This is a genomic window from Streptomyces misionensis (genome assembly GCF_007896895.1).
In the GTDB taxonomy this organism is placed as follows: domain Bacteria; phylum Actinomycetota; class Actinomycetes; order Streptomycetales; family Streptomycetaceae; genus Streptomyces; species Streptomyces misionensis_A.
This window is the reverse complement of the sequence record NZ_VOGW01000187.1, coordinates 114,590-169,774: the sequence shown is the minus strand read 5'-3', so window position 1 is coordinate 169,774 and position 55,185 is coordinate 114,590. Positions and strand designations below refer to the sequence as shown.

Below are 55,185 nucleotides of genomic sequence, written 5' to 3'. Positions count from 1 at the left end.
GCGAAAACACGAGGAGAGTCTCCAAGGTGGAGGTGGCAGGACCGGCGCCCCGGACCGATGATTTCAGTCACCGGCCGAGACACCCGGGCACGACGCGAGCCGCCCGACACCCGGGCCCGGCGCGGTCGCGCTCCCTTCGCAGGACAGGCGGGCTGTCCACGCGTGCTACCCCGAGGAGTGAGGACGCAGATGGGCGTCTACAGCGAGCGGTACCGGCGCAGCATCACCGACCCCGAGGGCTTCTGGGGCGATGCGGCCAAGGCGCTGACCTGGTACGAGGAGCCGGCGCGCGTCCTGGACGACACACGGGCGCCGTTCTACCGGTGGTTTTCGGACGGGAGCCTCAACACCTGTCACAACGCACTGGACCGGCATGTCGCCGCCGGCCACGGCGACCGGACCGCGTTGATCCACGACAGCCCGGTCACCGGCACCCGCGCCGCCTACAGCTACGCCGGACTCCAGCGGCTCACCGCCCGGTTCGCGGGCGTGCTGCGCGGCCTGGGCGTCGGCCGGGGCGACCGTGTGGTCCTCTACATGCCGATGATCCCCGAAGCGGTCGTGGCGATGCTTGCCTGCGCGCGGCTGGGCGCGGTGCACTCCGTCGTCTTCGGCGGATTCGCGCCGCGCGAACTGGCCCTGCGCATCGACGACGCCCGGCCGAAGGTCGTGGTCTCCGCCTCCTGCGGCATCGAGGGCACCCGCGTCATCCCCTACAAGCCCCTGCTCGACCAGGCGCTGCTGCTGGCCCGCTCCGTCCCTGACGCCAGCGTGATCGTCCAGCGCCCGGAGCTCCACGCCGAGTTGTCCCCGCGCGACCTCGACTGGGACGACGCGATGGCGTCCGCCGCCCCCGCCGACTGCGTGCCCCTCGCCGCCACCGACCCGCTCTACATCCTGTACACCTCGGGCACCACGGGCCGCCCCAAGGGCGTGGTGCGCGACAACGGCGGTCACGCGGTCGCCCTCACCTGGAGCATGGCGCACGTCTACGACATCGGTCCCGGCGACGTCTGGTGGGCCGCCTCCGACGTCGGCTGGGTCGTCGGGCACTCGTACATCGTCTACGCCCCGCTGCTCGCCGGTGCCACCACCGTGCTCTACGAGGGCAAACCGGTGGGCACCCCGGACGCGGGCGCCTTCTGGCGGGTCATCGCCGAGCACGGTGTGAAGGCACTGCTGACCGCGCCCACCGCGCTGCGCGCCATCAAGAAGCTGGACCCGCACGCGGAGCTGATGGCCGGGCACGACCTGACGCGGTTCCGTTGTCTGTTCCTGGCCGGCGAGCGCCTGGACCCGGACACCTACGACTGGGCCCGTTCGGTGCTCGGCGTGCCGGTGATCGACAACTGGTGGCAGACCGAGACGGGCTGGCCGATCGCCGCGAACCCGCGCGGACTGGAGCCGATGCCCGTCAAGCCCGGCTCCCCGACCGTGCCCATGCCGGGCTACGACCTGCGGATCCTCGACGCCGAGGGACGGGAACGCCCGGCCGGTGAGGAGGGCGCCATCGCCCTGCGGCTGCCGCTGCCGCCCGGCACGCTGACCACCCTGTGGGGCGACGACGACCGCTACGTCGACTCGTACCTGTCCCGGTTCCCCGGCCACTACCTCACCGGCGACGGCGGCTACCGCGACGAGGACGGCTATGTGTTCGTCATGGGACGCATGGACGACGTGATCAACATCGCCGGGCACCGGCTGTCCACGGGCGCGATGGAGGAGGTCGTCGCCGCCCACCCCGATGTCGCCGAGTGTGCGGTCATCGCCGTGTACGACGCGCTCAAGGGCGAGGTGCCCCGGGCCTTCGTGGTGCTCAAGGCCACCGCCACCCGCGACGCGGCGGAACTGGAGGCGGAGATCCTCCGCTCGGTCCGCGACCGGATCGGCCCGATCGCCGCGCTCCGGGACGTCACGGTCGTGGCCGCGCTGCCCAAGACGCGCTCCGGGAAGATCCTGCGCGCCTCCATGCGCGACATCGCCAACGGGCGCGACGCCACACCGCCGGCCACCATCGACGACCCCGCCGTACTGGAAACACTGCGCCTCGCGCTGCGCAAGGAGAACCGATCCTGACAGCGGACCCGATCCGTGCCACCGTGGGGACGCCGAGCGCCGGTCGGCACCTTGCCGATCTGCGCGGACCGTCCCCCGAACAGCGCGCCCGCCGCATCGTCGACCACTGCGCCCACCCCTATTTCCGCGCCGCCCTCCGGGACTGCTGCGACCGGCCCTGCACGGCTCCCGCACCCCGCATCTGCCGGCCGAATCGCTCTCCTGGCACACCCGCTGCCCGAAGACCGGTTCCATGCGCTGACCGGTGGCGGCGGAATTCCGGCGGACGGCCCGCCGAATATACCCGGCGGGCCGTCCGGTATACGCTGTTGAATATGGTCTGGGAAATGCTGGGCCTGGGTTTCGTCCTCAGTCTCGACAATTTCCGGGTATCGATCGCGCTCGGCACCGTCCCCTTCGGTCTGCGGCGCGCGGTGCAGGTCGCGCTGACCTTCGGCCTGTGGGACGCGATCATGCCCCTGGTCGGGCTGCTGATCGGCCATGAGATCGGGGAGACCATCGGCTCCGTCGCCGACGTGGTGGGCGCGGCCGCGCTCGGCGGCTACGGCCTCTACCTCGTCATCACGTCCCTGCGAAACCCCGAGCCGGACGAACTGGACCACCCCTGGGCGCTGTTCGGCATCCCGCTCTCCCTGAGCCTGGACAATCTGATCGCCGGGGCGAGCCTCGGCATCCTCGGACTGTCCCCCTGGCTGTCGGCCGCCACCTTCGGCCTCATCACCGCCGCCATGTCCCTGCTCGGCCTGCGCCTCGGCCGCGCCGCCGCCCGCCTCGTCCACATCCGCTCGGACCTGCTCAGCGGCGTCACCCTGATCGCCGCCGCGGTGGCACTGCCGTTGGTGTTCGGTGGCTAAGTCATGGGTCCCGGCCCGATGGACATGATCAACGGACCTGCCGCGGTCCGACCGGTCGCCTCGCCTGGTGCGGGCGTGGGACCAGCGCCGAACCCCGCGGCCGCCGTTCGGAGTTGGCGGCGGTCACCGCCCGTTCGACCAGCTCGTGGTCCGGCGACAGATGGCACACCGGATCGGTGCGGGCGGGGTCGCCGGTGAGCAGGAAGGCCTGGCAGCGGCAGCCGCCGAAGTCCACCTCCCGGCGGGGGCAACCGCGGCAGGGCTCCGGCATCCAGTCGGTGCCCCGGAACGCGGTCATCACCGGCGCCTCGGCCCAGATCCGCTCCAGCGGCTCCTCCCGCACACTGGCCCTCGGCAGCGGCAGGGACTGCGCGGCCGGGCAGGGCAGGACGTCCCCGTTCGGCGTGACGGTCAGCTGCCGGGAGGCCCAGCCGCCCATGCAGGGCTTGGGATAGCGGCTGTAGTAGTCGGGGATGACGTAGACGATGTCCATGCGGTCCCGCAGCCGTTCGACCGCGGCCCGTACGACCTCCTCGGCCGCCGCGAGCTGCGCCCGGCTCGGCAGCAGCGCGGCACGGTTGCGCCAGGCCCAGCCGTAGTACTGGGTGTTGGCCAGCTCCACCCGGTCCGCGCCCACCTCCTCGGCCAGCGCGAGCACCTCGGCGACATGGCCGATGTTGTACCGGTGCAGCACCACGTTCATGGTGAGCGGCCAGCCCAGCTCCTTGACCAGCCCCATCGCCTCGACCTTGCGCCGGAAGGACGGCACCCCGGCGATCCGGTCGGACCGGGCCGGCTCGTCGGCCTGGATGCTGATCTGCACATGGTCCAGACCCGCGGTGCGCAGCAGCTCCGCCCGCGGACGGGAGAACCCGACCGCGCTGGTGATCAGATTGGTGTAGAGGCCCAGCAGATGGGCGTGCGCCACGATCTCCACCAGGTCCCGCCGCAGCAGCGGCTCCCCGCCGGACAGATGGCACTGCAGCACGCCGAGATCGCCCGCCTCGGTCAGCACCCGCATCCAGTCGCCCGTCGTCAACTCGTCGCCGTAGTCGGCCAGGTTCAGCGGGTTGGAGCAGTACGGGCAGGCCAGCGGGCAGCGGTAGGTCAGCTCGGCGAGCAGCCCGAACGGGCTATCCATCGGACAGCTCCAGCCAGCGCCGGGCGACGAGCCGCCCCACGAACCGCCGTACCTCCTCCTCGGGCACGCCCCGGTAGCGCGTGCCCAGTTCGCTCACGATCTCGGCCACGGTGTGCCGCCCGTCGCACAGTTCGAGGATGGCGGCGCCGGTTCCGTTGAGCACCACCACCGCCTCGGGGTGCAGCAGGATCCGGCGCTGCCTGGTGCGGGAGTAGTCCAGCCTCACGTGGCGCGCCGGCCTGGGCCGGTCCGTGCCGGACACCTCGGCGGTGCTCGGCCGGGTCCTGGTGAGGGGGGTCGGGTCCATGATCTCACTCCGGATAGGCCTGGTCGACGGCGTCCATCAGGCTCCACAGGACGTCGCACTTGAACGACAGCGCGTCGACGGCGCGCGCCCGGGACTCGGCGGAGACGCAGTGCGCGGTGACCACCTCCAGCGCGTGCTCGCAGTCCCGGGGAGCCTGCTCCAGCCGGGCCCGGAAGTAGGCGAGGCCCTCGGGCGCGATCCACGGGTACCACCGCTCGAACCCGGCCAGCCGCGCCGCCATCAGATCCGGCGCGAACATCTCCGTGAGCGAGGAGGCCACCGCCTCCACCCACGGCCGGGTCCGGGCGAAGTTCACGTACGCGTCGACGGCGAACCGCACCCCGGGCACCAGATGCCGGTGGTCCAGCACCTCCGCACGGGTCAGCCCGGCGGCCTCGGCGAGCCGCAGCCACGCCTCGATACCGCCCTCGCCGGCGGCGGTGCCGTCATGGTCCAGGATCCGCCGGATCCAGCGCCGGCGGACCTCCGGGTCGGGGCAGTTGGACAGGATCGCGGCGTCCTTGCGGGGGATGTTCTCCTGGTAGTAGAAGCGGTTGGCCACCCAGCCCCGGATCTGCCGGCGGCTCAGCTCGCCGGCGTTCATCCGGACGTGGAACGGATGCTGGTCGTGGTACCGCCGCGAGTGGGCTCGCAACGCCTCGACGAAACCGCCCTCGTCCGTCACCGCCGTCGCTGTCGCCGTCACGGCACTACACCCGGACCTCAAGGCCGTCCATGGCAACCTCCATGCCGTACTCCTCCACGGTACGCCGCTCGGGCGTGCCGTCGAGGAGGACCGGATTGGTGTTGTTCATGTGCAGGAACACCACCCGGCCCACGCCCAGCGGCGAGAGCAGCGCCAGGCTGCCGTCGGGGCCGTCCATGGGCAGGTGGCCCATCTCCCGGGACGTCTTGCCGGCGAGCCCGAGCCGCAGGAGTTCGTCGTCGCGCCAGCAGGTCCCGTCGACCAGCAGACAGCCGCAGCCCTCGATCTCCCGGCGCAGCGCCCGCGTCAGCGCCTGTACGCCCGGCAGGTACACCAGCGTCCCGCCGCCGCGCTCGTCGGTGAGCCGGTAGCCCACCACCCGCCCGTGGTCGGCCCTCGCCCCGAACCGGGCGCGCTTGGTGGTGGGGACGTCGAACGCCCGGCAGGACAGCCCGTCCGCCAGGGCGAGATCGGCGCCGGGCAGCACCGCGCGCCACTCCACCGGGCAGTAGCGCTCCAGCGTCCGCAGGACCCCGGTGCCGTCCCACAGGACCTTGTGCACGGCGGGCGTGGCGTACAGCCGCAGGGCGCGCGCCTCGCGCAGCAGCAGCAGGCCGAGCGTGTGGTCCAGTTCGGCGTCGGTGACCAGCACCGCCTCCAGGGGCGTCGTCCGGCCGTCGTGCGGACGCAGCGCGGGGAACTCCTCGATCTGGGCGCGCACGTCGGGCGAGGCGTTGAGCAGGAACCACCGGCGGCCGTCGGCGCTCACCGCGACCGACGACTGGGTGCGCGGGGGACCGGCCCCGGAGCGCACCGCGGCGCACACCGGGCAGCCGCAGTTCCACTGCGGGGAGCCGCCCCCCGCCGCCGAGCCCAGTACCCGCAGCAACACGTCGCCACCTCCCTCGGTCCGGGGCGTGCGGCGGCGCCGGATCGGCTCCGGCGCCGCCCGATGCGGCCGGTCCTCCCGTTCGCTACTCCTCCAGCCGGGCGAGGTACATGGTCACCTCGGCCGCGACCACGATCTCGTCGAAGTCGGGTGTCTCCCACACAGCGAGCTCGCACTCCATGGATCCACCTCCTCTCCGCCTGCGACGCGGCAGTCTCCGGACGGGTGCTAGACCGGTTCCGGAAGGGCGAAGACCATCAGGGCGCTGCCGTGGCCCGCGCCGAGCATGCCGGGCAGGAACCCCTCGGCCCAGCCGCCCCAGCCGACCGGCACGGCGACGTACTGCCTGCCGTCGACCATGTAGGTGGTCGGGCTGCTGTGGTGGCCGCTGCCGCACTGGAACTGCCACAGCAGCTCCCCGGTGCGGGCGTCGAACGCGTCGAACTCGCCGGACGGCTCACCGGCGAACACCAGGTCGCCTCCGGTGGCCAGCACCGAGGCGCACATGGGCAGTTCGTTGCGCCAGCGCCATTTCTCCTCGCCGTTCGCGTCGAACGCGCTCACGGATCCCGCCATGTCCTCGATGTCCACCTGAACGCCCGCGCCCCAGTACGGGATGGACTCCTTGAACTCCCGGCGCCGCCGGGTCGCCGTGGCGCCCGTGTCCTGGACCGGGACGTAGAACAGCCCGGTCTTGGGGCTGTAGGCCGCGTGCGTCCACTCCTTGGCGCCGGCCGGACCCGGGTAGAAGTGGACCGGCTCGCCCTCCTTGTCGGGGTAGAGCTTGGCCGTCACCTGGCCGTCCCGTGTGATCGCGCCCCAGGTGATGCGGTCCACGAAGGGCGTGATCCCGACCCGCTCGCCGTTCGTGCGGTCGAGCACGAAGAAGTAGCCGTTCTTGTCGAAGTGGCCCAGCAGTTTGCGCCCGTCCTGCTCGAACAGGATGCACTCGCCGATGCTGTCGTAGTCCCACAGGTCGTGCGGGGTGCACTGGTAGTGCCAGCGGATGCGGCCGCTGTCCACGTCGACGGCGATGATGCAGTCCGTGAAGAGGTTGTCGCCCTCGCGGACCTCTCCGTCGAAGTCGGGCGCCGGGTTGCCGGTGCCGACGTACAGCAGGTTCGTCTCCGGGTCGAAGGTGCCGGTGAGCCAGCAGTTCGCCCCGCCGCGCGCCCATGCCTCGCCGTCGGCCGGCCAGGTCTCGGCGCCGGGCTCCCCGGGCTTCGGCACGGTGTAGCAGCGCCACTGGTGTTCGCCGCTCTCGAGGTCGAACGCGTCGAGGTGCCCGCGCACGCCGAACTCGCCGCCCGAACTGCCCACGATCACCATGTTCTTCACGATCAGCGGGGCGACCGTGGCGCTCTCCCCGGCCCGGACGTCGCCGTAGGTGCGGTCCCACACCCGTTTGCCGGTCCGGGCGTCGAGCGCGAGCATCCGCGCGTTCGCCGTGACGAAGAAGACCTTCCCCTGGGCGACCGCGACCCCGCGGTTCACGTTGCCGCAGCACAGGGACACATCGAAGGGCACGGCGTGCTTGTACCGCCAGATCTCCACGCCGGTCTTCGCGTCGAGGGCCCACACCCAGCCGTCCCAGCCGGACAGGAACATGATTCCGTCCACGACGATCGGGGCGGCCTCGAACGAGTACGTCGACGCGCCGGCGATCAGCCCGGTCGTGCCGGCCTGGAAGACCCACGCGGGAACGAGGCGCTTGACGTTCTCGGTGTTGATCTGGTCCAGCGGGCTGTAGCGCTGACCGTCGTAGGCGCCGTAGTAGGTGAGCCAGTTCTGGGGTTCCTCACGGGCGTGGAGGATGCGTTCGTAGTCGATGCCGGCCGTCACCGGCGGTGCGACCTCGCCACCCGCCACCTTGCCGCTCAGGTTGCCCTGGTCGACGGCCTCGCCCGCGTCCACGTAGTCGACGGTGGTCATCCGGGCTCCGCCTCCTTCCTCTTACGGTCGCGGCTGTGCGGGACGGTCGAGGCGGGCCTCCGGCGGGGCGTCCCCCAGTACGACGATGGCCCCGGTCAGCCCCCGGCCCTCGTCGTTCCCCGTGGGGGAACCGAACCAGTAATAGCCCGGTCCGTCGAGATTCAGGTGTGCCCGTCCGCGCGAATGGTTCACCAGCCAGATGAATTTCCGGTCGCCGTTGCTCGGCAGCAGCGCACAGTGGGTGTTCCGGTCGTCGTTGACCAGTTCCAGCTCGATATCGCCGCCGTGCGGCATGACCAGAATGGAGGGGTCCCAGGAAAGCTCGTCCGGGTGGATGCGGATGGTGGCCCGCATGCGGCCGTCCGGTTCCTCGGTGGCCCGGCCAATGGTCCCGGTGCCCAACACCTGTCCCAGCGCCGCCTTGTTCTGCGCGTTCAACCCGATCTGGTCCAGCAGGTCGGTGCGTTCCCGCGTGGTCGTCATCGGGGTTTCACTCTCCTCGTCCAGAGCCGCTGGTCGAATTGACCTCGTTTCTCTTTCCCGTGTCGCATTTTCTGCATCACGTTTCCTGTTTGTTTTTTCACTCCGACAGGAAAAAGGGTGAACGGGAAAAGGGATGAATGGATGGTCTTTACACAACGCTACGCCGCAGGGATCACACCGACAAGGGCGAGCCGAAGCGGGGCCGGGACATACCGTTCACCCGCGAACGGCCGCCGTTCGCCGCCGGTGCGGCGCCGCTCGCGCGGGCTCAGGCCGGGGCGGGCGCGAGATCGTACCGGTCGAGGTTCATGACCTTGTCCCACGCGGCGACGAAGTCCCGCACGAACTTCTCCCGGGCGTCGTCGCTCGCGTAGACCTCGGCCACGGCGCGCAGCTCGGAGTCGGAGCCGAAGACGAGGTCGACGCGGCTGCCGGTCCACCGGACCTCGCCGGTGACGCGGTCGCGACCCTCGAAGACGTCCGCGGCCGGGGAGACCGGTCGCCACCGTGTGCCGTTGTCGAGCAGGTGCACGAAGAAGTCGTTGGTCAGGGTGCCGGGCGCCGAGGTGAACACGCCCAGCGGTGACCGGCGGTGGCTGGCGCCCAGCACCCGCAGGCCGCCCACGAGCACGGTCATCTCCGGCACGCCGAGGTCCAGCAGATGCGCGCGGTCGACCAGCAGATGCTCCGCGGGCTGCCGGGCGCGCTCGCCGAGGTAGTTGCGGAACCCGTCCGCGACCGGCTCCAGCGCGGCGAAGGACGCCACATCGGTCCACTCCTGCGTGGCGTCCGTACGACCGGGAACGAACGGCACCCGGACGGGCAGGCCGGCGGCCCCGGCGGCCCGCTCGACCGCGGCGCAACCGCCGAGCACGATGAGATCGGCCAGCGAGATCCGCTTGCCCCCGGTCTGCGCCGCGTTGAAGGACTCCTGGATGCCCTCCAGCGTGCGCAGCGCCCGCGCCAGGGCGTCGGGCTCGTTCACCGCCCAGCCGCGCTGCGGTTCCAGGCGCAGGCGCGCGCCGTTCGCCCCGCCCCGCCGGTCGCTGACGCGGAACGTCGAGGCCGACGCCCACGCGGTCGACACCAGCCGGGCGACCGGCAGGCCGGAGGCGAGCACCCGGCTCTTGAGCACGGCGATGTCCGCGTCGTCGACGAGCGGGTGGTCCGGGGCGGGCACCGGGTCCTGCCAGAGCAGCCGCTCCCGGGGCACGAGCGGTCCGAGCCAGCGCCCGACCGGGCCCATGTCGAGGTGCGTCAGTTTGAACCAGACCCGTGCGAAGGCGTCCGCCAGCTCCTCCGGGTGCGCGAGGAAGCGCCGGGCGATCGGCTCGTAGCCGGGGTCCAGGCGCAGCGCCAGGTCCGTCGTGAGCATCGTCGGGGCGTGCCTCGCCGACGGGTCGTGGGCGTCCGGCACGGTGCCGGCCCCGCCGCCGTCCGCCGGGACCCACTGCCACAGTCCGGCGGGGCTCAGCTCCAGCTGCCACTCGTAGCCGAACAGCGTCTCGAAGTAGGCGTTGTCCCACAGCGTGGGGGTGGGCGTCCAGGTGCCTTCGAGCCCGCTGGAGATGGTGTCCCCGCCCTTGCCGGTGCCGTGGTCGCTGCGCCAGCCCAGGCCCTGGTCCTCCAGGGGGGCGCCCTCGGGGCCGGGCCCCAGGTGCGCCTCCGGGTCGGCCGCGCCGTGGGTCTTGCCGAACGTGTGGCCGCCCGCGATCAGCGCGACGGTCTCCTCGTCGTCCATCCCCATCCGCCGGAACGTCTCGCGGATGTCCCGCGCCGAGGTGAGCGGGTCCGGCACGGTGTTCGGCCCCTCCGGGTTGACGTAGATCAGGCCCATCTGGTCGGCGGCCAGCGGCTGGTCCAGTTCCCGGACCCCGCCGTGCCGTTCGTCGCCGAGCCACGCGTGCTCGGGCCCCCAGTACGTGTCGTCCGACTCCCACGCGTCCCGCCGGCCACCGGCGAAGCCGAACGTCCTCAGGCCCATCGTCTCCAGGGCGCGGTTGCCCGCGAAGACCAGCAGATCGGCCCAGGAGATCGCGCGGCCGTACTTCCGCTTCACCGGCCACAGCAGCCGGCGCGCCTTGTCGAGATTGCGGTTGTCCGGCCAGCTGTTCAACGGCGCGAAACGCTGCAGGCCGGCTCCCGCGCCCCCGCGGCCGTCGGCCGCGCGGTACGTCCCGGCGGCGTGCCACACCATCCGGATGACGAGCGGCCCGTAGTGACCGAAGTCGGCCGGCCACCACTCCTGCGACGTCGTCAGCGCCCGGTCGACGTCCCGGGCCAGGGCGTCGAGGTCGAGGGTGGAGAACCGGGCGGCGTAGTCGAAGTCCTCGCCCAGGGGGTCGGCCAGGGCGGAGTGCTTGCGCAGGACCGCCAGGTCGAGCCGGTCGGGCCACCAGTCGCGGTTGCCCCTGCCCGGTGCCGGGCGGGGGCGGGGCCCGGCCGGGGCCTCGACCGGCGCGGAGAGGCCGAGCCCGCCCGCGCGCCCCGCCCTGCGCTGCTCATGCCCGCGGACGACGGCGTCCGCTGTGTCGGTCACGGGGACTCCTTCCCTCCTGTGCCGCTCGCCGCCCGGGCCGGCAGGCCCTCAGACGCCCAGCGCGCGGCGTACGGCGGCCGCGTTCCGCCGGGAGACCGGCAGCGTCTCCCGCGCCCGGTCCATGACGAGGGACAGCTCGCCCTTGGACCCGCGCTCGATCTCCCGGACCCGGCCGAGGTTGACGACGTACCGGCGGTGCACCCGGAGGAATCCGGAACCCGCCAGCTCGCCGTCGAGCTTGTCGAGACTCGTGGCGGCGGCCCGCAGCCACCCCTGATCCGTGCGGAGCCACACGTCGTTCCCCCGCGACTCGGCGAAGGAGACCTCCGCGAGGCCCAGCAGCACCATCCGGTTGCCCCGCACGGCGACCAGCCGGCGCGGCGGCCGCGCGGGGTGCGCGGGCACCTGGGCGCGGGGCACCGGCTCCCCGTCGAGGGCGCCGAACGAGACCAGGCTTCCGATCAGGTGCCCGCTGGAGAAGACGGGCCGGATGCTGATGGACGTCGGCTCCGCGCAGGGGTGGCCGGTGATCTGCGTCGAACCCACCCAGCCGGGGTCGTGGGCCGCCTGCCCGGTGGCGTACCGGGAGGCCGCGATGAACTCCGGCAGCCCCGGGTTCCAGCGCAGCGTCGGGTCGACCGCGGGGGTGGACGCCGGAACGCCCAGCAGCGCGCTCGCCAGCTCGTCGGCGATCACCACCTTGCCCGCCGTGTCCACCGCGGCGAGCGGCGCACCGGAGCGGGACCTCGTCCGGGCGTAGGCCGCGACCAGCTCGGCGCCGCTGGCCCGGGCGCGCCGGCGCAGCGGGTACTGGGCCAGGGCGGCCGCGTGCGCCAGCCAGCTCTCCGCGGACGCGGGGAGCCGGCCGCGCCAGCAGCACAGGCCCAGGACCGCGATCGGCTCCCTGTTCACCACGTCCCGCACCGCGATGCCCGCGCAGCACCAGTCGTGGAACGCCCGGCACCAGTGCTCCGGGCCGCGGATCGGCACCGGGCCGTGCGCCTCCAGCGCGGTGCCCATGCCGTTCGTGCCGGCCGCGGACTCGGACCAGCAGAACCAGGGGGCCAGCCGGGAGTCGTACGCCCTGGCGAGGGTGGCCTGGTCACCCCATTCGGCCAGGATCCGGCCGGCGGCGTCGGTGACGGTGACGACGCCGCCGACGCCGCCCACCTCGTGCGCCACCGTGGCGGCACGGAACCCCAGCTCGGTGAAGACGACGTCGTGCTCGGGCGGATGACCGGCCTCCGCGACGGCCACCGGCGCCTCGGTGAGGTGCGGATCGACCCGGTACTGCTCCCGGCAGCGGTGCCAGGAGATCGCCACCAGGGGCCGGACCCCCAGGACCTGGTCGTCGCCCTGGACGAACCGCTCCCACGCCGCCAGCACGCTTCCGTCGCCCAGGTCCGCCGAGACCGGCTCGGCGAGCCGCGTTCCATCCCTCATGGTTCAGAACCACCCTCGGTCCATCCCCAACGCCCGCGCCATGCGCGCGGTCCGCACCGCCCGCCGCTCCTCGCGGCCGGGCCTGAAGCGGGCTGGGCGCTGTCGCGCGCGTCCTCGTGCTTCGCCACCAACCTGCGTTCCCACCCTAATGACCGCCGCCGAGCGGCGCACGCCCCCGCCGACAATGACCGCCGCCGAGCGGCGCACGCCCCCGCCGACCGGTGACCGGCTGTATCCGCTCCGAACGGCCGCCCGGCCACGCGGTGCGCCGTCGAGGGGTCCGGCTCCCGCGCCGGCCCGCCGCCGCGCCCCGCGTACGATCATCCAGATCATCTTCCCGGAGGAGCCCAGCTCAGTGACCGTTCTCCCGCCGCCCCGCGCCACCACCGGCGTGCTCCCGGTGCGCCTGCTGACCCGCGTCGAGTGCGGCGAGGAACTGCCGGCCCTGGTGTGGCGGGCGGGCGCCGGCTGGCGGATGATCAGCAGCGCGGTGCTCGGCGGCGGCATCGGGGAACGGACCTGGGTCCTCAACGCCCAGGTCTCGCACGGTTACCGCAGGACCGACCCCGAGGCCCACCTCGCCGGCCTCGCCCACGACGCCGGGATGCGGGGGCCGGGCGTCGGCCTGATGACCGCCGCCGACGTGCGACGGTACGGCCACGCGCACGACGGCGGAGTCGAAGCCGTGGCCACCGCGGGGCTCGGGGTGCGCGGCTGGGCCGCCGCTCCCGCGCCGGGCAGTGCCGCGCCGCCCGAGCCCGGCACGATCAACATCGTCGTCGCCGTCCCCGCCCCGCTGACCGACGCCGCCCTGGTCAACGCCGTGAGCACCGCCACCGAGGCCAAGGTCCAGGCACTGCTCGACGCCGGCCACGACTGCTCCGGCACCCCCACCGACGCGATCTGCGTGGCCGCGCGCACCCCTCGCCCCGGCGACCAGCCCGACTCCTTCGCCGGCCCCCGCTCGCTCTGGGGCGCCCGCCTGGCCCGCGCCGTCCACTGCGCCGTGCGGGCCGCGGCGGGGTGAGCGCTCCTCGGCGGGGTCACGGGTCCGTGGAGGGGCCACCGCACGGGACCGCCCCCCTGGCCACGGTGAGCCGGGCGGCCGGGCGGGCGTCAGCCGCGTGGCAGGAAGAGCCGGGACAGCGCGGCCGTGGCGAGCAGAAGGGCGGCGACGACGAGGAGTCCGAGCCGCATCCCCGGAAGGGAGAAGGTGCCGTCGGAGGCGGACAGCAGGCTGCCGAAGAGGGCCACCGCCAGCGCACCGCCCAGCTGGCGCAGGGAGTTGAGCAGCCCCGACACCGTCCCCGCACGCTCCGCCGGCACCGCGTCGATCAGCAGCGCGGTCAGCGCGGGCACCGCGAGCGCCCCGCCCACACTCAGCGGCACCAGCAGGACCAGCACCAGCCAGACCGGGGTGTGCGCCGCCAGCGGCAGCATGGCCAGCATGGCGGCGGTGAAGACCAGCTGGCCGGTGACGATCACCGGCCGCCGCCCGATCCGCTCCGCGAGGCGCGGCGAGAGAAGGTTGGTCGCCGTCACCACCGCCGACAGCGGCACGAACATCAGCCCCGCGGCCACCGCCGTCATCCCGCGCAACTGCTGGTAGTACAGCCCGAGCAGGAAGATCCCGCCGTAGAAGGCGGCGTTGACGGCGAACCCGACCGCGAGCGGAACCGACACCTGACGGTCGGCCAGCACAGCGGGCGGGATCATCGGCTGACGGTGCCGGGACTCCACGACGCCGAAGACGGCCCCGCAGACGACGGCGAGGACCGCCGAGGCCAGCACGAGGGGGTCGGTCCAGCCCAGGTGGCCGCCCTCGATCACCGAGACCGCCAGCCCGGCCAGGGCCAGTACGGCGGTGAGCTGGCCCAGGGCGTCCAGCGCGGCCGGCCGCCGCGGTGAGCGTGGCACGCGCACCAGCAGAGCGAGGATCACCGCGCCCACCGGGAGGTTGAGCAGGAAGACCGCCCGCCACCCGGCCCACTCGGTGAGCAGCCCGCCCAGCACCGGACCCGCGGCCATCGCCAACGAGCCGCCGACCGTCCACAGCGCGATGGCCCGGGCACGCCCCCTGCTGTCCTCATGGGTCTGCCGGATCAGCGCCAGCGAGGCCGGCATCACGACCGCGGCGGCCCCGCCCTGCGCGACCCGCGCGGCGACCAGCACACCCATGCCGGGCGCCAGCGCGCAGCCGAGGGACGCCAGGGTGAACAGGGCCACGCCCCAGGCGTAGGCGCGACGGGCGCCCGCCCGGTCGGCGATGGCACCGGCGGAGAGCATCAGGGCGGCGAACATCAGGGTGTAGGCGTCCACCACCCACTGGAGCCCGGCCATCCCGCCGCTGAGCGACCCGCGGATCGCGGGCAGCGCGATGTTCACCGCCGACACGTCGATGGTGATCACGCTGAACCCGAGGAGCGAGGCGACCAGCGCCACCCCCGCCCGCCGGTCCGCGACGGCGGCCGGGCCGGACGGCGTGGCCGGCCGGGCCCGCTCCCGTCCGTGCCGCCCTGGCGTCGGCTCCCGGGTCCCGGGCGCGCACCCGGGGGCGGCGGACGGTGGTGCGGACGGGGTGCCGGGCATGGTGGCCTCCTGGACCGGTCTGGCGGGATCGACGGTGTCCGTCGGGGACGGGCGGGCGGCCACAGGACAGTCGGGACCGCGGACCGGTGTCGTGCACCCCCTGGGTCCCGGCGGCCGGGCCGCCCGCTCCGGGTCAACTGTGCGCCCGCGCGCGGTCGCCCGGCAGACCGCGCCGTACCCGGGGTGCCGCGTTCCTGGCCCTGACACGGCCCCCCAACCCCCTTGCGCTGCTGACACAATCGACCGAATGGGAGCAGCAACCGACGCGCGCGGAACCGAACTCGGCCGATACCTGAAGGCACGCAGGGCGCAGGTGCGCCCGGAGGACGTGGGCCTCCCGGCCGGCGCCGGCCTGCGCCGCACCCCGGGACTGCGCCGCGAGGAACTGGCGGCGGTCGCCGGGGTGAGCGTGGACTACTACATCCGCCTCGAACGCGGCCGGGAGACCAACCCCTCGCCCGCCGTCGTGGACGCCCTCGGCCGCGCCCTGCGTCTGCGCGGGGACGCCTACGAACGCCTGCACGAACTCGCGGAGTTGGCCTCCGGCCGGGCCGCCGAACTGCCGGCCTGCTCCGACCACACGGTCCGCGACTCGGTGCTGCGCATGCTGGAATCGGTACGGCCGCTGCCCGCCTACGTGGTGAGCCGCTTCAACCGGGTACTGGCGGCGAACCCGCCGGGCCGGCGGCTGCTGCCCGGGCTCTGGGACTGGCCGGAGAACCAGCGCAACCTGACCCGCTACCTCTTTCTCCACCCGGTGGGGCGGACGCTCTACGAGCCCTGGGGGGAGACGGTCGCACTCTCGGTGGCGCATCTGCGGGCGGTCGCCGGCGCCGGTCCCGACGACCCCGAACTCACGGCGCTCGTCGGCGAACTGGTCCTGAAGTCACCGGAGTTCGCCCGGCTGTGGGAGCGGTACGACGTGTGCGAGCGCGGCGGCGGCCAAAAGTGCTTCCGGCACCCGCAGGTCGGGGCGATGACCCTGACGTACGAGGTGATGCGGCTGGCCCGGACCGGCGGCCAGCGCATGGTGGTCTATCAGGCGGCTCCGGGCTCCGCCGACGAGGAGGCCATGTTCCGCCTGGACGCCGTCGACGCCGGGTGCGAACAGGCGTCCGCCCCGCTGCTGAGCCTGAACGGCTGACGGGCCGGCGACGCGCCCCCGGACGGCGGGTACGGCGTCCGGCCCCGCACAGGGCGTGGCGCCGGGACTGTCGTCCCGGCGCCCGGTGCGGCTGCCGCCGGTCACTTCTTGTGGCAGCTCCACTTGCCGTTGACCTTCTTGAGGTGCTCGCCCTTGGGGCACTTCTTGTGGGTCGGCTTCGGGTGGGGGGTCGATGCGTGCTTGGCGGTGGTCGTGTGGGTGGTCACCGGCATCGCCAGGGCCGTCCCTGTCGAGGCCACCGCTGCTCCGCTGGCGAGAGTGCCCGCGGCGACGCTGGCGACCAGCGCACGTACGATCTTGCTCCGCATGATCGGCACCTTTCCGTAGTCGGCGTCAGTACCTCTTCTCGATTCTTGGGTGCGGTCCGCGCGGCGCGCATCTCGATCACCGGCCTGAAGAAAGGTTCGAACGGTGAACTGTCATGTGATTCCCGGGCAGTGTCCACCTGCGTGGATTCTGCACGCAGTTCCGGAAACCGCGGCCGACGCGGTCCTGGGGAGGCGGCGGGAGGGGGAGTTGACCCGGACCCCGACGCCTATCGATCCTTGCCGTGGCGCGTCCAGTGCGCCCAGCGCTGATGGCGACGGGACGGCGGACCCTGCTCGGGAGCCGGTTCCGCGTCCCGCGGCGGGGCGGCGGGCGGCGCGGGCTCGGCCGGCGGCGGCCCCTCGGCGGGCGGATGCAGTCCCTCGGTGGAGTACTCGGTGCCGGCGATGGTGTCGATGATCTGCTCGTCGCCGAAGTCCTCCGATCCGGGCACATGGGGCACGAAGCCGATGAGCACACCGTCGCTGACCACCTCCGCGTCCAGCCCCGACACGCCGTCGGTGTCCCACAGCGCCTCGATGTCGTAGTCCAGGACGACCCTGATCCCGAACTCGTACACCCCTGCTTCGACGAGATGGGCCATGACTCCGCGTTCCCGCAACGCGGCCACCACGCGCCGGGCGCGATCCTCGTCCATGTCGGCAGCCTCCCTCCGGGGCCGTGGTGCCGGGCTCGTGCGCTGCCCGACACCACCATTAACCCTCCTTGCGCGCCGCGGCGGGAGTCGCGCGGAGCCGGGCCCGGCGGATCGCCGGCTACTCGGTTCGCAGCCCCTCGGCGCGCACCAGCCGCAGCAGAGCCGGGACGCCGAGGGCGGCCACCAGCAGCGTGAGCGAGACTCCGATGCCGCCGACGACGACCAGGCTCGCCCAGTCCGCACGCACCGGACCACCGCTCATGCGCTGGAGCGCCGACCCGAGAGCGAGTCCGGTGGCCGTGGCCGGGAGCAGACCGACGGCCACCGGCAGCGCCGTCTGCCAGAGCACGAACAGGCCGAGGGCGCGCCGGGGTGCGCCCAGGGCACCGAGGAACGCCAGGAGCCGTCCGCGGTCCTGCATCCGCTCCAGCAGGGAGACGAGCAGCCCGGCTCCGATCAGCGCGGACACCAGGGCGGCGCCGATGAACAGCGCGGTGCGGATGGAGGCGTAACGCGCCGACTCCCGGGTGGCGACCATGGTGACCGCGTCCGTCAGCGGGCCGAGGGCCGCCGCCGCGGTGCGGACCTCGTCACGGGCGTCGGGTACGGCCTCGTCGAGCCGGACGTAGACGGTGCCCTGGAGGGCGGCGGAGGCCGCGCCGGGCAGGGCGCCGGGGGTGGCGAGGATGCCGCCGTGCAGCGAGCCGGCGGGGTCGGGCCGGGCCGACGCCGGCTTCGCACTCCCGGCCGGCATCCGGAAGGGGATCTGGAGTCCGGTGTAGCTGCCGTAGGAGGAGTCGATGTACAGCGTTCCCGCGCGGCCCAGCGTCGTGGCGGCGGATTCGGCGGAGGGGGCCGGTGCGGCGAAGACGTCGCCGTCGCGGCAGGAGTCCAGCCGGGCCACCTCGCGCAGGGCTGCGCACGTGCCCACGGTCAGCTCCGCGCTGACGCGGGGGTCCTTCGCCAAGTCGCCGACGGCGGCGCTGTAGAGGGCGTCGGTCCCCCGTACGCCCCGGACGTGGGCGAGCCGCGCGCTGCCCTCGGACAGGGAGGTGCCGGGCGGCAGCATGACGACCATCTGGGCACGCGAGAGGTCGTTGCCGGTGGTCTCGACGTAATCGCCGTCCACGGCGGCGAAGAGCATCTGCAACGCGATGGCCCCGGCCACCGCGACCGTGATGCCCGCGGCCCCGCGCCCGGCCGAGTCGCTGCCCGACTGGAGCCGCCGTACGGCCAGGTGCCAGGAGACGGGGCCGGCGCCCAGCCGCCCGACGACCCGGTCGAGGGCCCACGGCAGCAGCGCGGTGACCCCGAGGAGGACGAGCACGCTCGCGGTGACGACGTACGGCTTGTGGAAGCTCTGCCCGGTGCCGCGAGCCGACTCGGGCAGCAGCAGGGCGAATCCGGCGGCGGGCGGCAGCAGCCGCCACCACAGCCGGCGGCCGGCCGGCGCGTACGACGCCGAGCGGTTCGACGATGACCCGGCGCAGGGCGAGCAGCGTGCTCTTGTCAAGTCGAGCGTGTCGAGGAGCCTTGGGCGAAGCGGGCCGGCGTCCCCGGCGGGGTGACGCCGTGCCCGTCGACGACAAAGGTCGGTCCCGCACCTCACCTTGGGCTCCTGCATGCGGCGCGGGGCCGACCGCCTTGGTTGCCGCAGGCGGTCAGCCCGATGACCTCACCTGGGCCAGGGATGATGCTTCCCCCTGATCGTGGACGCCTTGAGACTGGGAGTTGGGCGCGGCGACGGTGTCGCCGATCTCCTGCGGTTCGCCTACGCGGCCGAGCGCGGTCTGTGCGCCCATTCCGAGGGGCAGCGGCTGGCGAGCGGGGATGCGTGGTCTCACTGACCGCCTACAGCCACTGACCTCGAAATCGGTCAGCTATGCGGGGTCTTCCGCGGTTCACGCTGCGGGCCCCGGACGGCCCGCGCCCCCCCACGAGGGGCGCGGCACCCCTTGCCGTCGCCGGCCGGCGCTTGCCCGCGGCGGGCGGCAGGGATTTTGGTTCAGGCGTTGTAGCCGCCGTGGGCGTCCAGTACCGCGCCCGTGATGTACGACGCGGCGGGGCTCGCCAGGAAGGCGATGGCCGCGGCGATCTCCTCGGGGCGGCCCACACGTTGCAGGGACAGCGAGCCGATCAGGGCCTTGAGGGTCTCGGGGTCCGGCCCTTCCATGCCGCCCTCCATCAGTCCGGCCTCCACGACGTTGGCCGTGATGTTCCGGGGCCCGAGGTCCCGTGCGACCCCCATGGTGTACCTCTCGATCCCCGACTTGGTCGCCGAGTAGTCGGCGAGGCCCGGGGCGCCGACCCGGGAGCCCAGTCCGGAACTCACCGTGATGATGCGGCCGCCCGCGCGCAGCACTCGGGAGGCGGCCCGGATGACGGCGATCACGCCGAGATAGTTGGTGGCGTGCATCCGGTCCAGCGCGGCGGTGTCGGCGTCCGGGTCGTCCACCCTGCGGCCCTGCTCCACCGAGATCGCGGCGTTGTTGACGAGGATGTCCAGGCCGCCGAAGTGCGCGACCACGTCGTCGATCAGCGCCGGCGCTTGACTCGTGTCCGCCTGGTCGGACCTGAAGGCGACGGCCTTCGCTCCCTTGCCGCGCACCTCGTCGACGACGGCCTGCGCCTGCTTCTCGGAGCTGACGTAGGTGAAGGCGACGTCAGCGCCCTGTTCGGCCAGCAGTCGCACGGTCGCGGCGCCCAGTCCACGCGACCCTCCGGTGACCAGGGCGACCTTGCCCGTCAGTGGCTTGCTCATTCTTCCCACCTCGTTGATTGACCCTTTCCGGCAGTCGCAACGTTAATTGTTACGACTGACTGTTGCAACCTTAGCTGTTACGACTAGGCCGTCGTAACATGAAGCGTTGCGGCCGAGAGGAGGGTCATGAGCGCCAACAGCAGGCTGACCATCGCCGCCCACGCGCTGGCCTGGATCGGCCTCTACCAGCGCCAGGGCCACGAGGTCGCCACCTCCGAGCAGATCGCGGCCAGCGCGAACACCAACCCCGTGGTGATCAGACGGCTGCTCGGCGAGTTGCGCAGGGCCGGGCTCGTGGAGTCCCGGCGAGGCGTCGGCGCGGGCTGGTCACTGGCGCGCGAGCTGGAGTCGATGACCCTCCTCGACGTGTACGAGGCGGTGGAACCCGGCCCCTTGTTCGCGATGCACCGCGCCACCCCGGACCAGGGATGCGTGGTGGGCCACGGCATCCAGCCGGCGATGCAGGGCATCTACGAGGGCATCGAGCGGACCTTGAGGCACGAGCTGGCCCGCGTCACGCTCGCGGACGTCCTCCGGGACGTCCTCGCGGCACCTCGGTAGGCGGGAAACCCGTTGCGGGCGAGCCGCATCGGATGTCTGATGGATCACCCACCGATCAGCGGAGGGAACATGAGCGGGCCGCTGCCCACCCCCTCGTTGCACACCACTCGCCTTCGGCTGCGCGCCTTCGACGACACGGATGCGAACGACCTCTTCGCACTGCACAGCAGCGCCCACGTGCTGCGCTACTGGGACGCGCCCCCGTGGAGCGAACGCGTGCGCGCCGAGAATTTCATCACGGCTTGCCGGCGGATGGCACAGGAGGGCACCGGAGCGCGGCTGGCCGTGGATCGCTCCTCCGACGGGGCGTTCATCGGCTGGTGCAGCCTGACCAGGTGGAATCCGGACTACCGCAGCGCGTCGCTCGGCTACTGCTTCGACGACGCGGCGTGGGGCCACGGCTACGCGACCGAGGCCGCGCGCGCCCTGCTGCGGTGGGCGTTCGACACGCTGGACCTGAATCGCGTCCAGGCCGAGACCGATACCCGCAACCTGGCTTCCGCCCGTGTGCTGGAGAAGCTCGGCTTCGTGCGTGAAGGGACCTTGCGGGAAGACTGCGTGGTCGACGGCGAGGTCTCCGACTCGTGGGTCTACGGGCTGATCAGACGGGAGTGGCCGTCGTCGGCGCCGGTTCCCGCCCGCTGAGGCGGCCCGCGCCTGCACATCGGCGAAAACTCACTGCCCCACCCGTCCGTCGATGCACTCACGCAGCAGGTCGGCGTGACCGCAGTGACGGGCGTACTCCTCGACCCGGTGCACCAGCAGTTCCCGGACGGTGATCCGGTCCCTCCCCAGACGTTCACCGAGATCCGCGTGCGCGGCCAACGCGGCGTCCGTGGCCGCCTGTTCGCGCGCCAGGTCGGCGAACGCGGCGTCGACCGCGGCCTGTTCGGCGACGGCTCCGTCGAAGTCCGCGTCACGCCTGCCGTACAGCTTCGGGAGCGGTTCGTCGTCGCTGATCCAGTTGCGCCAGTTCCTCTCCACCTCGGCGAGGTGCCGGACCAGGCCGAGCAGCGACATCGTCGACGGCGGAACCGACCGCCGCGCCAACTGCTCCGGGTCCAGGCCCTCGCACTTCATCCGCAAGGTGATGCGGTAGTCGGCCAGATAGCCGTCCAGCGTCGCGAGTTCGCCTTCCGGGCCCGGCCCTGAGCTGTCCCGAGGGTCGTCGTCCGGGTCGACCCACATGTCGGGAAAGACGGTTGCCTGGCTCCAGCGCGCGGGTTCGTCGGTCATGGTGCTCATGCTCGCCCGCGACGGCCCGGGTCCGCCAGCCGATTTCCCCGGGCCGAGGGGGGTGTTCGAAGCGGCCGCCGCGGTCCTCGACCGCTCGCGCACGCGTGATCCGTGCCCCGGCGCGAAGGCGTATCGTCGGGGCAGGGCGAGCGGGCGTGGGAGGCGACAGCGTGACGACCGGCCGTACGGACTTCGACCCCGCGGCGGTCCTGGCGCGGATCACCGCCGCGACCGACCACCTCCTGCGCACGGCGTCCCGGTTCACCGACGCCGACGTACGCGCGCCGTCGCTGCTGCCCGACTGGTCGCGCGGGCACGTGCTGACACACCTGGCCCGCAACGCCGACGGCGGCCGGCACCTGCTGACCTGGGCCCGGACCGGCACCGAGACACCGGAGTACCCGAGCCTGGCCGCACGTGCCGAGCAGATCGAGAGCGGAGCGGGCCGCGGCGCCGCGGGGCTCCTCGCCGACCTGAGGGAGAGCGCCACCGCGTTCGAGGCCGAGTACCGGCGGATGCCGCCCGAGGCCTGGCACCGGATCGTCCGCTGGACCCGCGGACAGGAACGCCCCGCCGCCCGCGCCGCCGAATCCCGCCTGTGCGAGGTCCTGGTCCACCACGCCGATCTCGACGCCGGGTACACACCCGCCGACTGGCCGGCGGACTTCGTCCGTACGATGCTCGGCCGGGTCGTCGCCTCCTTCGGCGCCCGCGCCGACGCCCCCGCCCTGCGGCTGCGCGCCACCGACACCGGCACCGGCTACGTCATCGGCACCGAGCGGACGGCACCCGCCGTCCACGGGCCGCAAAGCTCCCTGCTGGCCTGGCTGATGGGCCGTTCCCCGGGCGCCGACCTGGCCGTGCACGGCGCCCGGACCCTGCCCGAGCCGCCCTTCCTCTACTGATCCCCGACCGGGCCGGAAGACCCCGGCGCACCGGACCGGGTGGCACGGAACCGGCGGAGCAGCTCGCGGGCGGGGGCGCTGTCCGCGTCGAAGCCGTGGATGCCCTCCTGCCCGGCCGGTACGGCGGGACCCCACAGCCGTACCCCGTGGCATTCGAAGCAGAAGGCCAGCCGAAAGAGCGGGCCGTCGGTGCCGTGCACGCGGACGCCCCAGCCGGGGTTGAAACAGCGGTGCAGGTCGCCGTCCGGCAGGTCGGCGATCAGAGCCAGGGCCCGCACGGCCTCCGCCCCCTCCCAGACACCGGTTTCCTCGCCGCTGACGTCCTCGGCGCGGTAATGCCGCAGCGGATCGAGGATGCGGACGATCTCTATCAGCTCGGCCTGCTCGGAAGGGATCGGGAGTGGCACGGGGGGCTCCGTCGGTCGGGTCAGGTGGGGTGCACGCCGGTCGCGGCGTACGTCGTGCGCCAGATCGTAGGAGGTGTGCCGGTCTGCCGGCGGAAGAAGGTGGTGAAGTTCGCCAGGTCCCGGAATCCGAGGCGGCGGGCGCAGGTGCCGACCGGCAGGCCGGTGTGGGCGAGGAGACGGCGGGCTTCCAGCAGGACGCGTTGGTCGAGGAACGTCTTGGCGCCCGTGCCGGTGGCGGCACGGGTCGCCCGGGTGAGGGTGCGGACGTCGTACCCCAGCGCCCGCGCGTAGTCGCTCACCTGGTGCCAGTGGGCGAAGTGCTCTTCGACGGCTGCCCGGTAGGCGCGGAACACCTCGGTGTGGCGGTCTTCGGACGGCGTCGGGCGGGGTGACGCGGGGGCGTCGGGGAGCGTGCGCAGGATCAGCGCCGCCAGCAGGTGGGAGAGCAGCGCGGGGGACGCCAGCCGTGGTGTGCGCGCGGCCGCGCCGTGCTCACGCCCGAGGTGTTCGGCCGCGAGGAGGGCGAGCGGCAGGCGCGGCCCGTCCAGTTCCCAGCACACCGGTGCCGTGACCTCCGCCGAGGTGAAGCCCGGCAGGAAGCCGGGCCGGAAGAGGATCAGCGGGCCCTCGCAGGCGTCGACGTCGCTCCAGCGGTGCACCATGCCGGGCCGGATCCATACGACGCTGCCCTCGGCCAGCGGATAGGCGCGGAAGTCGGCCTCGTGCGCGCCGGTTCCGGAACCGACCAGTGCGAAGACGTGGAAGTCGGGACGCTGTGGCCGGACGCGCCGCCGGTACGGGTCCATGGCACGCAGCCCGGCGAAGTCGAGGACCTCCACCCCGTACGCGGACCCGACCGCGGGCAGGTAGCGCAGCTGCCGTACGGCACTGTGTCCGTTTTCCACAAGAACCGGGTTCCTTTCGACGACCGCGCGGACGGCCCGCCGCCTACGGTCAAGGGCGGGCCTGAAACGCAGGCCAGACTACCGGTGCGTGGTGGCGGCGGGACGGCGGAAGCCGCTCCCCGCGGCTGCCGGGAAGGGCACGATGATGACGGAAACCACAAGGACGATTGCTGTCGCGGGAGGGAACCTCGACGTGCGAACGGCGGGCCATGCCGGGCCGGCCCTGGTGTTCGTCCACTACTGGGGCGGCTCCGCGAACACCTGGGACCGCGTGCTGGACCACCTGCCGCCCGCGCGGGCGACGGTGCGTTTCGACCAGCGCGGCTGGGGACGTTCGCGCGTGCTGCCCGGCCCCTTCGACCTCGACCGGCTCGCCGACGACCTCGGCCGGGTGGCCGAGACTGTGTCCGGGCCGTTCGTCCTCGTCGGCCACTCCATGGGCGGCAAGGTGAGCCAGCTCCTCGCCGCCCGCCGGCCGGCCGGACTCGCCGGTCTGCTGCTCGTCGCCCCCGCGCCGCCGCGGCCGCCCGCCACGGTGACCGAGGAGTACCGGCAGGGCCTGTCGCACGCCTACGACTCGCCCGAGACGGTGCGCCACGCCCTCGACCACGTCCTCACCGCCGCACCGCTGACCGAGCCGGCGCGGACCACGGCGCTGCGCGACAGCCTCGCCGCGGCCCCCGGTGCCGCGCGCGAGTGGCCCCTCCACGGCATCGCACGGGACGTCACGGACGCCGCCCGGCGGATCGACGTACCGGTGGCGGTGCTGGCCGGCGAGCACGACGTGGTGGAACCGCCGCGGGTCCTGCGCGACCACCTCCTGCCCCACATCCCGCACGCCTCCCTGACCACCGTTCCCGGCAGCGGCCACTTGCTCCCCGTCGAAGCCCCCGCGGCCGTCGCGAAGGCCGCCGCGGACTTCCTCGCGTTCCTCGGCGAGGCGGGCAGGTAGGAAGCGTCTCGCGATGTGGGCGAGGAGCCGGCCTGACATCGACCGTCGGGAGACCGGCGGCTACGCCGTGACCTGCGGCGACCGAACGACCTTCAGGAGTCCGCGCCACTCTTCGACGGCCGGCGGCCGTCCGGTTCCACCCGGACGGGCGGCACCGACCCCCGGGTCCCGCGGCGGCGTCCCGCGGCGGCGCACGGTGGCGACGCGTCGCCACGGTGCGCAGGTCCCGCGCATGACGGATCTGCGGAGAGGGCAGGATTCGAACCTGCGTGGACCCTTGCGGATCCGACCCCGAGGCGTGCTCGCCGGTCCCCGATCAACCACTCCGGGCACCTCTCCTCGCTCCGGGCTCCGGGGCGGTGCCCTGGAGCCGTTCACGGGGAAGAGACTGCCAGGCGGCGCTGACACGGCGCTGACGGGCCCGGCGTCGTGTCCCGCCCGGGCCTCTGCTCGCGCTCGGCCGCGGCCCGTTCGGTCCGCGCATCGGGCCCGTCTGTCACAGGAATGTCTCAGCGCCGGATGCCGCGCAACCGGGGACGCGACGGCTCTGTCTGGATAGTCGCAAGGCCCGCTCACCAGGAGCGGGACCCGTCCCAAGGGGGAATCTGATGCGCGTTCGCAAGGTCTCGATGCTCGCTGTCGCCGGTGTGGCCGTCGGTCTGTCGCTCACGGCGTGCAGCGGCAGCGGCTCGGACAGCGCCTCGTCCTCCTCCGGCCCGTCCGCCACCGCCAGTTCCTCGGCCGGCTCCGCGAGCAGCGCCCAGCCCGGCTCCTCGGCCGGCAAGTCCGGTGAAGGCTCGGCCAAGTCCGGCGCGGGCTCGGCCAGGACCACGGGCTCGGGCACCGCGAAGAAGTCCGGCGTCAGCTGCACCAACCAGATCGATTACGCCGGCGACCCGCGGTCCAACGCGGAGATCAACAGCATCGGCGAGCAGACGGGTCACTGCCCGGCGCCGGAGAAGGGTAGCAAGCCGGCCGGCACGCCGAAGAAGCCCGGGGTGAGCTGCACCAACCAGATCGACTACGCGGGCGACCCCCGGTCCAACGCCGAGATCAACTCGGTTGGCGAGCAGACGGGTTACTGCCCCACGCCGGAGAAGGGCAGCAAGCCGGCCGGCACGCCGAAGAAGCCCGGGGTGAGCTGCACCAACCAGATCGACTACGCCGGTGACCCGCGGTCCAACGCCGAGATCAACAGCATCGGCGACCAGACCGGCTACTGCCCGCCGGTCCGGAACTGAGCGACCCCGGCCGGGACCGACGGCCGCCCGGACGGCGATCCGAGCGGACCCTGGGCCGTCGCCGCCAGCCCGCGCAGGGCCCTGGCCGAGGGGGTCCCGGGATCGGCCGTGATCAGGACGACCTCCTGGTCGTCCTCGGGGACGAGGAGAACGTCGCAGTTCAGCCGGAGACCGCCGGCCGTCGGGTGGGCGAGCGTCTTGACGCGGTGCCCGGGGGCGTGGACCGGCCGGGTCTCCCAGAGCAGGCGGAACTCCTCGCTCCCGGCGCGCAGTTCGGCCAGCAGGGCGGCGAGCCCGGCATCGTGCGGATAACGGTCGGCGGCCCGGCGCAGCCGCGCCACCACGATGGCCCCGAACTCCTCGGCGCCGGAGCTCTCGTACATCCGTCCTTCGCCGAGGAACCGGCGCCGGGCCAGGTTCGTCGTCCCCTGTCCGAGGTCACCGCCCAGCAGGGCCTGGGCCAGTGGGTTCCAGGCGACGATGCCGTAGGTCGCGTCGGTGACGATCGCACCGGTCTCCGGCAGGCGCCGCAGCATCCCGGCCACGTGCGGGCGCACCCGCCGGACGGCGCCGGTGGCGGGCGGCGGCGCACTCGTGCCGGCCAGGCGGAACAGATGGCTGCGCTCGGCCGGTGTCAGGCAAAGCGCCCCGGCCAGCGCGTCCAGGACACGGGGCGACGGCCGGGGGCCACGGGCCTGCTCCAGGCGCACGTAGTAGTCGACGGACATGTGGGCCAGTTCGGCCACCTCTTCGCGGCGCAGGCCCGGAGTGCGGCGCGGGACGCCCGTGGGCAGGCCCAGTTCGCGCGGACGCAGGGCCGCGCGCCGCTCCCGCAGGAAGCGGGCCAGTTCCTGCCGCGCCATGCCGCCTCGCCTCTTCCCGTTGCCTGGTACAGGTGATCCCTGGCAGGGGCGTCGGCGCCAGGGGACCGTGGCTGTCATGAACGATCGCACAGCACTGGTCACCGGTGCCAACAAGGGTATTGGCAAGCACATCGCCCGCCTGCTCGTGGCGGAGGGGTTCGTCGTGCACGTGGGCTCCCGCGACGCCGGGCGCGGGCGGCGGGCCGCCGAGGAGATCGGCGGCGCCGCGCGTCCGCTGGTCCTCGACGTGACGGACCCCGACAGCGTCGCGGCCGCGGCGGCGACGCTGGACCGCCTCGACGTCCTGGTCAACAACGCGGGCGTCCTGCCCTCGCTCGCCCCGCCCACCGAGACCACCATGGACGACTTCCGGCGCGCGTACGAGACCAACGTGTTCGCGGTCGCCGCGGTCACCAACGCCTTCCTGCCCGCCCTGCGCCGCTCCCCGCACCCCCGGATCGTCAACATCTCCAGCGGCACCGGATCACTGACCTGGAGCACGCACCCGAACCCCCAGTTCACCCCCGGCAGCGGCGGCTCGGCCGCGTACCGGTCGTCGAAGGCCGCGCTCAACGCCCTCACCGTCCTGTACGCCCAGACGCTGGCCGATGACGGCGTCAAGGTCAACGCGCTCGCCCCCGGCCGCCGCGCCACCGACCTCAGCCACCGGGCGGCCTCGGGCGGCGATCCGGCGGAGGCCGCCCAGGGCGCCGTACGGCTGGCCCTCCTGCCGGACGACGGTCCGAGCGGGGCGTTCTTCTCCTGGGACGGAACCCCCGTGCCCTGGTGACCGAGGACGACGTCCCCCGAGCGCTCCCGCGGGCCGGCGACCCGCGACGGCACGGGAACCCCGGCTCCCGCCTCAGGGCCGGCCGCGGCGCGTGACGAGATCGCGCAGGCGGTCCCAGGGGCCCCACACCTGCGCGGTGGCCCTCGTCAGCGGAGCCGAGCCGGGCGCGCCCGGCCGGGGGCGGGTCGGCGCGGACGCCTCGGCCCTGCGGGCCTTGTCGCCGAGATCCCGCAGGACATCGGCGGGACACAGGGCCTGGAGGCGCGGCAGCAGGAGCTGTTCCTCCTCGACGACGTGTTCCGTGACCCGGGTCAGCAGGGACAGCAGCAGATGACCGAACCGCTCGCTGTCCGCCTCCAGGGATTCCAGGGACGTCAGCAACTCCTCGATCCGGCGCTGCCCGCCGATCCGCCGCTCCGCCCGGGCACCGCCGTCGGGCAGATACCGGCGCAGGGCCGGGTACAGGCATTCCCGCTCCACCGTGAAGTGGCGGACCAGGCGGATGCTCACCTGCTCGACCAGCGCCCCGCGTTCGTCGCCGCCGGGCGACGAGGAACGGATACGGTCGAACAGACGCTGGATCTCGCGGTGGTCCGCCGTCAGTACCTCGATGATGCCGCTCCGACTGCCCACTGCCGCTCCCTCGACCGCCGTCGAAATGCGTGTGCCCTCGGCATGCCTGCGCAACAGGCCGGTGGATCATGCCCAAGATTGAATCACGCGGCACTCGGCGCTCTGGCTGTGCCGCGCGGCCGATCGAGCCGCGCGGCACCACGGCGCCGGCCGGGACGTGGAGGAGCGTGGTGCGGGCATGCCGACGGGACGGCGCAGGGCGGTACTCGAGGCGAAGGCGCGACAGACCGCGTTCCAGGCCTACGTGGTGGCGGACCGGCGCGCGCCGGTCTCGGAGCTCGCCCGGCAGCTGATGCGCAAGGCGTTCCCCGACCACTGGTCGTTCCTGCTCGGCGAGATCGCCCTCTACAGTTTCGTCGTCCTCGTCCTCACCGGCAGCTATCTGACGCTCTACTTCGACCCCAGCCTGGTCCAGGTGCCCTACACCGGTTCGTACGCGCCGTTGCACGGACTGCTGGTGTCGAAGGCGTTCGCGTCGACGCTGCACGTGAGTTTCGAGGTGCGCGGCGGCCTGCTGATCCGCCAGATGCACCACTGGGCCGCACTCGTCTTCGTCGCCGCCATCGGCGTCCACATGCTCAGGATCTTCTTCACCGGCGCCTTCCGCAGACCCAGGGAACTGAACTGGGCCATCGGGGTGACCCTGTTCATGCTCGCCCTCCTGGAGGGCTTCTGCGGCTACTCGCTCCCGGACGACCTGCTGTCCGGCACGGGTCTGCGCACCGCCAACACCATCGTGATGTCGATCCCGGTCGTCGGGACCTCCCTGGCCTACTTCGTCTGGGGCGGCGCCTACCCCGGCACGCTGCTCGGCCAGCGGCTCTACATCCTGCACGTGCTCTTCGTCCCCGGCCTGCTGATCGCCCTGATCGCGGTGCACCTGGTCCTGGTCGTCTATCTGAAGCACACCCAGTGGGCGGGGAGGGGCAAGACCAACCGGAACGTGGTGGGACAGCCGATGTACCCCTCGTTCACGGCCAGGTCGACCGGGCTGTTCCTGATCGCCTTCGGCGTCACCGCGCTGCTGGCCGCGGTGGCCCAGATCAACCCCGTGTGGAACTACGGCCCCTACATCCCCGACCAGGTCTCCACCGACGCCCAGCCCGACTGGTACGTCGGCTTCCTCGAAGGGGCGCTGCGGCTGATGCCGGCCGCGGAGACCGTCGTCGCCGGGCACACCCTCATGTGGAACGTCTTCCTGCCCGCGATCGTGCTGCCCGCGCTGCTGTTCGCCGTGCTGTACGCCTACCCCGTCTTCGAGCGGTGGGTGACCGGGGACCTGGTGGAGCACCATCTGTGCGACCGGCCCCGCGACCGGCCGGTGCGCACGGGGCTCGGGGTGGCGGGCATCGTCGCCTACGCCGTGCTGCTGATGGCGGGCGGCAACGACGTGATGGCCTACGAGTTCGGCTTCTCCGTCAACTCCCTCACCTGGCTCTTCCGCATCGCCCTCGTCGTCGGCCCGGTCGTCGCCCACCTGCTCACCCGGCGTGTCTGCCTCGCGCTGCAACTGCACGAACGGCAGGTGTACCGGGAGGGCGAGGAGACCGGGGTGGTGCGCCAGGACCTCGCCGGCGGTATGGGGGAGAGTCACACCGGGCTCGACCCGGAGCGGCGCTACCGCCTGCTGGTCAGGGAGCGCCCCCTGCCCCTGCCGGCCCCCGGGCCCGCGGCTCCGCTGCGTCGCCGCCTTCGGGCGTCGCTGAGTTCCTGGTACTACCGTGACCGGGTCGAGCTGCCCACGACGGCGGAGGAACGGCTTCAGGTCACGGGCCGCACGGCGGACCCGGTGGCGGGCGGGGCCGGCGGCGAGCAGTGAGCGGCACCGGCCCGCCGCGGCCGGTCACCGGGCCGGGAGCGGCCGCGTCCGCCTCACCGGATCTCCCGGTTCCCGAACTGGAAGACCAGGCCGAAGACGCCCGGCCACAGCAGGCCGAAACCGATGAGGACGACCCACACCCCGTAGACGATGCCGACGGCGATCACGGCGGCGCCGAGCGCGGTGACGACCGGGTAGCCGCTGGAGGGCGGGAAGAAGTCGACGATGCCGCTGCGCTCACGGATGTCGGAGTCCTTCCGGTCCTCGGGGCGCCCGCCCTTGCGCCGGTAGTTGATCAGGCAGAAGAACGAGATCACCGACGACATGCAGAAGGCGACGGTCAGCGCGGCGATGCCCGCTGGTTCGCGCGCGAACCAGATGTAGGCGGCGTCGGTGAGGAGGAAGAAGAGGGCCACCCCGGCGAACAGGTACGCCTCGTGTTTCATTCGCTCTGCTCTCCCAGCGTGTCGGGGGTCGGCTCCACCGTGCCGTGGCCCGGCTCCGGCAGTTCCTGCCGCACTTCGGGGTGGTGCAGGTCGAACGCGGGGGAGTCGGAGCGTACGCGGGGCAGCGAGGTGAAGTTGTGCCGGGGCGGCGGGCACGACGTCGCCCATTCGAGGGAGCGGCCCCAGCCCCAGGGATCGTCCACGTCGACCTTGCGCCCGTAGTAGGCGGTCTTCCACACGTTGTAGAGGAAGGGCAGGGTGGACAGCCCGATGAGGAAGGAACCGATGGACGAGATGGTGTTCAGGGCGGTGAAGCCGTCGGCCGGCAGGTAGTCGGCGTACCGGCGGGGCATCCCGATCTCGCCCAGCCAGTGCTGGACGAGGAAGGTGGTCTGGAAGCCGATGAACAGGGACCAGAACTGGATCTTGCCCAGGCGTTCGTCGAGCATCCGCCCCGTCATCTTGGGCCACCAGAAGTAGAACCCGCCGAACATGGCGAAGACGATCGTGCCGAACAGCACGTAGTGCAGGTGCGCGACGATGAAGTACGTGTCGGTCAGATGGAAGTCCAGGGCCGGCGAGGCGATGACGACGCCGCTGAGCCCGCCGAGCAGGAACGTCACCAGGAAGCCGGCCGACCACAGCATCGGCGTCTCGAAGGAGACGCTGCCCTGCCACATGGTGCCGATCCAGTTGAAGAACTTCACGCCGGTCGGGACCGCGATCAGGAAGGACATCAGGGAGAAGAAGGGCAGCAGCACCGCGCCCGTGGCGAACATGTGGTGGGCCCACACGGCGGCCGACAGCATCGTGATCGCGATCGTGGCGCCCACCATGCCGACGTATCCGAAGACCGGCTTGCGGCTGAACACGGGGATGATCTCCGTGACGACACCGAAGAACGGCAGCGCCACGATGTACACCTCCGGATGGCCGAAGAACCAGAACAGGTGCTGCCACAGCAGCGCCCCGCCGGAGGCCGAGTCGAAGATGTGGGCGCCGTAGGCGCGATCGGCCACCAGCGCCAGCAGGATCGCGGTGAACACCGGGAAGGCCAGCAGCACGAGGATCGAGGTGAACATGATGTTCCAGGTGAAGATCGGCATCCGGAACATGGTCATCCCCGGCACCCGCAGACACACGATCGTGGCGATGAAGTTGACGGCGCCGAGCGTGGTGCTCACCCCCGCGACCGCCAGTCCCATGGCCCACAGATCGCCGCCGTGGCCGGGGGAGTGCACCGCGTTGTTCAGGGGCGCGTAGGCGAACCAGCCGAACGGCGCCGGGCCCTGGTCGACGAGGAAGCCGGAGAGGACGATCAGCCCCCCGAAGAGGAAGAGCCAGTACGACAGCGCGTTCAACCGCGGGAAGGCGACGTCGGGGGCCCCGATCTGCAGCGGCATGACGGCGTTCGCGAACCCGGCGAACGTCGGGGTGGCGAACAGCAGCATCATGATCGTGCCGTGGATCGTGAACAGCTCGTTGTACTGCTGATTGGTGACGAACTGGAGCCCCGGCCGGGCCAGTTCGGCGCGCATGATCATCGCGAGGACGCCGGCGAACAGGAAGAACGCGAACGAGGTGACGAAATACAGGTGGGCGATCTTCTTGTGGTCGGTGGTCGTCAGATAGTCCCGGATCCGCTGACCCGAGGGCACCCGGGGTTCACGGGTGGTGACATCCGGGCCACCCGGCCCTGAACGTGTCTGTGTCATGAACGCCCTCCACGCGCCGGGGTCAGGCGGCCTTGACGACGGTCGGCAGCACGGCGTAGTCCTCGAGGGCCGCCAGGCCGTGCCGGGCCGGGGGCACGACGAGCGGATCACCGGCCATGCCCTCCCACACCTCGTCCCCGCGGTGCGGCCGTACCCGTCCGCGCAGGACGACCACGGTGGCCTCGCCGGGGTTCTCGTGGTCGGCCGGCGCGGTGCCGGCGCGCAGGGCGACGAGGGTCCGGCGCAGGGAGTGGTCATGGCCGCCGTAAAGGGTCTCGGCGCTGCGGCCGGTGGAGGAAGCGGCGGCCCGTTCCAGGTGTTCGCGGGCGCGGGCGTCGAGGGACAGCTGCTGCATGGCGGGTGCCGTTTCCGTGTCGGTGGCGGACGTCAGTGGCGGACGCCGATGCGGCGCCGGCGGCGTCCGCTGGTGCCGGGTTCGGTGGGATGGGCGGCGGTAGAACGAGGAGATCGTGCCGCCGATCACCGACAGGCACCTTGTCCCGGCCGCGTACGACGCCATGGACATCGCCGGGATCGGCGGGAACCCCACGATCCGGTCGGGACCGTACCGCTGCACGGTGTGCACCTGCGCCGCCATCACCGGCTCGGTGACCTCCCGCCAGTCGCAGCGCACGAACCCGCCCCTGCCCCGCGCCCGTTTGTGGGCGGCACACCGCGCGGGATCGGCCGTCGGCCACTCCCACGCCTCGACCGGGTCCGCGTGCCGCCCCTTCGCCCGCCGCCACAGGTCGAGCAGCGGGCCGCGCACATACGGGGAGCGGACGCGGGTGGGCGAGTAGGTGTACCAGGAGAAGGACGCGCCGCGCGGGCAGCCCCGGGGCTCGTGCTCGGGGGAATCCGGCCCGACCGACGGGTAGTCGGCCGCCTGCGTCTCCCCGGTGGACAGGACGTCCTCGACGACCCGCCACGAGCGCGACCCGGTGCAGTTCACCCCGTGGGTGGAGCGCACGTCCCGGTCGTGGCGCCACCGCTCCCGGCAGAACTCCTCCGCGGCCCGCCCTCCCTCCCGGAACAGCACCCGCCGGTCGGCCGGCCGGGTGCCGGGGAAGAAGTACTGCGCCGCGCGCATCAGCCGCTGTGCCGCGGCATCGGCCCGGTCGGTGCTCACCCCGTTCGCCTCCTCGGATGCCGCGGTCGACCACTCGTGTCTGCACCCCCGTGCCCCGTGCGGCCGGCCGCGGGGGCGGTGTCCACCATGCACCGCCGACGGCCGTCCCGAGCGGGTACGACACTCCGCGGGCCCGGGTGCGGGCGGACCGGATACTCGAAGGGCCGAAGCCCGGCCGCCGGTGCGCGCGCCGAGCGCGTCTCCCGGCCGGCCCGGCGCACCGCCCGCCCCGCGTCCGCCGCGGAGCGGGGCCGGCCGGTACGCCACCAAGGGGCCCGTGGGTCGTTGGCACTTCGGAGGCCGCCGCCCGAGGCGGCCGGAGGGGAGGCCCGCACATGCGCGGGAGTGCAGAGGGGTTCGGGGACACACCGGAGTTACGCGAGGCGTACGAGGTGTGCGAGGCCGAGGTGCGGCGGCACCTCGGCCGGCTGTGGACGGCGATCGGGGCACTCCTGCCCGAAGCGGTCCGCCCGTTCGTGTACGCGATCGCCGGCTGGGCGGTGCGCACGGACCGGATCGCCGACGAGGGCTCGCCCGGGGACCGTGTGGAGCGGTTCGCCCGCTGGCGGGCCGGCACCATGGCCGATCTGAGCTGCGGGCACAGCGGGCATCCGGTGCGGCGCGCGTTCGTGGACACCGTGCGCCGATGGGACCTCGACCGCGCCCTGGTCGAGGAGCACCTGGAGACGGTCGCCGCGGACTGTGCGGCGGTACCGGACTTCGAGTCCTTCGCCGACCTGCGACGCCATCTGCGGGGATGCTCGGGGGCCACGGCCGAGCTGTGGGCCGCCCTGGCGGAGCCGCGGGGGCCGGAGGCCCTGCGGCTGGTTTCGGTGCTCGCCGAAGCCTGTCAGCTGGGGGACCTGTTCGAGGACCTGCCGGCCGATCTGGCGGCGGGCCGCTGCTATCTGCCCCGGGGCGATCTGCGCCGGTTCGGGCTGGAGCCCGGCGATCTGCGGCGCGGCGCGCCCCGCGAGAGGCTGGACGCGTTCGTGGACGTCCAGCTCGCCCACTGGCGCGCGTTGCTGGACGAGGTGGTGCCGGTCACCGGGATGGTGGGGAAGGCGTACCAGCCGTTCGTGCACTCCCTGCTGCTCGGCGCGCAGACGTACTACGACGAGGTCACCCTGCTGCGCTCCGAGGTGCTGACGGCCGGCATCGAACCGGTGCGGCTCGACGGCGAGCCCGGCCGGCGCCGGGCCCGGCCGGTTCCGGGAGCGGTACCGGGGCATGTCGCGGTGATCATGGACGGCAACCGGCGCTGGGCCCGGGCCCGCGGGCTGCCGCCGGCGCAGGGCCACCGGGCGGGCGAGCGCGCCACCCTGCGGCTGGTCAACGCGGCCCTGCGGCTGGGCATCCGGCACCTGAGCGTCTACGCGTTCTCCACGGAGAACTGGGACCGCTCACAGGACGAGCTGACCGCGCTGTTCGAGGCGCTCGCCGAGGGGATCGCCCGGGACGCGCGGTGGCTGCACGGCCTCGGTGTTCAGGTGCGCTGGTGCGGGCGGCGCGACCGGATCGACCCCTCGCTGGCGTCCTCGATCGCGCTGCTGGAGAGCATGACCTGCCACAACGACGTGCTCATGCTGACCGTCTGCGTGGACTACGGCGGCCGGGAGGAACTGACCGCCGCCGCCCGCGCGCTGGCCGCCGAGGCGGTGTCCGGCGCGATCCGGCCCGAGGACATCGGCCCCGCGGATCTCGCCCGGCACCTGTACGTGCCGGAACTGCCCGACGTCGATCTGCTGGTGCGTACCTCAGGCGAACTGCGGATCAGCAACTTCCTGCCCTGGCACCTCGCCTACGCGGAAATGGTCTTCGACCCCGTCCCGTGGCCGGACTACGACCTGGCGCGGCTGCGGGAGGCCGTCACCGCCTACGCGGCACGCGCGCGCCGCTTCGGCGGCGACGGCACCCTGCCCGTTCAGACCGGACACGGGAAGCGGGCGCACACCGGCTGACCGGCCGGGCCGGCGGACATCGGGCCCAGCGTCCCGATCACGGTATTCCGGCCGTCCGTTCGTCCGCCGGTCTGTTCGTCCGCCCGTTCGTTCGTCCGGTCGTCACGGTCTTCCGGTTCTCACGGTCGTCCGGCCGTCACGCCTTCGGCGGGGTGTACACGCCCTCGGCCGTCACATGCCCCAGCACCGTGGCGGTCGTGAAGTCCGCCTTGCCGAAGGTGCCGGCGAACGCCTCCACCATCTCCGGTGTGGGCCGCAGCGGCACATCGGCGATCCGGACCCTCATCGGCTCGCCCAGCGGCACGCTCTCCGTCCTCAGCACCCCCTCGTGCCACTCCGGCCGGACCACCGCGCGGTGCCCGACCTCGACTCCGTTCGCCACGGCCTTGCCGGACGCCAGTCCGTCCCGCAGCACGCCCTCCAGATCGGTCACCCGCACGGTCGCGTCCGGCGTGCGCACCTGGACCCCGCCGCCGAGCCGCGCGTCGCCGTGCGCCCGCTGCGGGTCGGCCAGTGCCGGGTCGCCCTGCCCGGAGCGCACGGGGAACCGGATGGCCTTGCCCTTGGCGTCCTCGACCAACCGGGCGGGGGCCACCGGCTCCACCACCGCCTGGAAGCGGTCGAGCAGCGCCTGGGCCCGCTCGGTCCAGCGGACCTCGATCCAGCCGTCGGACACCGTGCCCAGCCCGGCGGTGTCGGCGGCCGCCGTACCCGTGAACTGCGCCAGTAACGGCGCGGCCATGGCCGCGCCCAGCACCGAACGTCGCGTTGCGCTCATCGAAGTGCCTCTCTCGCTCCTGCGGACCGCAGGCCACGGTCCGCAGGGAGCATGGGGCACCGCGGCCCACCGGGCGGAGCGGTGAGGAGCAAACCGCCCGAAGGGGTGACACACCGGTCCGGTCGTGGTGGTCCGGGCGCCGTCGGCTCAGCGGCCCCGGGGGAGCGGCGCGGCTTCCGGCAGCGGGGTGGTGGCCCCGCCCGGATCCTCCTCGGGCACCGGGAGCGGCTGGCGGCACGGCGTGGAGGTGTCGAGACCCGGTGCGGCCCGGACGAGGTCGCGGGCCACGGCCCTGGCCGCCGCGGGGGTCGGTGCGCGGACGGCGAGGAGGCGGAAGGGAGCGGGCGGCCGGAGTTCGACGCACACGACGGGTTCGCCGGGCCGTACGACCACGAAGTCCACCCCCGCCTGGTGGCGTCGGGTGCCGGTGCTGCGGGCGCCGGGAACCGAGACGCCGCGCCGGGGGACCCCGCGCAGCGCACGCCACCAATCGGCTTCGACCGTCACCCGGCGTACCGCCGCCAGCGGCACCCGTACCTCGCGCCGGCGTGCGGCCGCCCGCTCGCGCAGTGCCAGGCGCACGACCACGTCGTCACCGTCGACCAGCATCCGTGCCATGACGCGACCCTTCCGTTCCCCATCCTCGCCCCCCGGGCGGCCGGATGTCCTGCGCGAAAGGGCGTCGCCGTACGCCGACCCCGCCCGCGCCACGGCGCGGCCGGCGCGCCCCTCCTGCCGGTGCCGGTGCCGGTCCCGGACGGCGTCCTCGGGGCCCTCCTGAAGAGGACGGCCCGGCTGAACTCAACAAACGTGGCGCTCGGACGAGTCGATGGTTTCCGACGGGATCGCGAGGAAAGCCAGCGCTGCGAGGACCGCCACACTCGCTGCGAGGGCCAAAGCGCCTGGCAGGGACCAGGCCACGAGCGGTCCGGTGACCGCTGCCCCCAGGGCGAATCCGGTGATTTTCAAGCTGGCGCCGGTGGTGAAGATCTGGCCGCGCAGTTGCTCCGGAGCCTCCCGGTGGCGGATGGCGAACAAGGCGGCCAGCTGGGGACCTTCACCGACCCCCGCTGCGAGTACGGCCACGATGAGCACTACGGGTGGCCCCACGGCGGCCAAGGCCAACGCGACAGCCTGGACCAAGACGCCGGCCCAGATGATCGTGTCGGGGGCGACGGAACGCGGAAACCGGGCGAGTACGGCATTGGCCACCAGGGCGGAGGTCGCCGTGCAGGAGAGCAGCACCGCGCCGCGGCCGGCTCCGCCCAGGGCACGCTCGCCCAGGAGCGGGACGCACGCCGTCAGCATGCCCTGGGAGACGCAGGAGACGACGGAGGCGAGGGTCGCCCGGGCCAGAGGCGGCCTTCCGGCGATGAGCCGTATTCCGGCAGTAAGGTCGCTGATCACCGAGGCCCTCCGGGCGCCCCGCGCCCGCCCCGGACGGGCAGGCAGCATCCACGCGGCGGGCAGCGCCGAAGCGATGAGCACCACGGAGATCACCACGGCCGACGGGGCTCCCAACACCTCCGCCGCACCGCCGGCGAGAGCCGGACCGGCCAGACTCGCCACGCTGAACGTCATGGCGTCGAGCGCATTCGCCCGCGGCAGGCGGTCGCCAGGCACCACACGCGGCAGTTGGGCCGTCCACCCCCCTGACAGCGCCGGCCCCAGCAGTCCCGTCACCACGGCGGTCAGGATGGTGACACCGAACGGCAACCGGCCGAGTCCCACGAGAATCACCCCCAGCCCCGCCGCATACAGGACAAGAGCCCCGGCCAGCAGGCGTCCCGGTCGTCCCGATCTGTCGAGGAGCACCCCGAGCACCGGCCCTCCCACCGCGGCAGCGATCGTGATGCCCGCAAGCAGCGACGACGCTTCAACGGTCGACCCGGTCAGGGCGAATCCCGCCAGCATCAGTGCCGGTCCCGACATCTCGTCCCCGGCACGAGCTGCCACTGCTCCAGCGAGATACAAGCTGAGTGAGTAACGCCTAGTCATCAGCGAGACGTTACGTAGATAACTCAAAACTCAGCAAGATGCGTTACATTCCACAGGTGCTCTCCCACCGCGACGACTGGGCCACCCGGCACTCCGTGCTGACCACGGCTCGACGGACCGCCGCCCTGATCAACGCCCTCGCCGACGACCACCCCGACCCGGCCGACGTCGCCGACGTGCTCCGCGACTACGGCGAGACCGACCCCATCGACCTCACCACCAGCGACGTTGCCGGGATGCGCGCGGCCGCCACCCTGCTGCGGCAAGTCTTCGCCGCCGAGCACGCCGATGACGCCGCGGCCACCCTCAACCGCCTCCTGCAGGACCACACCGGACCTCTCCGCCTGACCTCCCACGGCGGCAGCACCTCCTGGCATCCCCACCTCGACCGCGACGACAACGCCCCCTGGGCTGAGTGGCTCCTCGCCTCGTCCTGCATGGCCCTGGCCGTCCTCGTCTGGGACCGCCAGCGCCCGCCCGGCAGGATCTGCGCATCACCCAGCTGCGAGAACGTCTTCATCACCCAGGGCAGCGGTCCGGAACGCCGCTACTGCTCCCGCCGGTGCGCGACCCGCGAACGAGTCGCAGCCCATCGACGCTCCCGCTCCGCCAAGCGGTCGAACGACATCAAGCAGTCGAACGACATCAAGCAGGGCGCTCAGGATCCGCCGCGACATCACCCGAGCCCCGGAAGCTGACGTGGCGCAGTGTCGGACCGTGGACTGCCTGGCCGTGCCGTCGGCCGTATGAGTGTCCCGTTGCGGGGTAGTACGGGTGTTGGTTCGTGCGGTTGCGCGAGCCGGAGCTTGCCCGGGTGAAGGGCTGTTCCCGGGCGTGAATGAAGGATCAACAGGTATGGCCAGCGGCACCGTGAAGTGGTTCAACGCCGAGAAGGGCTTCGGCTTCATCCAGCAGGACGGCGGGGGTCCGGACGTCTTCGCGCACTACTCCGAGATCAAGGGCAGCGGGTATCGCGAGCTGACCGAGGGCGAGCACGTCACGTTCGACATAGGCCAGGGCCCGAAGGGCCCGCAGGCGCAGAACATCGTCCGCGGCTGAGCGGGCGGGAGAGAGTGTAGAGCGAGGCGGTTGTCCGGTCCGGCAGCCGCCTCGCTCACGCAGTCGGTCCGTACGAAGGTGCCAGTCGGCCCGGCCCCGCGGGCGCGCTGCCCGGCACGTGCCTCGTCTTCGTGGTGCGGATGCGACAGCGGGCCGCCGCCAGAGCGGCCGATCACTGCGCCGGGACGGCCGATGTCGTCGCCGACCAGGATCACCTTGGGCACCAGCCATCCGGCGTGCGAGTCGAAGAGCGCTTCGGCCACCTCCCGCACGAGTTCGTCCTGTGTGGTCCGCGAAGCCACCAGCTTCTCGCGGTCGATGGACACCACCATCCAGCAGGTCGCGGCCTCGAACGGGCACGGCTTCCCCAGTGCGACGGCCTTCGCCAGATTCTTCCGCCACCGCACCGCGGAGACACCGACCGCGTTCCGAGCCCGAGCTTGAGGAGCGTAGGCCCGATCCAGCAGTGAGCTGCACTCACGGGAGTCGGACCTGCGCGCCCCGGCCCCTACCGCAGGGCTTCGGCGTAGTCAGATGACGTCCGGTTCATGCTGATCTGTCGGACTGGTTCTCTTCACGAGATCCGGCAGCAGTAGTTCAACACTTCGCCGACACTCGAACCGGGCCGCGTTCGATGTCCATGAGAGCGAACAGCACCCGGCCGCCGGTGGCGGGCTGCGGGTGTCTGCGCCGCACGGCCGCCACCTACTCGAGTGAGGAGCTCCGAGTCAGGGGTTCCTCAGGGTCGAGATCAGGGGCAGTCCGGAGGCGTGGATGCCGCGAACAGCCCTAGCGTCGGTGCGGCGGGTGACCGATGCCCCCGACCGATGCCCCTATGGAAAAGGCGAGCGAGTGTTCCGGAACAAGGTTCTACCGGCACGGGCTTCGAGCCCGGCCTTCGTCGGTGCGGAGAGGGTGGGCGACATTGTCCGCCTGGCCGCCGTGCACAAGACGTACGGTCGTGGCGACAATCGGGTGCAGGCGCTCGACGGGGTGGACGTCGACTTCGAGGCGGGCACTTTCACCGCCATCATGGGCCCTTCGGGTTCGGGTAAGTCGACGCTGCTGCAGTGTGCGGCGGGCCTCGACCGGGTCGACGCGGGCCAGGTCCTGCTCGACGGCGCGCCGCTGCACGACCTGTCCGAGCGCGCCCTGACCGAGCTGCGCCGTGAGCACATGGGCTTCATCTTCCAGTCCTTCAACCTGATCCCGGCACTGACGGCCCGGCAGAACGTCGAGCTGCCGCTGCGGTTGGCCGGGAGGGAGATCGACTCGGAGGCGATCGACCGGGGGCTGGCCGAGGTCGGTCTGGCCGAGCGTGGCGGGCACCGGCCCGCCGAGCTGTCGGGTGGTCAGCAGCAGCGGGTCGCCATCGCGCGTGCGCTGGTGACCAGGCCCAAGGTGATCTTCGGGGACGAGCCGACCGGCGCGCTGGACTCGCGTACCGCGCGGGAGGTTCTGGCGCTGCTGCGCGGTGTCGTCGAGGAGCACGGGCAGACGGTGATCATGGTCACGCACGACCCTGTGGCCGCTTCGTACTCGCAACGGGTGGTCTTCCTCGCCGATGGCAGGGTGATCGGCGAGCTGTTCGAGCCGACGGCTGAGACCGTGGCCCTGCGGATGGCCTCGCTGGAGCCCGGCGGGAGCGAGGCGAATCCGTGCTGAGGATCGCGGTAGCCACGCTGCGTCACCGTTTGATGGGTTTCGTGGGCGCCTTCCTCGCCCTCGCGCTCGGCACGACGATGATCGGCATGATGACGCTGACCCTGGCGGCCACCTTCGGCACGCCGCATCCGGGGCCGCAGCGGTTCAGGGAAGCCCAGGTCGTGGTCGCGCCGCAGGGCTTCGAGGGGCGTGCGATGAAGGCCCCGGCGGTGCTGCCGGCCGAGGTCGTGGCGAAGGTGAGCGCGGCGGGCAAGGCCACGCCCGACCGCAGTTTCCCGGTGCGGCTGAACCCCGGTTCAGGGGCGACCGGTCACCCGTGGTCCTCGGCCGCCTTCGCGGGCTACCACCTGGTGGCCGGGCGCGCGCCGCAGGCCGCGGACGAGATCGTCGTCGGCGGTGATCAGGCACTGATCGGGCGTCAGGTCCAGGCCGCCACCTCCGACGGCGCCGGCCACTACCGGGTGGTGGGGGTCACCGGCGCGCTCCGGTTCGAGAGCGCGGTCTTCTTCAGCGACACCGAGGCCGAGCGCCTGTCGCCCGGCGTCAACGCCCTGGTCACCGACCAGAACACCAAGCAGCTGTCCGCCCTCGTGGGCGGCCAGGCCGTGGTCCTCACCGGCGACGACCTGACCCGCCTCGACACCGACTCCACCGGCGGCGCCCAGGCCCTGGCCAACGCCCAGGCGATGGCAGGCAGCACGACCGGACTCGCGGTGTTCGTCGCGGTGTTCGTCGTCATTGCGACCTTCGCCTTCGCCACCGAGCAGCGCCGCCGCGAACTGGCCCTGATGCGGCTGGTGGGCGCCGCACCCCGCCAGGTGCGGCGCATGGTCCTCGGCGAGGCACTGCTGATCGGCCTAGCGGCCGCGGTCGCCGGCTGCGTCCTCGCCCCGCTGTGCACCGTGCCGCTGCGCTCCTGGATGCTCGACCACAACGTGGCCCCGTCCTGGTTCACCATCCCCTTCAACCCCCTGCCGCTGCTGATCTCCTTCGTCATCGGCGTGGCCGCGGCGCTGGCCGGCTCGGCCGCCACCCTGGTCCGGGTCTCGGTGATCCGGCCGATCGAGGTGCTGCGCGAGAGCGTGGTGGAGCGCCGCGTGATGACGCCGATCCGCTGGCTGCTGGGGATCGGGATGCTGATCGGCGCCGTCGTCGCGGGGACCGTCATTGCCCGCAGCGAGCCGTACCTGGCGGCCAGCGCCCGCAAGTACGAGGTGGTCCCGGTCCTATACGTCGGCGCGGTCACCCTGCTGGCCCCAATCCTGCTGCGGCCGATCACCCGGCTGCTGATCGGCCCGCTGCGCGGCTCGGCCAAGGCCGGCCCGCTGCTGGTGCGCGAGAACATCCTCACCTCCCGGCGGCGTACGGCCGCCACGGTGGCGCCGATCGTGGTGGCCGTCGGACTGGTCGCCACCCTGCTGACGATGCAGGAGTCCGGTGACGCCGTGGTGCTCGCCCGCCAGCAGCAGGAGATCCACGCGGCCAGCGTGGTGGTGCCCGGCGGCACGGGGATCGACGCGCGGACGCTGGAGAAGCTGGCGGCCGTGCCCGGAGTGCGGGTCACCCCGGTCACCTCGATGAACATCCGGATCGGCACCGCGAAGGGCGAGCAGATCGACTCGCTGAGCACGAACGCGGTGCCCGCGTCCACGCTGGGCACCACCGTCACGCCGCCCGTGCTCTCCGGCTCGCTCACCTCACTGCCGGAGAACTTCCTGGTCATCGACGAGCACGCGGCCCAGTCCGACAGTCTCTCGGTCGGGGACCAGGTGGTCACCCTGCTGCCGACCGGCACGCGGGTGACGGCCGTCATCGCTGCCATCGTCGCACGCGGCCTGAATGGCGACGACACCTACCTGTCCGCGTCGCTGACCGGCGCGGTGATGCCCAGCCGGGTCTACCTCGACTCCCAGACGGGCACGAGCCAGCCGCTCGACGAGCAACAGACGGTGGCGGTGAACCAGGCGCTGGCCGACTCCGGCGCACACGTCACGACCTACGACGCCTACCTGCAGGCCCAGCGCGCGCACGCCGCCGAGCAGACGAACAACGCCGCCGTGATCATCCTCGGAATCGCGCTGGCCTACTCGCTGATCGCCGTCGCCAACACCCTGATCATGGCGATAGCCGGACGACGGCGGGAGTTCGCCCTGCTCGGGCTGGCCGGTACGGTGCGCAGCCAGATCGTGAAGGTGGCCGCGGCCGAGTCGGCCATCGCGGTAGTCGTCGGCACCGTCCTCGCCGCCGTGGCGACCGGCCTCGCCGCGGTCACCCAGCACGCCTCGCTGAGCAAACTCGTAACCGCAGCACCGACGGTGATCCCGGGGACCCAGATCGGGGGGACCATCGCGCTCTGCGCCCTCGTCATCCTGGTCACCGCGTCGCAAGCGACCGCACGGGCAACCCGCCGACGGGCGATCGAAGCCGCAGGCATCCGCGAATAGGACACGGCCGGCCGGCACCACGCGCGAACCGCTGCTTCGTTCCCAAATCTCGTCAGCCACTGTCGCCAGCGGCTGCTCGGCGTCCCTGCCGAGCGCCCTGGCGCCGTCGAACCCGGTGAACATTTCGACTCGCTCACGGCGGCCAGATGCCTCCCGAACCGATGCACAAACGCCGTCCGGTCTGGGGTTCTGGCTCGCTTTCCGTGACGTGGTCACGATTAGTGACCAGTGGGTACTTCGAGTGCCTGGAGGATCCGTTGCACTTCCTGACGCCACTGGTCGGCGTCGGTACTGTCCACCCACCCCGTCGCCATTTCTGATCCGTCCTGGAGTACCCGGTCCAGTGCGAGCCTGGCCAACGCGCGGAGTGATGCCGGTAGTTTGGGCAGCGGTTCCCTCGGACCGTCCTCTGGATCGATCGTGATGGGGCTGTCCGGGATGGTGCTGGCGACGAGGGCACCAGCAGCAACGGCTTCGGCGCCGTCTCCACCATCGACGCGTGCTCCTGAGCTGGTGACTCGTTGGAATGCCCGCTCAAGCACGTCGATGACCTGCTGGTGGGTGAGCCCCTCAAGTTCATCGACGAAGTCTGCGGCGAGGTCGCTGTCGAACGGGCCGGTTCCCCACGTTCCCATGCATGGCTCCTGGTATGGCTGTCTCGGATGGAGGCAGGATTCCAGGCGCGTCTGACATCGGTCATGGGGCGAGGAGGACTCGCTTACGGAGCAGTGCGAAGCCGGCACGTCCGAACATCTGGCGCTTGAGCATCTTGATCCTGTTGACGTGTCCTTCGACGACGCCGGAGTTCCAGGGCAGGGTGAGTCCGGCGATGACCGCGTCGCGGTCTCGGTCGATGCCTGCCGCGAGAGTGTGGAGGCTGGGCAGGTCGTCCTGGCGGACGGCGTCGAGCCATTGCGGGAGCCGTTCGCCCTGGCGCTCGGTGAGCATCCGGGCGAAGGACCGGACGTGACCGGTCAGGGCGTCGAGTTCGGGGCAGTTGGCCAGGACGGCCTTGAGCCGGAGCTGTTCGCTCTCGGTGAGGGATTCCGGGCGACTGAGAATCCATCTCGTCACCACGCGGGGTGCCGGCGGCTGTGCGGTGACCGGTTGCGGTGAGGTGCGCTTTTCCCGCAGGTAGGCGCTGACCCGGCCGTAGCTTCCTCGGTAACCCAAGGGAGCGATCTCTTCCCAGAGCTTCCAGGCGTTGGTGCAGCCCTCGTCCCAGCGCTCGTCCAGGTAGGGCTTGTACTCGTCGAGGACGGAGGTTCGGTTGTGCTGCCACTGGCCGCGGAAGAGGTCTTCCGGCCTGGCCGCGTCGGCGAGGCTCTTGACGGTGCGGTGGGTCATGTGGAGCCGGCGCCCGATGGAGCGGCGGCTGTGACCGGCTTCCAGCAGGGCGTGGACGGTGGCGTGTCTGGCCCGGATGCGGCTGGCGAACCGGTCGCTCTTCCACGGCGAGGTGGGTGCTTCCTCGGGCGAAGTGGGGTCATCGGTTTCCTTTCCGGCCGGTTCGGGGACGAGGGCGCGCAGGCACTGGCGGTGGTGCGAAACGGCCCGCTCGGCGGCCTCGCCGAGGTTGTGCCACAGGTGCCATCGGTCCGCGACCTGGATCGCCTGGGGTGCCCCGGCCGTGGCGCCTTCCGCGAAGAACGGAGCCCGGTCCCGGCAGATCACCTCGATCCCGGGGCGCTTCGCCAGCCACTCGGCCAGGCTGGATGCCTCCCGGTCGGGCAGCAGGTCCACCGGCCGGCGGGTATCGCAATCGACCAGAACCGTGCCGTAGACGCGGCCCTTGCGCGTCGCGTACTCATCGACGCCGACCACCCGTGGGGACGGTGCCTCCGGCTTCGGCAAGGCCGTGAGCAGCCGCAACACCGTGCTGCGGCTGACGGACACCTCGAAGACTCGTGCCATCCGGGCGCCGGCCCGGCCGGCCAGGGCGAGGCCGACCGCGGCCAGCGTCGAACGCAGGCGCTCGGTCCACCGGCTGTGCCGCCGGGTCAGGCCCGGTAGTTGCTCGACAAACGTCCGTCGTCCGCACGCAGCGTTCCGGCAGAAGAACCGGCGGACCCGCAGGCAGAGAACCACCCGCCGCCCCGCGCTGGGGACATCGGCGGGAAAGCGCAAATAGGAGCTGTGTATTCGGCTCGACTGGCTCCCGCAGCCCGGACACCCCGCCTCGGCCGCCGTACTGCGGGCCTCGACGTGTACAGCTTCGCTGTTCACGTTCACCGACAGCACCGCCAGGTCCGCGATCGCCGGGAATAACAGCCCCTCCAGTCGGAGCGGTGTCTCTTCCACGACGCTGAACTGTCGGCCACCCCAAGGTTGGTACTGATCATTTTCAGGCAACCTCCGGGAGGTTGATCCGAGCGTCAGTCGTCACTCAGCGTGCCGTCTTCACGGAAAGCGAGCCAGAACCCGGTCTCGTGGCCAGAGCCAGTCGGACGGCTACCTCCCAGAACACGACAGGCACGGCTTCCAAGATCATGGAGTCTCTACGCCCTGTGATCCGAGTGGAAGACCGTGCCTGCCGACGCATCATCACCGATCCCACCTGCCCTTGACCAGCTCCGCGAGCAGCCCGCGCCCAGCCCCGACGAGATCCCAGGGCTGCTGGAGCGGCTGGCCGAGGTGCCGGACCCGCGCCACCCCCGCGGAGTGCGCCATGCCTTGGCCGTCGTACTGGCGCTGACCGCGTGCGCGGTGCTGACCGGCGCGACCTCGCTGTTGGCGGTCGGTGAGTGGATCGCCGATGCCCCGGCCCACGTGCTGGAACGTCTCGGTGTTCGGCCGGCTCCGCTGATGCCCAGGCGGCTGGTACCCGCCGAGTCGACGGTCCGCCGGCTGCTGACCCGCATCGACGGCGACGCGCTGGACCAGGCGGTGGGTCGCTGGCTCGCCGACCGCCGCCCGAAAGCAACCGGTGCCACTGACCTGCGCGGGGTATCGGTGGACGGCAAGAGCCTGCGTGGCGCCGCCAAGGCGAAAGGCCGCAAGATCCACCTTCTCGCCGCCGTCGAGCACACCACCGGTCTGGTCCTGGCCCAGATGGACGTCGGCGAGAAGACGAACGAGATCACCTGCTTCCAGCCCCTGCTGAACACCGTCGCCGACCTCGCCGGTGTGGTCATCACCAGCGACGCCATGCACACCCAGCGCGAGCACGCCGAGTACCTCCTTGGGCGGAAGGCCCACTACATCGTGATCGTGAAGGGCAATCAGAAGAACCTGCGCAAGCAGCTCACGTCCCTTCCCTGGAGGGATATCCCGCTCCTGGGCCGCACGAAGGAGAACGGCCACGGACGCTCCGAGATCCGCCGGATCAAGGTCGCCACGGTGGACAACCTGCTGTTCCCTGGCGCCGGCCAGGCTATCCAGATCAAGCGCCGCCGCACCGACCGAAAGACCGGCAAGACCACCATCAAGACCGTCTACGCGGTCACGAGCCTCACCGCCGATCAGGCCAGTGCGGCCCAGCTTGCGGAGTCGGTTCGCCGCCACTGGAACGTGGAGGCGCTGCACCATGTCCGGGACACTACGTTCGCGGAGGACGCCTCCCAGCTGCGGACCGGCAACGCGCCCCGCGCGATGGCGGCCTGGCGCAACCTGGCCATCGGCGCGCTGAAGCTTGACGGTGTCACCAACATCGCCGCCGCCCTTCGCCGCAACGCCCGCGACCCACGACGCCCGCTCACCCTCCTCGGCCTCGGGTGATCACAAAACGGACATCAGCCGACTACGCCGAAGCCCTGGCCCCTACCGGACAACGATCGCGCCAACCTCCCGACGTCCGGCGGGCTTTGGCCGTGCGAAGCTGGGTAATTCCATGTCCACCGACCGCGGAACCAGGGTGCGAGCTACATTATTTCCCCAAACTGCTCAACCGCATCGAAGAGCCTGCTGCGAGCTACACCCCTCATTACGTCGGCTGGTACATCCGGGAGTTGAACGCTTGATGGCGATCACATGGCGGGCCGCCCGCATAGCCGTTTGCGTGTTTACTGGCGCCCTGGGGGTGGCCGGCTGCGGCTCCGGTCATCACGACACGCCATCGGCAACCCGATCTGCCCACCACACCGCGCCACCGGCAACCCCCTCGACGACCAGTGCAACTACTGATCCTCGCAGTCCTTCCGTCCACAAGGCCCCGGCGATCGGATCGGACGGCATCACTCCCCTGACCGGCGCCACTTCAGTCAAGGGAAGTGCCATCTATCCGATTCCAGGTGGGATCAAGGCGGGAAAGACTCTGGCGATCGCGATCAATTGCCAAAGTCCGGGTCGACTGACCGTCCAGGTGCAGCCAACCGGTATCTCCTTTCCGCTGCTGTGCGAAAAGGGCAGGGTTCTGCCCGCGATGAACGAAATCCATATGTCCAAGGATCATTCCACCAGTTCGCTGCGCTTCATTTCCGAGCCCAACGTCACGTGGTCGTTTGCGGTCGGCTGGGACCCCCATCCGCCCCAGCAGCAGTAAGTCGCCTGCTCCAATACCGCAGCAAGAGCGATGGGCGTCGAGACGTCCCGGCTCATCTGCTCAAACTACGGGTCAGCACCGACACTCAACCCGTCGCTCAACCAACCACCTGGTTGAAAAACAAGCTGACGGCGGACCACGGGGCCGCCGCGTACCCGCGGGCCGGGGACCCGGTGCCCCGGCTTCCGCGCGTCAGCGCACCGTGAGGGTCACCAGGCTCGCGGCTCCCGGTCCAGAGGTGTCGGAACCGGGCCACCGCCGCGGCGCCGTACGCGTCCCGGGGGCCCGCGTCAGCGGCGGGTTTCGATCTTCAGACCGCCCGCGGTCACCTCCCGGATGTGGGCGCTGGCGAGCATGTCGTGCGGGTAGCCGAGTGCGACGGCGCCGGCCGCGTCGAGGCGGGCCAGTTGGGAGGCGGTGAACTCGACCTCCAACGCACCCAGGTTCTCCTCCAGTTGGGCGGGGGTGCGGGCGCCGATGACCGGAGCGGTCACGCCCGGATTCCGCAGGGTCCAGGCCAGACCTACCTGGGCGGGTGTGCGGCCCAGCTCGGCGGCGACCTCTTTCACGACGTCGGCGACGGCGAGGCTGCGTTCGGTGAGCGTGCCCAGGGCGAGGTTGAGGCTCTTGCGGCCGGACGCCGCGTCCGGCGTGGCCAGGTCGGCGCGGCGGTACTTGCCGGTGAGCACCCCGCCGGCCAGCGGCGAATAGGGGATCACCCCGAGCCCCATCTCGCGGGCCATCGGGATCAGTTCGCGTTCCCCGGCGCGTTCGGCCAGGTTGTACTCGATCTGCAGCGCGACCAGCGGTGACCAGCCGCGCAGATCGGCGATCGTCTGCATGCGCGACACCTGCCAGGCCGGGGCGTTGGAGATCGCCGTGTACAGGACCTTGCCCTGCCGGACCAGATCGTCCATGCCGCGCAGGATCTCCTCGACCGGCGTCGTGAAGTCCCACACGTGCAGGTAGAGCAGATCGATGTAGTCCGTGCCGAGCTGCCGCAGGCTCGCGTGCACCGAGCCGAACAGGCTCTTGCGGTGACCGCCCCCGGAATTCGGGTCGTCGCTCCGGCGCAGCGTCGTGTACTTCGTCGCCAGCACCAGGCGCTCGCGCCTGCCGCGGGAGAAGGCGCCCAGCAGACGCTCGGAGCTGCCGTCGGTGTAGGTGCCGGCGGTGTCGACGAAGTTGCCGCCCCGCTCGACGTAGAGGTCGAACAGCTTGCGTGCCTCGTCCTGTTCGGCTCCCCAGCCCCAGTCGGTGCCGAAGGTCGCCGTGCCCAGCGCCAGCGGTGAGACCCGCAGGCCCGAGCGGCCCAGCAGCCGGTAGGTGTCGAGGGTGAGCGACATCGTGTCCTCCGTGTTCGTGATCGGTTGCCGGGAACAAGACTGTGACCGCGGCGGGCGGCGGGTAAGGGAGAGAGGATCCTGGGAACGCCGGTCCCACCCTGGCGGTTGCAACGGACATGACGACCCACACCGTGGACACCACACAGGAACTCGCCGCGTTCCTGCGGACCCGCCGCGAACGGCTCGACCCGCGCGCACTCGGTCTGCCCTCGCCCCGGCGGGCCCGGCGGACCCCGGGACTGCGCCGCGAGGAGGTCGCGGACCTGGCAGGCGTCAGCGTCGACTACGTCGTGCGGCTGGAACAGGGGCGCGGCCCGCGGCCCTCGGCGGACGTGGTGGACGCGCTGGCCCGGGCGCTGCGCCTGGCCCCCGCCGAACGCGCCTACCTCTTCGGCCTGGCCGGGCAGCGCCCCCGCAACCCCGACGAGCCCACGACCACCGCGGCACCGACCCTGGCCCGGCTGGTCGCCGATCTGTCGCCGCTGCCGGCCATGCTGCTGAACCACCGCTACGACATCCTGGCCTGGAACCACGAAATGACACGGCTGCTCGTGGACTTCGGCACCCTGCCCCCGGCGCGGCGCAACGCGATACGGGTCTGCCTGACGCACCCGGAGACACGCGAGCTGTACGTCGACCGGGGACGCGTCGTGCGCGACGGGATCGCCCACCTGCGCGCCGCGTGGGCCGCGCATCCGGACGACCCGGCGCTGACCGGCCTCATCGCCGAACTCATCGCGGCCGATGAGGAGTTCGCGCGCCTGTGGAACGAACGGGACATCGAGGTGAACGGCCGCGGTGACAAGGTGCTGCGGCATCCGGACGCCGGGGTGCTCACGGTCCGCTTCGAGGTGCTGACGCCGCTCCAGGACCCGGACCAGCGACTGGTGATCTTCCGCGCCGCGGACGACGAGAGCAAGGCGGCACTGGACCGGTTGTGCGCGCGCTGATCCGTCACCACGATCCCCTTTTCGTCAATTTCGTTTGACCGTGTCGCCGGTTCAGGTGCATGCACGTCGTCCCGTGCTTATCCGGTGCCTCACCAGAAATAATCAACTCAACGACGCCACTGAAATGGAGTAATAGATGCGCCGTACCCGTATCGCCCTGCTCGCCGCGGCCAGTGCTCTGTTCGCGGTATGCGCCACCGCCGGCACCGCCGGCGCGGCGGAAGAGGGCGACGTCGTGGTGTTCAGGACGGAACTGACGCCGTTGACCGTCTATCACGACCCGAACGGGTGCCACAAACTCCCGCTGGACGCCCATGTGCTGGCGAATCGCACCGACCGGCCGGTCACCGTCTACGGGGACCCCTTCTGCCTGACGCCCGGCCTCGTCGTGCCCCCCGGGCACGGCTCCCACGTGGCGCCCGGCAGTGGCAGCTTCTCCGCCTGAGCCCCGCCCGCCCCGCTCGTCGCACACCCGCTTCCACACCCTGGAGAACCTGCACAGATGGCCGCCGAACTCGTCGTCATGGGGCTGGGGCACGTCGGGCTGCCGCTCTCCCGAGCCGCGGTCTCGGCCGGCCTGGCGACGGCCGGGTACGACGTGTCCGAGACGGTGGTGAAGGGCCTGTCCAACGGCCGTTCCCACGTCGGCGGGGTCTGCGACGCCGAGGTCGCGGCCATGCTGGACGTCGGCTTCCGCGCCACGGACGACCCCGCCGTACTGGAGGGCGCGCAGACCGTGGTGATCTGCGTACCCACCGGACTCACCGAAGGTGGCCTGCCCGACCTGTCCGCCGTCGAGGCCGCGGCCGAGGCCGTCGCCGCCTGGCTGCACCCCGGCATGCTCGTCGTCCTGGAGTCCACCAGCTATCCGGGTACCACCGAGGACGTCGTACGACCCCTGCTGGAGCGCGGCAGCGGACTGCGGGCCGGCGAGGACTTCCACCTGGCGTTCTCCCCCCAGCGCATCGACCCCGGCAACACCACCTGGAACATCCACAACACCCCCAAGATCGTGAGCGGTTGCACCGCACTGTGCGCCAAGCACGCCGTCGCGTTCTACTCCCGGTTCGTCGACCAGCTCGTCGTCGCCCGGGGCACCCGCGAGGCCGAGATGGCCAAACTCCTGGAGAACACCTACCGCTACGTCAACATCGCCCTGGTCGACGAGGTGGCCCTGTTCTGCCACCAGACGGGCATCGACATCTGGGACGTACTCCACTGCGCCGCCTCGAAACCCTTCGGCTTCGCACCGTTCAGTCCCGGACCCGGCATCGGCGGGCACTGCATCCCCGTCGACCCCCGCTATCTGGCCACCCGGGCCGAATCCCAGGGCTTCGCCTTCCGCACGCTGGCAGCCGCCCAGGACGTACTGAGTCGCATGCCGGACCATGTCGTGAACCGCGCCCTGACCCTGCTCACAGAGGCGCACGGCCGCCCCGAGGGAGCGCGGGTCCTGCTGCTCGGCGTCACCTACAAACCCGATGTGGCCGACATCCGCGAGACACCGGCACGCCGGATCGCCGCCGGACTGCTGGCCGCGGGCGCGGACGTGCGGTACCACGACCCCTACGTCGCCGAGTTCACCGTCGGCGGCCGGACCCTGCCACGGGCCGAGAACCTCCAGGACGCCATGGCCCACGCCGATGTGGCCGTCCTCCTGCAAGACCACGCCTGTTACGCCGGCCAAGCGCTCGGCCAGGCCCGCTGCGCCCTGCTGGACACCCGCGGCAAGGCCGTGGGCAGCAGAGTCACCCTTCTCTGATCTCTTCTCTCCCGCCGGTCCCGTCCGGCGCACCCTTCGGCCGGCCCGTCGCCGGCCCCCAGAGCCCGCGCAAGGGCACCGCCCTGCGCGGTCGCGGCCCTGCCCAAGTGCCGCGGTCCGTCATCGCTGTGCAACCATCCGGATCAAGGAGAAACACATGAGCACTTCTGTCGCCAACGAGCGTCTGGCCAAGCGTTTCGACAAGTGGGACACCGACGGCAACGGTGTCCTCGACGCCGGTGACTTCGAGAGCGAGGCCGAGCGGATCGCCCAGAACCTCGGGAAGAACGCCGACTCGCCCGAAGTACAGGAACTCAACAACGCCTTCAGGGGCCTGTACGAGTACCTGGCCCAGAAGGCCGGCGTCGAGGCCGGCGGCGCCATCAGCCGGCAGCAGTTCCTCGACGCCACCGGGGACATGCTGTTCAAGGAGGGCGAGGCCAGCTTCAACCGCGCCCTGTCGCCCATCGTGAAGGCGCTCATCCGCCTGTGCGACGACGACCACGACGGCCAGATCAACGCCCGCGAGTTCCAGGCCTGGCTGTCCGCCGTCGGCGTCCCGGTCTCCCAGGCCGGCGAGTCGTTCCAGAAGGTGGACAAGAACGACGACGGCCAGCTGTCCGAGGACGAACTCCTCCAGGTCGTCCGGGAGTTCCACTTCGGCCAGCTGGAGGTCGAACTGCTCGGCTGACCCGCCCGACCCGCACGGGTCCGGCGACACACGGGCCCATGGACCCCGCCAGGTCCATGGGCCCCGCGCCGTTGCCCGGGATCAGCGAGCCGTACGGTCCTCGCCGTGCCGCCCCTGGGCGAAGGAGACGGGAAGCTCCGGCCGCAGGCCCAGGTCCCGCCCGGTGACCGGGTGTTCGGCATGAATCAGGATGTTGTGGTGATTCGGCAGATGGCAGGCGTCGAAGCCGAGAACGGTGCCGACCACCGCATCCCCGATCCGCACCACGTCCCCCCGGTCGATCACGCCGCCGCACCCCAGCTCGACAAAGCCGAGAAAGCCCACCCGGTCGATCCGCGCACCAGGGCGGGGCTCCCACTGGTCGGTGGTGACCAGCTCGTGCACCTCACCCCGGCGCACACAACGCGCCGCGTGCTCCTCCAGCCGCATGCCGCGGTCCGTGCGCCGGTGCACCAGCACCTTCACCAGCGCACCGCGCACCAGGCGCTTGGTGCCGTCCTCCGCCGGATTCACCGGTCCGCCTCCGTCATCGCCGTACCGACCGCGGGCCGGGCGCGACGATAGGCCTCCTCCACCAGCTCCAGTGCCTGAAGGCCACCGTGCGCCCCCGGACCGGCCGGCGCCCGGGTCCCCGCCAGCACGGCGAACTCCCGCAGGATCGCCTCGTACTCGTGCCACAGCGACCCCTTGAAGGCGGTATGCCCGGCCAGCATGTCCGCGTCCAGCACCTCCCCGTCGGCCAGCTCCACCTCGACGTCCTTGCGCTCACCCGGATACGACCAGTCCAGCTCGACCGACGCCGTCGCCCCGGTGCGCCCGCGCAGCCGGAGCACGGCGTGGCGGTCCACGCCGAAGCCGTCGCGCCGGATCTCGCAGCCGGTCAGGGTGAGGTCGCCGAGCAGCAGCCGGACCACGTCGAGGGCGTTGGGGCCGTTGTCGGCCACACAGCCGCCACCGCAGCGTCCCGGATCCAAGTACCAGTCCTCGCCGCCGAGATGCTCCTCGATGCGCTCCAGATACCGCACCCGCACCGAGCGGATCTCCCGGCCCGCCGTCCGGCGCGCGAGGTCACGGACGGCGGTGTTGTACCGGCGGTGGAAGGCCGTCATCAGCGGGACGTCGTGACGCCGCGCCAGTTCCACCAGCAGGCGCCCCTCGGCGGCGGTCAGGGCGAGGGGTTTCTCGACGCACACCGGGACGCCGGCGGCCAGGGCGTCCCGGCACACCGGCAGATGGACGTCGTTGGGCACCGCCACCACCAGGGCGTCCGGCCGGGCGTCGGCCAGCAGCGTCCGGTGGTCGCGAAAGCGTGCCGCCGTGCCACCGAACCCGTCCAGGGTCTGGGCGCGGGCGTCGCACACGGCGGCCAGCTCCCACTCGGGCAGCCGCTCGGCGGCGGCGAGGTAGTAGGGGGAGATGGCGCCGAGGCCGACCACCCCGAGGCGCAGGGGCCCGGTCATCGGCCGCTCCCGGAGCCGTCGAGGAGACCGAGGGCGGTCAGTTCCTCGTACAGGTGCGGCGGCAGCGGGATGCCGTCGCGGCGCCGCTCGGCCGCGAGTTCCGCCTCCCACCAGCCCGGATAGCGCACCGGTTCGCCCTCGCGCAGCGGCGGGCAGTCGACGAGCGTCCCGAACAGGGACCGGGCCGTGCCGGCCACGTCCGCGCCGGGACGCAGCACCTGGGGGGCGATGGCGAGCAGGAAGAAGCCGATGTCGTCGTCGCTGCCGTGCGGCCGGCCGTCGCCTTCCAGCGCGGCGGGCGCGGGCCCCAGGGCCGCGCCGGAGACCACGGCGGCCAGCAGTTCCACGGCGATGCCGAGCCCGTAGCCCTTGTGGACACCGGTCTCGGGGCTGCCGCCCAGCCAGCGCAGGAAGGCCTCGCCGCGGTCGAAGGCGGACGGGTCGGTCACCGGGGCGCCCGCCGTGTCCTCCAGCCAGCCCGCGGGCACCGAGGTGCCGCGGCGGGCGGCGACACGGACCTTGCCGGTGGGCGCGACGGTGGTGCTCATGTCCAGCAGGAAGGGATGTCCGTCGAGGGCGGGCGCCGCGACGCTGAGCGGGTTGGTGCCGAGCATCGCCAGCGCGCCGCCCGGGGGCCGCGCGATGCGCTGCCCGCCGCAGTTGCTCGCCACCACGCCGATCATCCCGGCCTCGGCGGCGCGCGCGGCGTGGAAGCCGGCGCACCCGAAGTGGGTCGCCCCGCGCACCGAGACCAGGCCGACACCGTGCCGGCCGGCACGTGCCACGGCGTCGTCCATGGCCTCGGCGGCGGCCCACAGGCCCAGGGCGCGGCGGGCGTCGACGACCGCGCAGGCACCCAGATCGGTGAGGGTACGTGGCTCGGCGCGCGGGTCGCAGCGACCCGAGGCGAGCAACGGCAGGTAGAGCCGGCCGAGGTTGAACAAACCGTGGGAGTCGAGGCCGGTCAGATCGCCGTGGCAGAGGGCGTCCGCGGCGAGCCGGGCCCGCGCGGCCGGGATGCCGTGGCCGGCGAACAGATCGGTGAGCGCGGTGCGCAGCCTCGCGTGGTCGACGAGGACGGGGGAGTGCTCGACCGCCGTTTCGGGGGCGGTGGGTGCCGTCATCCGGGTTCCTTACGGG

The 55,185-nt window shown here is 72.2% G+C and carries 52 protein-coding genes, 1 tRNA gene and 2 pseudogenes; 22 read left to right on the top strand and 33 right to left on the bottom strand.

All coding sequences use genetic code 11. The features are described 5' to 3' along the window. The first annotated feature begins 189 nt into the window (after positions 1–189). Together FRZ03_RS33365 and FRZ03_RS33360 are read left to right on the top strand one after the other, a co-directional pair. Entirely contained in the window at positions 190–2,076 is a 1,887-nt protein-coding gene (locus tag FRZ03_RS33365; RefSeq protein ID WP_146468800.1) for a propionyl-CoA synthetase, read from the top strand. A 314-nt stretch (positions 2,077–2,390) separates the two neighbouring features. After that, positions 2,391–2,930 carry a manganese efflux pump MntP gene (locus FRZ03_RS33360; RefSeq protein WP_146468799.1) on the top strand — a complete coding sequence of 180 codons (540 nt, stop codon included), beginning with the start codon at positions 2,391–2,393 and terminating at the stop codon, positions 2,928–2,930. 28 nt (positions 2,931–2,958) lie between these two features. Here FRZ03_RS33360 and pqqE read toward each other — a convergent pair whose 3' ends face one another. From pqqE to FRZ03_RS33315, 9 genes are all read right to left on the bottom strand, one after another. Continuing rightward, the gene (pqqE, locus tag FRZ03_RS33355; RefSeq protein ID WP_146468798.1) at positions 2,959–4,071 is read right to left on the bottom strand and encodes a pyrroloquinoline quinone biosynthesis protein PqqE; all 1,113 of its coding nucleotides are present in this window, start codon (positions 4,069–4,071) and stop codon (positions 2,959–2,961) included. Beyond that, positions 4,064–4,378 carry a pyrroloquinoline quinone biosynthesis peptide chaperone PqqD gene (gene pqqD, locus FRZ03_RS33350; RefSeq protein WP_146468797.1) on the bottom strand — a complete coding sequence of 105 codons (315 nt, stop codon included), beginning with the start codon at positions 4,376–4,378 and terminating at the stop codon, positions 4,064–4,066. The genes pqqE and pqqD overlap by 8 nt, the downstream gene beginning before the upstream one ends. Before the next feature lie 4 nt (positions 4,379–4,382). Further along, on the bottom strand, positions 4,383–5,084 hold the full coding sequence (gene pqqC / locus FRZ03_RS33345; protein WP_146468796.1) for a pyrroloquinoline-quinone synthase PqqC: 702 nt from the start codon (positions 5,082–5,084) through the stop codon (positions 4,383–4,385). A gap of 4 nt (positions 5,085–5,088) precedes the next feature. Beyond that, positions 5,089–5,976, bottom strand: a complete 888-nt coding sequence (gene pqqB, locus FRZ03_RS33340) for a pyrroloquinoline quinone biosynthesis protein PqqB (protein WP_146468795.1) — start codon at positions 5,974–5,976, stop codon at positions 5,089–5,091. A gap of 82 nt (positions 5,977–6,058) precedes the next feature. Then, positions 6,059–6,154, bottom strand: coding sequence for a pyrroloquinoline quinone precursor peptide PqqA (gene pqqA / locus FRZ03_RS33335; RefSeq protein ID WP_146468794.1), 96 nt, complete (start codon positions 6,152–6,154; stop codon positions 6,059–6,061). A gap of 47 nt (positions 6,155–6,201) precedes the next feature. Beyond that, positions 6,202–7,905, bottom strand: a complete 1,704-nt coding sequence (locus tag FRZ03_RS33330) for a PQQ-dependent dehydrogenase, methanol/ethanol family (RefSeq protein WP_146468793.1) — start codon at positions 7,903–7,905, stop codon at positions 6,202–6,204. Between the two features lie 21 nt (positions 7,906–7,926). Continuing rightward, on the bottom strand, positions 7,927–8,388 hold the full coding sequence (locus FRZ03_RS33325) for an MSMEG_3727 family PQQ-associated protein (protein WP_146468792.1): 462 nt from the start codon (positions 8,386–8,388) through the stop codon (positions 7,927–7,929). 268 nt (positions 8,389–8,656) lie between these two features. Continuing rightward, the gene (katG, locus tag FRZ03_RS33320) at positions 8,657–10,927 is read right to left on the bottom strand and encodes a catalase/peroxidase HPI (RefSeq protein ID WP_146468791.1); all 2,271 of its coding nucleotides are present in this window, start codon (positions 10,925–10,927) and stop codon (positions 8,657–8,659) included. A 48-nt stretch (positions 10,928–10,975) separates the two neighbouring features. Then, positions 10,976–12,370 (bottom strand): DNA-binding protein, encoded by a 1,395-nt coding sequence (locus FRZ03_RS33315; protein ID WP_146468790.1) that lies wholly within the window; start codon positions 12,368–12,370, stop codon positions 10,976–10,978. 355 nt (positions 12,371–12,725) lie between these two features. Here FRZ03_RS33315 and FRZ03_RS33310 point away from each other — a divergent pair, with 355 nt between their 5' ends. Next, entirely contained in the window at positions 12,726–13,397 is a 672-nt protein-coding gene (locus FRZ03_RS33310; protein WP_261399443.1) for an adenosylcobinamide amidohydrolase, read from the top strand. Positions 13,398–13,486: 89 nt separating this feature from the next. On the opposite strand, the gene FRZ03_RS33305 is transcribed toward FRZ03_RS33310, so the two are convergent. Next, positions 13,487–14,959 carry an MFS transporter gene (locus FRZ03_RS33305; RefSeq protein ID WP_146468788.1) on the bottom strand — a complete coding sequence of 491 codons (1,473 nt, stop codon included), beginning with the start codon at positions 14,957–14,959 and terminating at the stop codon, positions 13,487–13,489. Positions 14,960–15,206: 247 nt separating this feature from the next. Between FRZ03_RS33305 and FRZ03_RS33300 the strand changes: the two genes are divergently transcribed. Beyond that, positions 15,207–16,103 (top strand): helix-turn-helix domain-containing protein, encoded by an 897-nt coding sequence (locus FRZ03_RS33300; protein ID WP_146468787.1) that lies wholly within the window; start codon positions 15,207–15,209, stop codon positions 16,101–16,103. Positions 16,104–16,204: 101 nt separating this feature from the next. On the opposite strand, the gene FRZ03_RS33295 is transcribed toward FRZ03_RS33300, so the two are convergent. The 4 genes from FRZ03_RS33295 to FRZ03_RS33275 form a co-directional block, all read right to left on the bottom strand. Continuing rightward, positions 16,205–16,432, bottom strand: coding sequence for a hypothetical protein (locus FRZ03_RS33295; RefSeq protein ID WP_146468786.1), 228 nt, complete (start codon positions 16,430–16,432; stop codon positions 16,205–16,207). A gap of 227 nt (positions 16,433–16,659) precedes the next feature. Continuing rightward, positions 16,660–17,088: a hypothetical protein gene (locus FRZ03_RS39580; protein WP_186785761.1), complete on the bottom strand. Its 429-nt coding sequence runs from the start codon at positions 17,086–17,088 to the stop codon at positions 16,660–16,662. A 118-nt stretch (positions 17,089–17,206) separates the two neighbouring features. Next, positions 17,207–18,601, bottom strand: coding sequence for an FtsX-like permease family protein (locus FRZ03_RS33285; protein ID WP_186785760.1), 1,395 nt, complete (start codon positions 18,599–18,601; stop codon positions 17,207–17,209). Between the two features lie 492 nt (positions 18,602–19,093). Further along, entirely contained in the window at positions 19,094–19,849 is a 756-nt protein-coding gene (locus FRZ03_RS33275; RefSeq protein ID WP_146468784.1) for an SDR family NAD(P)-dependent oxidoreductase, read from the bottom strand. Between the two features lie 126 nt (positions 19,850–19,975). Between FRZ03_RS33275 and FRZ03_RS33270 the strand changes: the two genes are divergently transcribed. Then, positions 19,976–20,410, top strand: coding sequence for an Rrf2 family transcriptional regulator (locus FRZ03_RS33270; RefSeq protein WP_146468783.1), 435 nt, complete (start codon positions 19,976–19,978; stop codon positions 20,408–20,410). Between the two features lie 69 nt (positions 20,411–20,479). Beyond that, on the top strand, positions 20,480–21,055 hold the full coding sequence (locus FRZ03_RS33265; protein ID WP_186785759.1) for a GNAT family N-acetyltransferase: 576 nt from the start codon (positions 20,480–20,482) through the stop codon (positions 21,053–21,055). Positions 21,056–21,085: 30 nt separating this feature from the next. Here FRZ03_RS33265 and FRZ03_RS33260 read toward each other — a convergent pair whose 3' ends face one another. Beyond that, positions 21,086–21,646, bottom strand: coding sequence for a DinB family protein (locus FRZ03_RS33260; protein ID WP_146468781.1), 561 nt, complete (start codon positions 21,644–21,646; stop codon positions 21,086–21,088). Positions 21,647–21,816: 170 nt separating this feature from the next. Here FRZ03_RS33260 and FRZ03_RS33255 point away from each other — a divergent pair, with 170 nt between their 5' ends. Next, positions 21,817–22,551, top strand: coding sequence for a maleylpyruvate isomerase family mycothiol-dependent enzyme (locus FRZ03_RS33255; RefSeq protein WP_222443431.1), 735 nt, complete (start codon positions 21,817–21,819; stop codon positions 22,549–22,551). Here FRZ03_RS33255 and FRZ03_RS33250 read toward each other — a convergent pair. Next, positions 22,545–22,958 carry a hypothetical protein gene (locus tag FRZ03_RS33250; protein ID WP_146468780.1) on the bottom strand — a complete coding sequence of 138 codons (414 nt, stop codon included), beginning with the start codon at positions 22,956–22,958 and terminating at the stop codon, positions 22,545–22,547. The two genes, FRZ03_RS33255 and FRZ03_RS33250, sit on opposite strands and share 7 nt — an antisense overlap. A gap of 20 nt (positions 22,959–22,978) precedes the next feature. Next, positions 22,979–23,863, bottom strand: coding sequence for a helix-turn-helix domain-containing protein (locus tag FRZ03_RS33245; protein ID WP_146468779.1), 885 nt, complete (start codon positions 23,861–23,863; stop codon positions 22,979–22,981). Between the two features lie 142 nt (positions 23,864–24,005). Between FRZ03_RS33245 and FRZ03_RS33240 the strand changes: the two genes are divergently transcribed. After that, positions 24,006–24,815 carry an alpha/beta fold hydrolase gene (locus tag FRZ03_RS33240; protein ID WP_146468778.1) on the top strand — a complete coding sequence of 270 codons (810 nt, stop codon included), beginning with the start codon at positions 24,006–24,008 and terminating at the stop codon, positions 24,813–24,815. 244 nt (positions 24,816–25,059) lie between these two features. Here FRZ03_RS33240 and FRZ03_RS39575 read toward each other — a convergent pair. Next, a tRNA-OTHER gene (locus FRZ03_RS39575) sits at positions 25,060–25,154 on the bottom strand. 269 nt (positions 25,155–25,423) lie between these two features. Between FRZ03_RS39575 and FRZ03_RS33235 the strand changes: the two genes are divergently transcribed. Continuing rightward, positions 25,424–26,056, top strand: coding sequence for a hypothetical protein (locus tag FRZ03_RS33235; RefSeq protein WP_146468777.1), 633 nt, complete (start codon positions 25,424–25,426; stop codon positions 26,054–26,056). Here FRZ03_RS33235 and FRZ03_RS33230 read toward each other — a convergent pair. Then, positions 26,032–26,919: a helix-turn-helix transcriptional regulator gene (locus FRZ03_RS33230; RefSeq protein ID WP_146468776.1), complete on the bottom strand. Its 888-nt coding sequence runs from the start codon at positions 26,917–26,919 to the stop codon at positions 26,032–26,034. The genes FRZ03_RS33235 and FRZ03_RS33230 overlap by 25 nt on opposite strands. 76 nt (positions 26,920–26,995) lie before the next feature. Here FRZ03_RS33230 and FRZ03_RS33225 point away from each other — a divergent pair, with 76 nt between their 5' ends. Further along, positions 26,996–27,709 carry an SDR family oxidoreductase gene (locus FRZ03_RS33225; protein WP_146468775.1) on the top strand — a complete coding sequence of 238 codons (714 nt, stop codon included), beginning with the start codon at positions 26,996–26,998 and terminating at the stop codon, positions 27,707–27,709. Positions 27,710–27,781: 72 nt separating this feature from the next. Here the strand turns inward: FRZ03_RS33225 and FRZ03_RS33220 are convergent, their stop codons facing one another. Beyond that, positions 27,782–28,342, bottom strand: a complete 561-nt coding sequence (locus tag FRZ03_RS33220) for a hemerythrin domain-containing protein (protein WP_146468774.1) — start codon at positions 28,340–28,342, stop codon at positions 27,782–27,784. A 178-nt stretch (positions 28,343–28,520) separates the two neighbouring features. On the opposite strand from FRZ03_RS33220, the gene qcrB reads away from it, so the two are divergent. Continuing rightward, on the top strand, positions 28,521–30,161 hold the full coding sequence (gene qcrB, locus FRZ03_RS33215; RefSeq protein ID WP_146468773.1) for a cytochrome bc1 complex cytochrome b subunit: 1,641 nt from the start codon (positions 28,521–28,523) through the stop codon (positions 30,159–30,161). Positions 30,162–30,214: 53 nt separating this feature from the next. On the opposite strand, the gene ctaF is transcribed toward qcrB, so the two are convergent. The 4 genes and pseudogenes from ctaF to FRZ03_RS33200 all read right to left on the bottom strand — a co-directional run. Then, positions 30,215–30,607: an aa3-type cytochrome oxidase subunit IV gene (ctaF, locus tag FRZ03_RS33210; RefSeq protein ID WP_146468772.1), complete on the bottom strand. Its 393-nt coding sequence runs from the start codon at positions 30,605–30,607 to the stop codon at positions 30,215–30,217. Beyond that, on the bottom strand, positions 30,604–32,322 hold the full coding sequence (ctaD, locus tag FRZ03_RS33205; protein ID WP_146468771.1) for an aa3-type cytochrome oxidase subunit I: 1,719 nt from the start codon (positions 32,320–32,322) through the stop codon (positions 30,604–30,606). Before ctaD ends, ctaF begins: the two co-directional genes overlap by 4 nt. A gap of 22 nt (positions 32,323–32,344) precedes the next feature. Next, positions 32,345–32,677 (bottom strand): cupin domain-containing protein, encoded by a 333-nt coding sequence (locus tag FRZ03_RS39880; RefSeq protein ID WP_222443432.1) that lies wholly within the window; start codon positions 32,675–32,677, stop codon positions 32,345–32,347. Between the two features lie 99 nt (positions 32,678–32,776). Beyond that, a pseudogene (locus FRZ03_RS33200) lies at positions 32,777–33,412 on the bottom strand (molybdopterin-dependent oxidoreductase); the annotation flags it as partial. A 374-nt stretch (positions 33,413–33,786) separates the two neighbouring features. On the opposite strand from FRZ03_RS33200, the gene uppS reads away from it, so the two are divergent. Then, the gene (gene uppS, locus FRZ03_RS33195) at positions 33,787–35,412 is read left to right on the top strand and encodes a polyprenyl diphosphate synthase (RefSeq protein WP_146468770.1); all 1,626 of its coding nucleotides are present in this window, start codon (positions 33,787–33,789) and stop codon (positions 35,410–35,412) included. Positions 35,413–35,548: 136 nt separating this feature from the next. Here the strand turns inward: uppS and FRZ03_RS33190 are convergent, their stop codons facing one another. The 3 genes from FRZ03_RS33190 to FRZ03_RS33180 all read right to left on the bottom strand — a co-directional run bounded on the left by FRZ03_RS33190 (position 35,549) and on the right by FRZ03_RS33180 (position 38,188). Next, positions 35,549–36,190 carry a hypothetical protein gene (locus tag FRZ03_RS33190; protein ID WP_146468769.1) on the bottom strand — a complete coding sequence of 214 codons (642 nt, stop codon included), beginning with the start codon at positions 36,188–36,190 and terminating at the stop codon, positions 35,549–35,551. 147 nt (positions 36,191–36,337) lie between these two features. Then, positions 36,338–36,808: a hypothetical protein gene (locus FRZ03_RS33185; RefSeq protein ID WP_186785758.1), complete on the bottom strand. Its 471-nt coding sequence runs from the start codon at positions 36,806–36,808 to the stop codon at positions 36,338–36,340. A gap of 183 nt (positions 36,809–36,991) precedes the next feature. After that, entirely contained in the window at positions 36,992–38,188 is a 1,197-nt protein-coding gene (locus tag FRZ03_RS33180) for an MFS transporter (RefSeq protein ID WP_146468768.1), read from the bottom strand. A gap of 38 nt (positions 38,189–38,226) precedes the next feature. Between FRZ03_RS33180 and FRZ03_RS33175 the strand changes: the two genes are divergently transcribed. The 4 genes from FRZ03_RS33175 to FRZ03_RS40720 all read left to right on the top strand — a co-directional run bounded on the left by FRZ03_RS33175 (position 38,227) and on the right by FRZ03_RS40720 (position 43,356). After that, positions 38,227–38,886: a CGNR zinc finger domain-containing protein gene (locus tag FRZ03_RS33175; protein WP_146468767.1), complete on the top strand. Its 660-nt coding sequence runs from the start codon at positions 38,227–38,229 to the stop codon at positions 38,884–38,886. Between the two features lie 157 nt (positions 38,887–39,043). Next, entirely contained in the window at positions 39,044–39,247 is a 204-nt protein-coding gene (locus FRZ03_RS33170; RefSeq protein WP_146468766.1) for a cold-shock protein, read from the top strand. A gap of 924 nt (positions 39,248–40,171) precedes the next feature. After that, positions 40,172–40,912: an ABC transporter ATP-binding protein gene (locus FRZ03_RS33160; protein ID WP_261399461.1), complete on the top strand. Its 741-nt coding sequence runs from the start codon at positions 40,172–40,174 to the stop codon at positions 40,910–40,912. 32 nt (positions 40,913–40,944) lie between these two features. After that, positions 40,945–43,356, top strand: a complete 2,412-nt coding sequence (locus tag FRZ03_RS40720; protein WP_146468764.1) for an ABC transporter permease — start codon at positions 40,945–40,947, stop codon at positions 43,354–43,356. A 218-nt stretch (positions 43,357–43,574) separates the two neighbouring features. On the opposite strand, the gene FRZ03_RS33150 is transcribed toward FRZ03_RS40720, so the two are convergent. Then, positions 43,575–43,991 (bottom strand): DUF4259 domain-containing protein, encoded by a 417-nt coding sequence (locus FRZ03_RS33150; RefSeq protein ID WP_146468763.1) that lies wholly within the window; start codon positions 43,989–43,991, stop codon positions 43,575–43,577. 61 nt (positions 43,992–44,052) lie between these two features. Then, positions 44,053–45,657 (bottom strand): ISL3 family transposase, encoded by a 1,605-nt coding sequence (locus FRZ03_RS33145; protein WP_222443430.1) that lies wholly within the window; start codon positions 45,655–45,657, stop codon positions 44,053–44,055. A 225-nt stretch (positions 45,658–45,882) separates the two neighbouring features. On the opposite strand from FRZ03_RS33145, the pseudogene FRZ03_RS33140 reads away from it, so the two are divergent. Together FRZ03_RS33140 and FRZ03_RS33135 are read left to right on the top strand one after the other, a co-directional pair. Next, positions 45,883–46,914: pseudogene (locus FRZ03_RS33140) on the top strand (ISAs1 family transposase); the annotation flags it as partial. Positions 46,915–47,314: 400 nt separating this feature from the next. Next, the gene (locus tag FRZ03_RS33135) at positions 47,315–47,836 is read left to right on the top strand and encodes a hypothetical protein (protein WP_146468761.1); all 522 of its coding nucleotides are present in this window, start codon (positions 47,315–47,317) and stop codon (positions 47,834–47,836) included. 290 nt (positions 47,837–48,126) lie between these two features. On the opposite strand, the gene FRZ03_RS33130 is transcribed toward FRZ03_RS33135, so the two are convergent. Next, entirely contained in the window at positions 48,127–49,182 is a 1,056-nt protein-coding gene (locus FRZ03_RS33130) for an aldo/keto reductase (RefSeq protein WP_146468760.1), read from the bottom strand. A 116-nt stretch (positions 49,183–49,298) separates the two neighbouring features. Here FRZ03_RS33130 and FRZ03_RS33125 point away from each other — a divergent pair, with 116 nt between their 5' ends. The 4 genes from FRZ03_RS33125 (at position 49,299) to FRZ03_RS33110 (ending at position 52,585) form a co-directional block, all read left to right on the top strand. Beyond that, positions 49,299–50,132, top strand: coding sequence for a helix-turn-helix transcriptional regulator (locus FRZ03_RS33125; RefSeq protein WP_146468759.1), 834 nt, complete (start codon positions 49,299–49,301; stop codon positions 50,130–50,132). 136 nt (positions 50,133–50,268) lie between these two features. Beyond that, positions 50,269–50,577 carry a hypothetical protein gene (locus FRZ03_RS33120; RefSeq protein ID WP_146468758.1) on the top strand — a complete coding sequence of 103 codons (309 nt, stop codon included), beginning with the start codon at positions 50,269–50,271 and terminating at the stop codon, positions 50,575–50,577. Positions 50,578–50,634: 57 nt separating this feature from the next. Further along, entirely contained in the window at positions 50,635–51,894 is a 1,260-nt protein-coding gene (locus FRZ03_RS33115) for a nucleotide sugar dehydrogenase (RefSeq protein WP_146468757.1), read from the top strand. A 157-nt stretch (positions 51,895–52,051) separates the two neighbouring features. Then, entirely contained in the window at positions 52,052–52,585 is a 534-nt protein-coding gene (locus FRZ03_RS33110) for an EF-hand domain-containing protein (protein ID WP_146468756.1), read from the top strand. An 81-nt stretch (positions 52,586–52,666) separates the two neighbouring features. On the opposite strand, the gene FRZ03_RS33105 is transcribed toward FRZ03_RS33110, so the two are convergent. The 3 genes from FRZ03_RS33105 to FRZ03_RS33095 are packed head-to-tail and all read right to left on the bottom strand — an operon-like array spanning position 52,667 to position 55,169. After that, the gene (locus tag FRZ03_RS33105) at positions 52,667–53,098 is read right to left on the bottom strand and encodes a DUF6917 domain-containing protein (protein WP_146468755.1); all 432 of its coding nucleotides are present in this window, start codon (positions 53,096–53,098) and stop codon (positions 52,667–52,669) included. After that, a complete protein-coding gene (locus FRZ03_RS33100; RefSeq protein ID WP_146468851.1) occupies positions 53,095–54,045 on the bottom strand; it encodes a Gfo/Idh/MocA family protein in 951 nt (316 codons plus the stop codon). Before FRZ03_RS33100 ends, FRZ03_RS33105 begins: the two co-directional genes overlap by 4 nt. Then, positions 54,042–55,169 carry an Ldh family oxidoreductase gene (locus FRZ03_RS33095; RefSeq protein ID WP_146468754.1) on the bottom strand — a complete coding sequence of 376 codons (1,128 nt, stop codon included), beginning with the start codon at positions 55,167–55,169 and terminating at the stop codon, positions 54,042–54,044. Before FRZ03_RS33095 ends, FRZ03_RS33100 begins: the two co-directional genes overlap by 4 nt. Positions 55,170–55,185: the final 16 nt, after the last annotated feature.

Bases quoted from the DNA above. Each gene is read 5' to 3' on its own strand.
- FRZ03_RS33295 (WP_146468786.1), bottom strand. From the start codon at position 16,432: ATGCGGAGCAAGATCGTACGTGCGCTGGTCGCCAGCGTCGCCGCGGGC.
- pqqA (WP_146468794.1), bottom strand. From the start codon at position 6,154: ATGGAGTGCGAGCTCGCTGTGTGGGAGACACCCGACTTCGACGAGATC.
- uppS (WP_146468770.1), top strand. From the start codon at position 33,787: ATGCGCGGGAGTGCAGAGGGGTTCGGGGACACACCGGAGTTACGCGAG.
- FRZ03_RS33365 (WP_146468800.1), top strand. From the start codon at position 190: ATGGGCGTCTACAGCGAGCGGTACCGGCGCAGCATCACCGACCCCGAG.
- FRZ03_RS33315 (WP_146468790.1), bottom strand. From the start codon at position 12,370: ATGAGGGATGGAACGCGGCTCGCCGAGCCGGTCTCGGCGGACCTGGGC.
- FRZ03_RS33265 (WP_186785759.1), top strand. From the start codon at position 20,480: ATGAGCGGGCCGCTGCCCACCCCCTCGTTGCACACCACTCGCCTTCGG.
- FRZ03_RS33130 (WP_146468760.1), bottom strand. From the start codon at position 49,182: ATGTCGCTCACCCTCGACACCTACCGGCTGCTGGGCCGCTCGGGCCTG.
- FRZ03_RS33100 (WP_146468851.1), bottom strand. From the start codon at position 54,045: ATGACCGGGCCCCTGCGCCTCGGGGTGGTCGGCCTCGGCGCCATCTCC.
- FRZ03_RS33180 (WP_146468768.1), bottom strand. From the start codon at position 38,188: ATGACTAGGCGTTACTCACTCAGCTTGTATCTCGCTGGAGCAGTGGCA.
- FRZ03_RS33235 (WP_146468777.1), top strand. From the start codon at position 25,424: ATGCGCGTTCGCAAGGTCTCGATGCTCGCTGTCGCCGGTGTGGCCGTC.
- pqqE (WP_146468798.1), bottom strand. From the start codon at position 4,071: ATGGATAGCCCGTTCGGGCTGCTCGCCGAGCTGACCTACCGCTGCCCG.
- pqqD (WP_146468797.1), bottom strand. From the start codon at position 4,378: ATGGACCCGACCCCCCTCACCAGGACCCGGCCGAGCACCGCCGAGGTG.
- FRZ03_RS33120 (WP_146468758.1), top strand. From the start codon at position 50,269: ATGCGCCGTACCCGTATCGCCCTGCTCGCCGCGGCCAGTGCTCTGTTC.
- FRZ03_RS33110 (WP_146468756.1), top strand. From the start codon at position 52,052: ATGAGCACTTCTGTCGCCAACGAGCGTCTGGCCAAGCGTTTCGACAAG.
- FRZ03_RS33115 (WP_146468757.1), top strand. From the start codon at position 50,635: ATGGCCGCCGAACTCGTCGTCATGGGGCTGGGGCACGTCGGGCTGCCG.
- FRZ03_RS33275 (WP_146468784.1), bottom strand. From the start codon at position 19,849: ATGAGCAAGCCACTGACGGGCAAGGTCGCCCTGGTCACCGGAGGGTCG.
- FRZ03_RS33325 (WP_146468792.1), bottom strand. From the start codon at position 8,388: ATGACGACCACGCGGGAACGCACCGACCTGCTGGACCAGATCGGGTTG.
- FRZ03_RS33170 (WP_146468766.1), top strand. From the start codon at position 39,044: ATGGCCAGCGGCACCGTGAAGTGGTTCAACGCCGAGAAGGGCTTCGGC.
- FRZ03_RS33190 (WP_146468769.1), bottom strand. From the start codon at position 36,190: ATGAGCGCAACGCGACGTTCGGTGCTGGGCGCGGCCATGGCCGCGCCG.
- FRZ03_RS33305 (WP_146468788.1), bottom strand. From the start codon at position 14,959: ATGCCCGGCACCCCGTCCGCACCACCGTCCGCCGCCCCCGGGTGCGCG.
- FRZ03_RS33125 (WP_146468759.1), top strand. From the start codon at position 49,299: ATGACGACCCACACCGTGGACACCACACAGGAACTCGCCGCGTTCCTG.
- FRZ03_RS33260 (WP_146468781.1), bottom strand. From the start codon at position 21,646: ATGACCGACGAACCCGCGCGCTGGAGCCAGGCAACCGTCTTTCCCGAC.
- FRZ03_RS39580 (WP_186785761.1), bottom strand. From the start codon at position 17,088: ATGGACGAGGATCGCGCCCGGCGCGTGGTGGCCGCGTTGCGGGAACGC.
- FRZ03_RS33095 (WP_146468754.1), bottom strand. From the start codon at position 55,169: ATGACGGCACCCACCGCCCCCGAAACGGCGGTCGAGCACTCCCCCGTC.
- FRZ03_RS33230 (WP_146468776.1), bottom strand. From the start codon at position 26,919: ATGGCGCGGCAGGAACTGGCCCGCTTCCTGCGGGAGCGGCGCGCGGCC.
- FRZ03_RS33135 (WP_146468761.1), top strand. From the start codon at position 47,315: ATGGCGATCACATGGCGGGCCGCCCGCATAGCCGTTTGCGTGTTTACT.
- FRZ03_RS33330 (WP_146468793.1), bottom strand. From the start codon at position 7,905: ATGACCACCGTCGACTACGTGGACGCGGGCGAGGCCGTCGACCAGGGC.
- FRZ03_RS33240 (WP_146468778.1), top strand. From the start codon at position 24,006: ATGATGACGGAAACCACAAGGACGATTGCTGTCGCGGGAGGGAACCTC.
- FRZ03_RS33360 (WP_146468799.1), top strand. From the start codon at position 2,391: ATGGTCTGGGAAATGCTGGGCCTGGGTTTCGTCCTCAGTCTCGACAAT.
- FRZ03_RS39880 (WP_222443432.1), bottom strand. From the start codon at position 32,677: ATGCAGCAGCTGTCCCTCGACGCCCGCGCCCGCGAACACCTGGAACGG.
- ctaD (WP_146468771.1), bottom strand. From the start codon at position 32,322: ATGACACAGACACGTTCAGGGCCGGGTGGCCCGGATGTCACCACCCGT.
- FRZ03_RS33270 (WP_146468783.1), top strand. From the start codon at position 19,976: ATGAGCGCCAACAGCAGGCTGACCATCGCCGCCCACGCGCTGGCCTGG.
- FRZ03_RS33185 (WP_186785758.1), bottom strand. From the start codon at position 36,808: ATGGCACGGATGCTGGTCGACGGTGACGACGTGGTCGTGCGCCTGGCA.
- FRZ03_RS33225 (WP_146468775.1), top strand. From the start codon at position 26,996: ATGAACGATCGCACAGCACTGGTCACCGGTGCCAACAAGGGTATTGGC.
- FRZ03_RS33150 (WP_146468763.1), bottom strand. From the start codon at position 43,991: ATGGGAACGTGGGGAACCGGCCCGTTCGACAGCGACCTCGCCGCAGAC.
- qcrB (WP_146468773.1), top strand. From the start codon at position 28,521: ATGCCGACGGGACGGCGCAGGGCGGTACTCGAGGCGAAGGCGCGACAG.
- FRZ03_RS33175 (WP_146468767.1), top strand. From the start codon at position 38,227: ATGCGTTACATTCCACAGGTGCTCTCCCACCGCGACGACTGGGCCACC.
- FRZ03_RS40720 (WP_146468764.1), top strand. From the start codon at position 40,945: ATGGGTTTCGTGGGCGCCTTCCTCGCCCTCGCGCTCGGCACGACGATG.
- ctaF (WP_146468772.1), bottom strand. From the start codon at position 30,607: ATGAAACACGAGGCGTACCTGTTCGCCGGGGTGGCCCTCTTCTTCCTC.
- FRZ03_RS33300 (WP_146468787.1), top strand. From the start codon at position 15,207: ATGGGAGCAGCAACCGACGCGCGCGGAACCGAACTCGGCCGATACCTG.